The sequence below is a fragment of the Gemmobacter sp. genome (genome assembly GCF_046292685.1).
Taxonomy (GTDB): Bacteria; Pseudomonadota; Alphaproteobacteria; order Rhodobacterales; family Rhodobacteraceae; genus Wagnerdoeblera.
Genome location: NZ_JBKBQM010000031.1, coordinates 1 through 41,819, shown reverse-complemented (window position 1 = coordinate 41,819; position 41,819 = coordinate 1). Strand labels below are relative to the sequence as shown.

Here is a 41,819-nt window from a genome sequence, read left to right as displayed (position 1 = left end):
GGCGCTACATGTCGCTTGAAACCCTCGCCCGCGTCACCGACAATCCCAACGTCAGGCTGCCCGCCGTGGCCACCTGACAAGACCCGGACCTTTCCGAAGGTCAGCGCTGATACACCACGCCGTGGGACACTATCAACCCGGGTGAATACGGCTTCGAGGTCTTCTTGTTGTGTGTCTGTTCCATGATGGGCAATTCTCCGAGAGTTTTGCCCCCCGGCAAACCCGGGGCGGTTCAACACCACGCTCAGGGACAGCATCATTGCCCCGGACACTGCACGTGTCGGACGTGTCGATCCGGCGGTGGCTCAAGCTGGCCGAAGAACGCGCCGAACGCCTGGCCGAAGAACAGACGGCACGCGCGGCCAAGCGGGGCAGATGGGGCAAGCCATGACGGGCACCGCGCTTCGCCTCGCCCGGGCCGAAGCCCGCGCCGCGCGCGACCGATCCGCCGCGCCGGTGTCGGCACTGCACCGGGCGATTGCCGCTGCCGCTCTTGAACAGGCGGTTGAAGGCAGCGTTCAACAGGGCCTTCAAGCCCTGCCCGAACCGACCGCGCCGCACATCGCCCCGGACGCGCCCGGCTGATCGACAATGACCCCGAGTTGCGGGCGTTCGTCACGGCGCGGATTGACCGGCTGACCTTCTGCCAGCTTGCCGACGCGGTGGCAGCGCACTTCCCGCCGAAACGCCACGTCAAGAAGCCCGCGATTCACGCCTGGTGGAAGCAGCAACAGGGCGGACGAAAGCCGGACCATTCAGGATAGCCCCCGGGCGCTGGCCGTCTGCCGGTATCAGAACGACTTTTGACCGGGTATCAGTGTAGGTCATGCGTCACAGCCGGCGGCCGGGGGGGGGGGCGCCGGGGGCCAGCCCCCGGCCCCCCGCCCAAAGGGGGCGCCGCCCCCCTTGGGGAACCCCGCCCCCCGGCTCAGGCCAGCGTCACCGCCACGGCGGCAAAATGCAGCCCCGCCGCCACCGCAACAAAGCCGTGCCAGACCGCCGTGGCAAAAGGCAGCCGGTCCCACAGGTGAAACACCACGCCGGCCACATAGGTCAGCCCGCCGGCCAGCAGCAGCCACAGCGCCAGCACCGGCAACGAGGCCGTGATCGGCCCCAGAGCGATCAGCCCCACCCAGCCAAGCAGGATATAGGCCAGCACCGCCAGACGGTCGCCTCGCCCGGGCCACAGCACCTTGACCGCGATCCCCGCCGCCGCCCCCGTCCAGACCACCGCGCCCAAGGCCCAGGCCCAGCCCGGATGCTGCAGATGCGGGACAAAGGCCGTGTAGGTGCCGGCGATCATCACGAAGATCATCGCATGGTCGAACCGCCGCAGCAGCCATTTCAGCGCCGAAGGCGGCACCAGGTTGTAGGCCATCGAAAAGCCCCACATCAGGAAGAATCCCGCCGCATAGACCGTGGTGGCGGCAAAGACGCCCACCCCCGCCTCGCGCAGCGCATGGTTCAGCAGCAGCGGAAAGGCGATCAGCCCGGCCAGCAGCGCCAGCGCATGCACGATGCCATCGGCAAGCAGTTCCGGCAGATGCGGGCGGCGAAAGTCGAAGGCAGGCGGATGCGGGACGGCAGGGCGGGTCATGGCAGGCTCTCCGGGGGTTACCCCAGCATGTGGGCGCGCGCCGCCTCGGGTCAAGCCTTGCCCTCGCGTCGGCTTGCGGCCCGGTCTGCCTTCCGGCAATCCCCAGGTGCGCTGCGTTCCGGTTCAGGGTCGAAAACCGGAGGCGATCCCGCGCAGCCCGACCTCGACGGCGGCGCAGCGAGGGGCCTGCGCCGAGTCGCGCGGGGTGGCCCGGCGGCACGAGGCGAACACCCGGCGGGTTGCGCCCGGGGTTCCGGCGCTGACGCGATCTGCCGCCCGCCCCCGCTTGCGGCCCTGGCGCCGGCCGGGATGGAAACCCCTTTTCAAGACTTTGCGCGCAGACCCCGACTTTCAGGAGGCACTCCTCGACCGCACGATCCGCAAGGCCCGGACGCAGGCAACCGGCCGCAGCGGGGGCACCGGATCGCCATCGGTCCCTGCGACAAGGCGCAGGCGATCGGGCGTGCACAGCGCGGCCCGAGCAGCGGACTCAGCGCCGCGGCCGATCCCGACAGCTTCCCGGCACGGCACCAGCCCCCCTCCGCGCGCTCAAGCCCCCGCTTCCCGGCCCCCGGCCGCTCGGGCCCGGCCCGGCAGCCACCAGGCCCCTTCCCCGCCCGCCTGCCATCGGCAAGGCCCCCCCGGCGCGCGGCCGGCCCTTTCACCTTGACCGAAATATCCCGGGGTGAATGGGCCCGGCACGGGCCCAGAGGGGCAGCGCCCCTGCACCGCCGCCCCGGTGCCGCGGCCGTGCCGGGGCGCCGTGACGGTCGGGAAACGCCTCGGCCCCCGGCGCGCGAACATCGGCCCGCGGGGCAACCGGCCACGCTGGCAAAGACTCATATCCCGCGCCACCGGGCCTGCGGTTCGATGGTGTCGATGGGAAAACGCTGTGCCCCGATTGCGCCATGGGGCGCCTTGGGTCCGGGCCCGATGGAGAACGCTTCGGTTAACGGCGCGGGGCATCCTGCCGGGGCGCAAGCGGGCGCGAGGCCGCCGCCCCCCGATACCGGGGCCGGCTGCGCCCGAACCGGCGCCAGTCCCCGGACCCTCGCCATGCTCACCCGGCCCGACAGCACCATGGTGCAATGGCCGACACCTGCGGGCCCTGCCCGAGCTTCGCACGCCCCTGGCCGCGCACGACGCTTGCGGCCGCGAAAACCCGGCCCCGATCGCCGCTCCCTGCATCCCGGGGGCCAGGGTGGCGCGGAAACGCGCTGCACTGGCCAGGATCAACCGCATGCCACCCGTCCGGTCTCCTTCACCGGCACCGGGTGCACCGGCAAGCCGATCGCGCAGCGAAGGTCCGCAAAGCCAGTCCGCCAGCGAGGCCGGCGGCGCAGGGTGCCCCATCGCCCCCTGCAATCCGCGGCAGAATGGCGCCATCGCAAGTTTCGCCGGCTGCCTGCGCGACAAGGGCCCGAAGCCGGCGATCCGGCACAGCCGGGCCGATGCCCGCCGCGCGCTGGCCCGGCGGCGCTGCGACGCCGCGATCATCCGTCCGCTTGCCGCGCCCGGCAAACGGACCCGTTCGAGGCGGGCAGGCGTTTCGTCCTGCGCGTCTCGCCCTCGCCCGCCCCGGACCCATGCCGCCGGGTCGGGCGGGCAAAGGTTGAAAAAACCGTTAAACCGCGCCGCCAAGCCCTTGATTTCAAAGGATCGCCCCCCTGTCCCTCGCAGGGACAGGCCTCAGCGGTGCGCGGCGTAGACCTGCACCACCCGGTCCACCGCGGCCTCGGGGCTCAGCTCCTCGGACTGGCCGGTGCGCCGGCAGGTCAGCTCCACCTTGCCCGCGGTCAGGCCCCGCGGCCCCACCGTGATGCGCCAGGGCAGGCCGATCAGGTCCATCGTGGCGAACTTGGCCCCCGCCCGCTCGTCCCGGTCGTCATAAAGCGGCTCCAGCCCCCGCGCGGTCAGCGCCTGGTAAAGCCCGGCACAGGCGGCATCGGTGGCGCCGTCGCCTTGCTTGAGGTTGACGATGCCGACCGGGAAGGGTGTCACCCCCTCGGGCCAGATGATGCCCTTGTCGTCGTGGCTGGCCTCGATGATCGCGCCCAGCAGGCGGCTGACGCCGATGCCGTGGCTGCCCATTTCCACCGGCACGCGGCGGCCGTCGGCGGTGACCACGGTGGCGCCCATCGCCTCGGAATACTTGGTGCCGAAGTAGAAGATCTGCCCCACCTCGATGCCGCGGCCGACCTTGCGGTGCGCCTCGGGGACGGTCTCGAACACCGCCGGGTCGTGGGTTTCGTCGGTGCGGGCGTAAAGGGTGGTGAACTCCTCGCACACCGCCGCGACCTGGGCGCGGTCGTCATAGTCGATCTCGCGGGCGCCCAGCTTCAGCCCCGTCACGCGGTCGTCGTAGAACACCTCGGATTCGCCGGTGTTCGCCAGCACCAGGAACTCGTGCGTGTTGTCCCCGCCGATGGGCCCGCTGGCGGCGCGCATCGGAATCGCCGTCAGCCCCATGCGTTCATAGGTGCGCAGGTAGCTGACCATGTGGCGGTTGTAGGCGTGCAGCGCCGCTTCCTTGTCCACATCGAAATTGTAGCCGTCCTTCATCAGGAACTCGCGCCCCCGCATCACGCCGAAGCGCGGGCGCACCTCGTCGCGGAACTTCCACTGGATGTGGTAGAGCGTCAGCGGCAAGTCCTTGTAGCTGTTCACATGGGCGCGGAAGATGTCGGTTATCATCTCCTCGTTGGTCGGGCCATAGAGCATGTCGCGCTCGTGCCGGTCCTTGATGCGCAGCATCTCCTGGCCATAGTCGTCATAGCGCCCGGATTCCCGCCACAGGTCGGCCGGTTGCAACGTGGGCATCAGCAGGGGGATGTGCCCGGCCCGCACCTGTTCCTGATGCACGATCTCCTCGATCCGGCGCAGCACGCGATAGCCCAGCGGCAACCAGGAATAGATGCCGGCCGCCTGCTGCTTTATCATCCCCGCCCGCAGCATGTAGCGGTGCGACACGATCTGGGCGTCGGCGGGGTTTTCCTTGAGCACAGGCAGGAAGTAGCGGGACAGGCGCATCGGCGGTCCTATGACTGGAACGGGTTGCGGTCTTGGTAGCCGCTGGGGGGCGCAAGGGCAAGGCCCGGCCCGTGGTGCGCGCCCGGGAGGGGTCCGGCGCGTCGGGGGCGCCCCCCCGGCGGGCGGCCTGACCTGCGGCCCGGTCAGAACGCCCCTTGCAGCCGCGCCCGCGTTTCGGTCAGATGGGCGGATGCAAAGGGCAAAGGTCTGGCTGTATCGCGGGGCGCAGGCGGGGGCACTGGCGCTGACCACCGGTGTGGGGGCGCTGGGGCTGGCGCAGCATCCGTTCGCCGCACCGCTGGTCGAACGCAGCATCGACGACACGGCGCGGGAACTGGAACGCGCCTTCAAGGCAACCTTCACGCCGGGCTGGGTGGAAGGGGCGCTGGCGCAGGCCCTGGCGGCGGGGGACCAAGCTCGCGCGCTGTGGCTGGCCGATCTGGCGCTGGCGGAAGGCGTGGCGCTGAATCCGGAGCAGGCGCAGCAGATCGCCGCCCTGCGCGCGCAGCAAGAAGGGCTGTTGGCCGGGGCCATCGATTGTGCGCTCTGCGCCTGGGACATCCGGTCGTGCCGGTCGTTGCCGCAGATCGCCGCTTGCGCGATCCCGGTCGAGCTGACCCCGCTGGGCGATGCCAACGCCTTGCGCCGGCAGGCGTTGGCCGCGCTGCACGGCGCCGAGGTGGACCGGCTGGAAACCGGTTTGGCGCTGGTCGGGCTGGGGGCGACCGCGCTGGTCGTGCTGACCGGCGGGTCATCGGCGGCGCTGAAGGCCGGGGCCAGCGGCTTGCGGGTCGCGCGGCGGATGGGCAGCGTTTCGCCCGATCTGGGCCGCGTGCTGGCCGATGCCGCCGATCTGCCGGTGAACTGGACGGCGGCGCTGCGCAACGCCCCGCTGGACGAGATCACCGATGCGGCAAAGCTGGCGCGGCTGGGGAACATCGCGCGGGATCTGGGCAAGGTGGCGGCCAACACCGCGCCTGCCGATGCGCTGATCCTGCTGCGGCATGTGGACAGCGCCGACGATGCCGCACGCCTGGCGCGGCTGTCCGATGCCGCGAGGGCACGCACCCTGTCGAGGGTCGAGGTGCTGGGCAAGGCACGGGCCTTCCGCGCCATGGTCCGGGTCAGCGATGTGGCGCTGGCGACGCTGGCGGCGCTCTATGCGGCGGCGGTGCAGATCCTGCTGATGCTGTCGGGCGGGCTGGTGCGCGCGGTGCTGCGGCTGGCCCGGCCCTGATTATTCGGCGGCAGCGGCCTTGGCTTCGGCCGCGTCGATTTCGGCGGCCTTCTGCTCCACCAGTTCGACGATGTGGTCGATCATCTGCTCGTTCGACAGCTTGTGCGCCTGCTTGCCGGCCAGGTAGACCATGCCATGCCCCGCGCCGCCGCCGGTGAAACCGATGTCGGTCATCAGCGCCTCGCCCGGGCCGTTCACCACGCAGCCGATGATCGACAGGCTGAGGCTGGTGGTCACATGCGCCAGCCGGTCTTCCAGCGCCGACACGGTCTTGATGACGTCGAAGCCTTGCCGCGCGCAGGACGGGCACGAGATGATGGTAACGCCGCGGTGGCGCAGGCCCAGGGATTTGAGGATTTCGAACCCGACCTTGACCTCCTCGACCGGGTCGGCCGAAAGCGAGACGCGGATGGTGTCGCCGATGCCCATCCACAGCAGGTTGCCCAGCCCGATGGCGGATTTCACCGTGCCCGACATCAGGCCGCCGGCCTCGGTGATGCCGAGGTGGATCGGGGCATCGGTCGCATCGGCCAGTTGCTGGTAGGCGGCGGCGGCCAGGAACACGTCCGAGGCCTTCACGCTGATCTTGAATTCGTGAAAGTCGTTGTCCTGCAACAGCTTGATGTGGTCGAGCCCGGATTCGACCATCGCATCGGGGCAGGGTTCGCCGTATTTTTCCAGCAGGTGGCGTTCAAGCGAACCGGCGTTGACGCCGATGCGGATGCTGCAGCCGTGGTCCTTGGCGGCCTTCACCACCTCGGCCACGCGCTTGGCATCGCCGATGTTGCCGGGGTTGATGCGCAGGCAGGCGGCGCCGGCCTCGGCGGCCTCGATGGCGCGGCGGTAGTGGAAATGGATGTCGGCGACGATGGGCACGGGCGATTCGCGCACGATGTCGCGCAAGGCGCGGGTGCTGTCCTCGTCGGGGGTGGAGACGCGCACGATGTCGGCCCCGGCCACGGCGCAGCGCTGGATCTGCGCGATGGTGGCCTTGACGTCGGTGGTGAGCGTGTTGGTCATGGTCTGCACCGAGATCGGTGCATCGCCGCCCACAAGCACCTTGCCCACGCGGATCTGGCGCGACTTGCGGCGGTCGATGTTGCGCCAGGGGCGGATCGGATTGTGCGACATCACCGGCCTCGTGTCAGGGGGTCATGTCGCAGATACCCCTGCCCGGCCAACCGGGCAAGGGGGCGCGTCAATCCTGCGCATCCGGCGCGGTGCCAAGCGCCCGCGCCTGGGCCAGTTCGACCACGCGCGCCACATCGGGCTTGGCGGCCAGATCGACCAGCGCGAACTTTTCCGACAGCGCCTCGGGCGACAGGGGGATGTTGCTGACCACCTGGGCGCCGGGGGCGGCGGGGCCGTAGGCCTGGCCCTTGACCATGAAATAGACCGAACCGGAATTGCCCGCGCGCAAGGTGGGCGGCACCTCGGACTGCGGCACGACATAGCTTTGCCCGGCATCGAGCACACGTTCGAACAGCACGGTGCCGTCGGCGGCGCGCACCCGCACCCACGAGGGGCTGACGGCAAAGATTTCCACCGCCGGGGCCGCTTCGGCCAGCACGCGCACGGTGGCTTCTGGGGCCGCCTCGGCCGCAGCGGGCTCGGGCTCGGCCCGTTCGGGGACGATCGCGGCGATGGGGCCGTCGCGCGACACCATCTGCGGCACTTCCAGCGCCTGCGGGCGGTAGAGCCGGCCCAGCGCCTCGGCCGTCGGCGGGGCGGCGACCGGGGTGCCTTGGGCGACAGGCGGCACTTCGCCGGCGGGGCCCGCAGGGGTTGCGCCGATGTTGCCCAGCGGGTCGATCGAGGCCACCGCCACCGGGGCCTGTTCGATGGGTGCAACCTGCACGCGCTGCACCTCGCGCAGCACGGACCAGCCGCCGTAACCGATGCCGCCGATCAGCAGCACCAGCACCAGCACCGACCCGGCCGCACCGGGTTCGACCCGGCTGAGCCAGCTTTCGCCGCGCGGCACGAACACCGCATCCGGGTCGCCCAGCGCATCGAGCCCGCGCGGGCGCGGACGGGGCGCCTGGGCCCGGGCGGTCGGATTGGTGCCGAGCCCCTTGGGCACGGCGGTGAAATTCGCCTCGGTGCAGAACTGGGCGTAGGCGGCGTCCGGGTCCATGCCCAGATAACGCGCATAAGACCGCACGTAGCCCGCCACGAAGCCAGGCGTTTCGAAGGCCGAAACATCGGCGTTCTCGATGGCGGCGATGTAGGTGGCCTTGATCTTGAGTTCGCGCTGCACGTCCAGCAGGGACTTGCCCATCGTCGCGCGTTCGCCCCGCATGAGGTCGCCAAGGCGGAGGTCGTAATCGTCGAAGCCTTTCGGCTTCTCCTCGACCGCTGCCGAAGGTTTTCCCTTCCGCCACATCATGCAGCCTGCCCCTACCCCGATCTTTTTCTGCGCCGCCTCGCGCGTGTCACGCGACTCGGCTTTTAGCGAAATCTTGGGTGACTTCTAGCACAACTTGCGCGCCGCGACAGCCGACGATTTGCCTCAGGCGCAGTGTTCGGCGCGATTCAGCGCACAGTGCGACCAGAGCCGATCCATCGCGCGGACCAGGTGGTCGATCTGTCTGGGATCGTGCACCGGCGAAGGCGTGAAGCGCAGCCGTTCGGTGCCGCGCGGCACCGTGGGGAAGTTGATCGGCTGCACATAGATGCCGAACTGGTCCAGCAGCATGTCGGACAGCATCTTGCAATGCACCGGGTCGCCCACATGCACCGGCACGATGTGCGAGCCGTGGTCGATGATCGGCATGCCCAGCGCCTTGAGGCGCATCTTGAGGATGCGGGCGTGCAGTTGCTGGGCATCACGCAGCTTTTGCCCCTCGGCCGTCTTGAGCAGGCGGATCGAGGCGGCGGCCCCGGCGGCAATGGCCGGCGGCAGCGAGGTGGTGAAGATGAAGCCCGGCGCGTAACTGCGGATGGCATCGACCATTTTCGCGCTGGCGGCAATGTAGCCGCCAAAGACGCCGAAGGCCTTGCCGAGCGTTGCGTTGATGATGTCGACCCGGTGCATCTGGCCGTCGCGTTCGGCCACGCCGGCGCCGCGGGGGCCATACATGCCGACGGCATGAACCTCGTCCAGATAGGTCAGCGCGCCCACCTCCTCGGCCAGGTCGCAGATTTCGCGGATCGGGCCGAAGTCGCCATCCATCGAGTAGATCGATTCGAAGGCGATCAGCTTCGGCGCGGCAGGGTCGTCGGCCGCGATCAGCTCGCGCAGGTGCGCCACGTCGTTGTGCCGGAAGATGCGCCGCGCCCCGCCGTTGCGCTTGATGCCTTCGATCATGCTGGCGTGGTTCAGCGCGTCGGAATAGATGATGAGCCCGGGGAACAGCCTGGGCAGGGTGGACAGCGTGGCATCGTTGGCGATGTAGGCGCTGGAAAACACCAGCGCCGCGGGCTTGCGGTGCAGGTCGGCGATTTCGGCTTCCAGCCGCTTGTGATAGACGGTGGTGCCCGAGATGTTGCGCGTGCCGCCCGAACCGGCGCCGGTCGCGTCCAGCGCCTCGTGCATGGCCGAAAGTACCGCCGGATGCTGGCCCATGCCGAGGTAATCGTTGCCGCACCAGACGGTGATGTCCTTCTCCGTCCCGTCGGGGCGCGTCCAGACCGCGTGGGGGAAGTGGCCCTTGCGCCGCTCGATGTCGATGAAGGTGCGATAGCGGCCCTCGTCGTGCAGGCGTTGCAAGGCGGCGTCGAGGGCGGCTTCGTGGTTCATCGTCGTCTCCGTGGCAGGGCCGGGCTGGAGTATTGCCCGAAGGCAGGTGGTGTCTGCCTTGATGTGGGTCAATCGGGCGGGGCGGCAAAGAGGGCATTTCGTCGCCCCCGCCCCGGCGGACATATATCAGTATATGGATATGTCAGCCTAACGGAAGGGGGCAACTTCCAGCACCACCACGCAGGCGGCGCCTTGCTTGCGCGCACCCTCGCAGCCTTGCAGGGCGGCGGCGCGGGCGGCCTCGGCATCGGGCAGGTCCGACATGGCGGTGGCCGAGGCAACCGGCTGGCCGGCGCGGATGAACCCCTCGTCCGGCGCGACCGCGATGGCGGCATGGCGCCCCGGGCGCGGCACGAACAGCGCCAGCGCCTGTTCGTTGCTGGCCACCAGCCGCAGGGTGGCCTGTTCTTCGGGCGTCAGGAACGGGTGCAGGTGCAGCGTCACCTGCGCGGGTCCGAGCCGCTGCACTTCGGTCGGCACCGACTGGGCCAGAACCGGGGCGGAGAACAGGGCCAGGGCGGCCGACAGGACAAGGCGGTTCACGAGGTCACATCCCTTTGCGCTGGAGTCGCGCCATGCCCTTACACCGGGACGCGGCGCATGGACAGTCCCGGGTGCTGCGTCTAGCGTGGAGTTGAAGCGGCGGCTGCCGCCGCGCCGAAGGAGACTGCGATGACCCTTTCCCCCGTCCTCGACCGCATCGATGCCGACCTGCCGCTGGCCGTGGACCGGCTGCTGGACCTGCTGCGCATCCCGTCGATTTCCACCGACCCGGCCTTCAAGGCCGATTGCGACCGGGCGGCAGACTGGCTGGTTGCGGACCTGGCCTCGATCGGGTTCGCCGCGCGCAAATGCCCGACCGAAGGGCACCCGATGGTGGTGGCGCATCACGAAGGGCCGGCGGGGGCGCCGCACCTGCTGTTCTACGGGCATTACGACGTGCAGCCGGTGGACCCGCTGAACCTGTGGCACCGCGACCCCTTCGACCCCGAGGTGCAGCAGGAGGGCGACCGCACCGTGATCCGCGCGCGCGGTGCCGCCGACGACAAGGGCCAGCTGATGACCTTTGTCGAGGCGTTCCGGGCCTGGAAGGCCGTGCATGGCACCCTGCCCTGCCGGATCACCGTGTTCCTGGAAGGCGAGGAGGAATCGGGTTCGCCCAGTCTGATTCCGTTCATGCAGGCCAATGCCGAGGAACTGCGCTGCGATCTGGCGATCATCTGCGACACCGGGCTGTTCGACAGCCGGGTGCCCGCGATCACCACCATGCTGCGCGGCCTGCTGGGCGAGGAGCTGACGGTGCACGCCGCCAACAAGGACCTGCATTCGGGCATGTTCGGCGGGGCTGCGGCCAACCCGATCAAGGTGTTGGTGCGGGCGCTGGCCAGCCTGCACGACGACACCGGGCGGATCACAATTGCCGGTTTCTACGACGATGTGCCCGAACTGCCCGAGGCGCTGCGCGCGCAGTGGCAGGGCCTGGCGTTCGACCATGCGAAGTTCCTGGGCGATGTCGGCCTGTCGGTGCCCGCGGGCGAGGCCGACCGAACGCCGCTGGAAATGCTGTGGTCGCGGCCGACCTGCGAAATCAACGGCATCTGGGGCGGCTATACCGGCGCAGGGTTCAAGACGGTGCTGCCGGCCGAGGCGCATGCCAAGGTCAGCTTTCGCCTGGTCGGCCAGCAGGATCCGTGGAAGCTGCGCGAGGCGTTCCGCGACCACATCCGCGCGCATATCCCCGCCGACTGCCGGGTGGAGTTCCACGGCCACGGCAATTCGCCGGCTTCGGTGATGCCGGTGGATCACCCCGCCTTCGAGCAGGCCCGCGCCGCGCTGACCGAGGAATGGGGCGTGCCCGCGGCCTATGTCGGCTGCGGAGGGTCGATTCCGATCGCCGGGTATTTCCAGGACATTCTGGGGATGGGCGCCATGCTGATCGGCTTTGGCAAGGACGACGACCAGATCCACAGCCCGAACGAGAAATACGACATGGACAGCTTCCACAAGGGAATCCGGTCCTGGGCGCGCATTCTGGCGCACGTGGCCGGCTGAGGCCGGCCCCGGCCCCCGCGCGCCGCCAGTGCGAGGGGGCAGACATGCGAAAAGGGCCGCCCGAAGGCGGCCCGGCGCACCATCGTTCAGGCAGTTGCCTTACTTGATCTTGCCTTCCTTGTATTCGACGTGCTGCCGCACGACGGGGTCGTATTTCTTGACCGTGAACTTTTCGGTCATGGTGCGGGCGTTCTTCTTGGTCACGTAGAAGTGCCCGGTTCCGGCGGTCGAGTTCAGCCGGATCTTGATGGTGGTCGGTTTCGCCATGGTCGTCTTCTCCTGCGCGGTCGGGGGCAGCGGTCGATCGCCGCCAGGGCGCGGTCCGCAAAATCTGAGCCCCGCCTTTGCCTTGCGGCTGCGGCGGAGTCAAGCGGCAAGTTGCGCGGCGTCAGGCCTGCGGGGCAGGTTTGCCGAGGCTGGCATGGATGCCCGCAACCGTGGCCGCATCCAGCGCCATCGCCTGCGCCAGCGTGGCCAGAAACTGCGCCTCGGCCGGGGTGTCGCCTTGCATGGTCATCACGGCCGCGCCGTAGACCTGGGCGCGCATGGCCTCGGCCGTGTCGCGGGCCAGGGCCACGGGGTCCACCGGGGCCAGCATCTCGGCCTCGACGAAGGCGCGCTCGGCCGGGGTGGACTCGCCCAGATGCTGCATGATGACGGCGCGTTCGGCATCGGTGATCTGGCCGTCGGCACGCGCCGCCTGGATCATGGCGCGGATCATCAGGCGGGCGTTCGCCTCGGCGGCATCGGTGGCGGCGGTGGTGCCGGTCATCTGGTCGATCATGCCGGTCACGCTGGCGCTGGCGGCCGCCCCCATGCTGCCCAGGGTGCCCAGCAGGCCACCGGCCCCGGCGGCCGCCCCTGCCCCGCCGAACTTGCCCATCATCGCCTCCAGCTGAGAGGCGATCCCGGCCGTCTGGGGGTTCTTCTTCAGCGCGTCCTGCACGCCCGGCATGCCGCCCATCTGCTTGTACTTGTCGAACCCCTTGGCGGCGGCAAAGCCGACGGCCAGCGTGGCCAGCGTGCGAACGAAACTCATGGTGCGATTCCCTGACTGCGCCGGGCCCAACCCCGGCCTGTGACCGACAATAGCGCATGTCGATGCCAAAGCAGCGGGAAAACATCCGCCCGCGTCCCATCGACCTGCCTCAGCCATATGGGAATTGCAAGCGATGCGCGGAAGGCCTGTAAGCCGGATTCTGTCCCCCCCGGACCGTGATCCGGGGCTGGATGACCATTCCTCTGGCCCCGCCGTTACCGGCGGGATCAAGCTGCCAACCCGGGCCTCTCGGGCTGAAGCATCCCTGCGGCGGTATCCTTGCGGACCTGCCCCGCGCGAGGCCCCTATTCGGCATTGCTCCGGGTGGGGCTTGCCGTGCCGTCCTTGTCGCCAAGTCCGCGGTGGGCTCTTACCCCACCGTTTCACCCTTGCCCTGCATGCAGGGCGGTCTCGTTCTCTGTGGCGCTTTCCCTGGGGTTGCCCCCGCCGGGCGTTACCCGGCACCCTTGCTTCATGGAGTCCGGACTTTCCTCGCACGCCCCGATGTCCGCAAGGGACCGGCAGGCGCACGCGGTCATCCAGCCTTCCGCGCCCGGGGGGCATAGCCCGGCCGGCCGGCAAGGTCAACGCCGGTTCAGGTCATCGCGGCGACAAGTGCCTGCGTTGCGGGGTGGGCGGGCTGGGCCAGCAGGTGCGCCACCGGCCCGGCCTCGACGATCCGCCCGGCGTCCAGGACGATCAGGCGGTCGGCCAGCAGACGCGCCACGTGCAGGTCGTGGGTGACCAGCAGCAAGGCCATGCCGGCGCGGCGCAAGGCATCTAGGTAATGCAGCACGCCCGCCTGCAGCGGCGCGTCGAGCGCCGCGGTCGGCTCGTCCAGCACCAGCACCTGAGGATGGCCGACCGTGGCCCGCACCAGCGCTGCCCGCGCCAGCTGCCCTTGCGACAGGGCGCGCGGCTTGCGGTCCAGCAAGGCAGGGTCCAGCCCGGCGCCGCGGCACGCCTCGGCCAAGGCACCTGGATCGGGCGCGACCGGATCGCAGATCGACTGTCGTACGCTCTGCCACGGCAGAAAGCTGTCGGCCGGGTCCTGGAACACCATCTGCACACGGGATCGGCGCGGGTCGCGCGAAAAGCGCGCCGGCGGGATGGTGCCGATGTCCTGCCCATCCAGCACGATGCTTCCGCTGCCCGGCTGGTCGAGACGCGCCGCGATCCGGGCGAGGGTGGTCTTGCCCGAACCGGAGGCACCGCACAGGGCCAGCACCTCGCCGGAATGCAGGTTCAGGTCGATGCCGGCCAATCCGGGGCCTTTCGGCCGGACGAGGCCGACCCCTTGCAACGCAAGAACGGGATCGGCCGCAGGCGCCCTTGCCGGCAAGCGCGTGGCCGGCGCCCCCGGCAATGCGTCCAGCCGGCCGGCCCGAGCCGGCAAGGCCAGCATGATCGCGCGCGTATAGGGGTGCACGGGGGCCGCCACGACCTGCGCGGCCGGGCCAGTTTCGACAAGGCGCCCCGACCGCAGAACCGCGATCCGGTCGCTGACTTTCGCGGCCAGCGCCGGATCGTGCGTCACAATCACCACCGAGCGCCCTGCCGCGCGCAACGCGCCCAGCGTTTCCAGCACGGACGACGCCGTCGGGCCATCGAGGGCGGCCGTCGGCTCGTCGGCCAGGATCAGTTCGGCCCCGGAAGCCAGCGCGCGTGCCAGCGCCGCACGAACCTGCATGCCGCCCGAAAGCTCTTGCGGGTAGCGCGCAACCAGATCGCGCGGCAAGCCCAGGATTTCCAGAAGCTCGCCGGGATCCCGGGCATCGCGCGCGGCGGCATCGGCAATCTGCGCCCCGATACGGCGCACCGGCGACAGGCCTGCCATCGGCGCCTGCAAGACCGGCACGACACGGGCCCCGGACCGCAGCAGAACCGAACCGGACCGTCGGGCGCCTTCGGGCAGAGCGCCGCAGATGCTGCGCAGCAGCATCGTCTTGCCCGCCCCGCTTTCGCCGATGACCGCCACGATCGCGGCCGGGTCCAGATCGAGGTTCAGCCCCTGCAGGACATTTGGTCCGCCGCCGGGCAGCGCGACGCTCAGATCTCTGATGGACAGCAGCGTCATGCTGCCTCGCGCGCCAACAGGTCGCGCCAGGCATCGCCGGCCAGGTGAAAGACCAGAACCGAAACCGCAAGTGCTGCGCCCGGAAACACCACGAGCCACCAGTGGCCGCCCATCAGGAACCGCATGCCTTCGGCGATCATCACGCCCCATTCCGGGCTGGGCGGGCGCACGCCGACCCCGATGAACGACAGCCCCGCGGCGTTCAGCATCGCCCAGCCAAGATTGGTCGTGGCCTGCACCACCACCAGCGGAAACACGCGCGGCAGGACGTGACGGAACAGGATATCGCGGTCGCGCTGGCCGCTCATCCGGGCCGCATCGACCCAGAGCGCCCGCCTGTACCGTGCAACACCGCCACGGACCAGCCGCAGGAAAAAGGGCAGGTTCACCACCGCCGTGGCCAGCACCACGATCGCCAACCCGTTGCCCAGCGCCCCGACCAGCACCATCGCCAGAAGGTAGATCGGCATGGCAAGCAACAGATCGCCGACCCAACCGCTGACATGATCGGTCCAGCCGCCGAACCAGCCCGCCAGCGCCCCGACCACCGTGCCGCAAACCGCCGCCAACGCGACGGCCGCCGCCGCCAGCCCCAGGTCCAGCCGCGCCGCCATCATCACCCGTGCCAACTGGTCACGGCCCAGGTGATCGGTTCCGAACGGGTGCGCCAGCCCCGGTGGGCGCAAGGCCGCGGCAACATTCGTCGCCATCGGGTCGGCCAAGGGCAGCAGCGGCCCGAACACCGCCACCGCCACCAACAGGCCCGCCAGCAGAAACGGCACCCGGCTAGCCACTCGCAGCCCCCAGCCGCGGATCGAGCGTGCGGGCGAGGATCTCTGCCAACAGCGCCGCGGCCGCATGGATCAGCGCCAGAACCAGCATCACGCCTTGCACCGGGGCGTGGTCCAACGCCATCAGCCCCTCCAACGCATAGCGACCGACCCCGGGCCAGGCAAAGACCTTTTCCACCAGCACATTGGCCCCCAACATGTAGCCGAAGGTCAACGCGGCCACCGGCAACAGCGCCGCCAGGGCCTCGGGCATGGCATAACGTGCAACAAGCCTGCGCCTGGCCACGCCGGCCAGCCGGGCCCCCTCGACCCCGGGCGATGCCAGGGCCGACAGCATCGCGGCGCGAAAGACCCGAAGCAACGGCGCCATCGCAAAGATGGCCATCGTCGCGGCGGGCAAGGCCAGATGCGCCAAGGCCGAGGAAACCGCTTGCCAGTCGCCTGCCAGCACTGCGTCGGGAACCATCATTCCCGTGCGGGCCTCGGGTGCGGTCATCCACGGATCAAGACGACCCGACGGCTCCGGCGCGACCCCGACCCAGACGTAGAAAACCTGCACAAGCAAAAGCCCGGTCACGAACACCGGCATCGCCGCCCCCAGGGCGGCAATCCCGCGTGCGAGGCGATCAACATGGCCGCCGGGTTGCTGCACCGCGGCAAGGCCCAGCCCCACAGCCAGCAGCAGCGCCGGCACAAACCCCGCAAATGCCAATTCGAGGGACGCGGGCAAGCGCAGGGCAATATCTTCGGCGACCGGACGGCCGGTCACCACCGAAACACCCAGATCGCCATGTGCCAGTGCCGTCACATAGTCGAGGAACTGGCCCGGAATGCTGCGATCCAGGCCCTCCGATACCCGCAGGTCGGCAAGGTCACCGGGGGTCATGCCCGGCACGGCACCCAGCACCGCCGCGCGGTCCCCCGGCAGTATGCGGGTCAGCACGAAGGCCAGCACGATCACCCCGACAAGCACCGCGAGCGCCCGGCCTGCTGCGCGCATCTCCGATCTCCGCCTGCCACCATGCCGGACTGATGCCGCATGGCGCCAAGGGTTGCAAGCTGCGTCAGGAGCGGTCGTCCAACCGATGCTCCATCGTGACCGACGGTTGCGCACATCCTGCCTCGCCCACCACACGTGCCGGAACACCGGCCACGGTGGTGCAGGGCGGAACTTCGCTCAGCACCACCGACCCCGCCGCGATGCGCGAGCAGTGGCCGACCCGGATGTTGCCAAGCACCTTGGCCCCGGCCCCGATCAGCACGCCATCGCCGATCTTGGGGTGACGATCGCCATCCTCCTTGCCGGTGCCGCCAAGCGTCACCGAATGCAGCATGGAAACATTGTCGCCCACCACCGCCGTTTCGCCGATGACGATGGAATGCGCATGGTCGATCATCAGACCCTTCCCGATGCGTGCCGCCGGGTGAATGTCCACCCCGAACACTTCGGAAACCCGCATCTGCACGAAATAGGCCAGATCGGTCCGGCCCCGCCGCCACAGCCAATGCGCGATGCGATAGGCCTGCACCGCCTGAAACCCCTTGAAGAACAGGATCGGCTGCAACAGCCGGTGACAGGCGGGGTCGCGGTCCAGCACGGCCATAAGGTCGGCACGCGCCGCCTGCCCCAGGAACTCGTCCGCTTCGTGCGCCGAGTCGGCAATCTCGCGCAGGATCTGCTCGCTCATCTCGCCCGAGGCAAGCTTGAGCGAGAAACGATAGGCCAGCGCCCGCTCCAGGGTCGTATGATGCAGGATGCTGCCGTGGATAAGGCCGCCCAGCAGGGGTTCCTGCCGCACGGCATCTTCGCATTCGCGGCGAATCCTGTCCCAGACCGGATCGACCGTTGCGACGCGCACAAGGGTATCGGGCATGCCATTCTCCTTCGCAGGTCACCATAATAACAGATAGCCTGCCGGATGCCCACTGCCAGTGGCGTCTGCCGCCGGCAAGAGGCCATGCGCGCTGCATTCCCTGCTGCGCGTGCTAACCCGGCAGATCGAGGCGGCGCCATGCGCCGGCCCCGTATCGGTCGGACACCTGCGCCACCTCCACGCGCCAGGCCCCGAGGATGCCATCGGCCAGCCGCGCGGCGGTGCTGTATGTCCAGCCGGCTTCGCCCACGGTCACCTCACGGCGTAGCGTCTCGCCTTGCCAGACCCGCACCCGGTAGCGCTCGGTCTCCTCGCCGAGAGGAACCTCCTCCGACACCCAGTTGTCCCCGTCGATGCGCGTTCGCCTGACCCAGTCGAACCGATCTTCCCCGGCGACCACACGGTGCCGCAGGTGAACCGGCGACAAAGGCCGCAACCCGATTCCCGCAAACGCCTCGACCCGGTGCACCACCGCAGGATCGTCCAGCCCGCGCGCGGCGACACCGACGCGGTAATGCCGGGCCAGCCCCCGCTTCGACGGCGCCAGCGCAATCTGTTCGACCGTCCGGTCGAGGAGGACAAAGACCGATCCTTCGGGCCATGCGTCCGGCATCACGGCATCGGAACCGGCCTGCCCGCGCAAGCGGACGGACAGATCCCACTCGCCGGGTCCGACCGCGACCGCCTGGGCGAACTGAAGGATTTCCCAGCGGTCGGCGCTGCCGTCGCCGATGGCGGCGACATTTGCCCCGTTCAGAACCTGCAAGGGGCTGGCCGAGGCCAGTTGCCCGCGGATCATCTTCACCCGCACCGGCGCACCACGATCCCAGACCCCCGGCCGCGCGCGGCGCAGCGGCCCTTGCAGAATGCCGATGGCAGACGGCGCCGCGATCAGCCGGTTCACCTCGTAGCCCGCATCCTGGTCGGCGTCCCACACCGCCACCGCCCCCGGCCAGGGCACCGCCGACACCGCCAGATGCGGTGCAACCGGGTCTTCCTGCCCTGTCAGCAGCGGCAGATCCAGAAACAGCGGATAAACCGGCACCGCCGGAACGAAGGCCTTGGGGATCGCCCGTTCCTCGGCCGCATCCGAAGGCACGTAAACCGCAGGTTCCACCCGCACCGCCTCGATCAGGCTCGCGCCGGCAGACTCCGCCCGGTCGATGCGGAAAAGGCCCGCGTCGCCCAGGTCCAGCACATCCCCTGCCCCCAGCCGCAGGCGCGACGGCGGCAGCGCCAGCCGCGCGCCATCGCGTGCCACCCGCGCCTCGGCAAGCCAGCGTTCCGCAATGGCTCGCCCCTCCGCGCGCGTCAGCACCAGGGCCAGCTCCGATTGCGAAACGCCGCGATACGCATCGTCGGGAAAGGCCGCTTCTTCGGTCCGGCTTTCGAAATCGGCCTCCGCCTCGACAAAACTCAGGCGAACCCGACCCGCCACCTCTGCCTCGGGTGCCCGCGTCACCTCCAGGTCGCCGCCGGCCTCGGGATGCAGCGCCAGTTCGCTGCGTTCCAGCGCCACAGCCGCGCGCCCGTCGCGCATGCGGAACCTCAACACCCCGTCGCGTTCGACCGCCTCGAAGCCATAAGCCAGCATCAACGGTTGCAAGGCTGCCCGCGCGGTGGCGCCATCGGGTGGGGCATAGCCGCGCACCACCCCGAACAGCCCCGAAACATCGACCGCATCGACACCGGCGGCCGCGCAGACCTCGGCCACCACCGCGGCCAGCGGCTGCCCTGTCGTCCTGCCGGTCAACCAGTGCCCGCGGCCATAGTTGCCGGCGTCCGACCAAAGCCCGGCATTGCCCGGAAACTGCGGAAAAGGCCGCGCATCCCAGGCCCAGACAAAGGCCCGGCTCATGTCCACCATCGGCCCGCCGTAGACAGACGATCCGGGGTTGTTCGCGTCCTTGCCCCAATACCCGGCCATCGCGCGCAGGTATTGCATCTGGATCACGTCGTCGCGCCGCCCGGTCGAAGCCCGGGGCAGCTTCGATTCCGACGACTTCGCGTCAAGGAACAGATTGGGCTGGTTGGTGCCCTTGTCGATGGCTGCGCAACCGAGCTCGGTAAACCAGAACGGCTTCGACCGCGGCACCCAAGGCGAAGGCACGGCCGCCCGGATACCGCCGATGCGGTCGTGATGCGCGTTTTCCCACCAGCCGCGCAAATCCTTGGCCCGCCAGACCCAGGGCTCGCCATAGGCCTCGTCGGTGATCGGCGTGCGGATCTGCGCCGCCTCGCCTTCGGGGCTGGCATAGTACCAGTCGTAGTATTCGCCGCCAGCGACATTCGCCTCCAGATACGCGAGGTTGTAGATGCTGCCCCAGGCCGCATCGGCATGACGGTCGCCCTCGCGCCAGTCCGACAAGGGCAGGTAATTGTCGATCCCGACGAAATCGACATTGTCGTCCGCCCAGAACGGATCGAGGTGGAAATATCTGTCGCCTTCGGGGCTGACGTAGCCGAAATACTCCGACCAGTCGGCGGCATAGCTGACCTTGCACCCGGCCCCAAGAATGCCCTTCACCTCGGCCGCCAGTTGCCGCAACGCAGCCACAGCGGGGAAACTGTCGCCCGCGCCGCGGATCTGCGTCAACCCTCTCAGCTCGGAGCCGACGCAAAACGCCTCCACACCGCCGGCCTGCGCGCAAAGATGCGCATAGTGCAGGATGAACCGCCGGTAACCCCAGTCCTCGGCCGGGCCGGAATAGACCACGTCGCCGTTCACGACAGCAAAATGCGAAGGCTGCGCCGCCCCGAAGAACGCCGACACCTCGGCATCCGCCGCCGCGCTGCGGTCCGGGCTGCCTGCACGACCAGGCGCCACCGACAGCGTGATCCTGCCGCGCCAGGGCAGAACGGGTTGGTCGGCCGCGTCCGACCAGGGGTCGGGGCGCCCGTTGCCGGCCATCTGTTCCATCAGCACGAAGGGATAGAACATCACGGCCTGCCCGGCGGCCTTCAGTGCGGCAATCGCCTCGCGCACGCCAGCGTCCCCGGGCGTGCCGCCATAGACCGGGCGCCCACCTTCCTGCGCCACCACCTCGGCAGCAGCCCGGGCGATGCCGCCGGCGCGCCAGGGCTGACCCACGCCATCGAACTGCACCTGCTCGACCTTGGGGCGCACCTTGCAAACCCCGCAACGCAGGTCGTCGCCGAACCAGCTGACGATCAGCGAAACCGCACCGCACCCCGGCACCTCGCCGGTCAACTGCTCCAGCGAGGCTGGAAAATCGGCCTTGCCTGCCGGGCTGTTCATGTTGGCGGTGCGCGCCTGCCCCGGCCCGTAGCTGTAATGCACCGGCGTGGTCGACAGCGCATATTCCCCGGTCCCCGGCATCAAGGCCACCGCCTGCACCGCAGCACCCAGACCGCCACCCTGCGCCGGGCGCACCACCTCGAAGGAAAACTGCGGCACCCTGTTGCCGAACCGGCCAAGCTCCAGATCCTCGATCACCACATAGGCGATGCCGCGATAGGCCGGCGCCATGCCCGCCCCTTCCACGGCCTCGATCCGGGGGTCGGGCAACTGGTGCTCGGACCCGGTGTAAACCCGCATGTCCAGACTGTCGGCCGAAATCTCCTGGCCATCCGCCCATACCCGGCCCACCCGCAGGATCTCGCCTTCGCACAAGGCCACCGCCAGCGAAACCGAATAGCTGTAGTCCACCGTCTTCGGCCGGCTCACCCCCTTGCCGCCTCGCCTGGCCGTCGCTTCCTCCAGAAAGCGCGATGCCCAGATCACATGCCCACCCAGCCGCACCCTGCCCCAGGCCCGCGCCACCGGCTGGCCTTCGCCGGCCCCCATCAGGCGAAAGCGGTCGACCCGGCCAACCTCGACCGGCTGCGACCCCCGCCCCATCAGGCGCGCGTCGATGGCCCGGCCCAGCGTCGCCCCCACCGCCCGCCCGATCACCGCGCCCGACAGGCCCAGCACCGTGCCGCCCACGCCCGACCCAAGCGCGGCCCCCGCCGCCGACAGCAAAATCGTCGCCATGCCGTTCCTCCGTCATCGCCATCCCGGGGGGCGTCCGCCCCCTTGGCATTCCTCAGATATCCGCCGGGCCGAATTCACTCCGGCCAGGCAAAGCGCCCGGCAATGCGCCGCTGCCAAGGTGCCGACAACGGGCTTTCCACCACCGCGTGGCCGGAATAGGCATGCACGAAGCTGGGACATGCGCCGGTTTGCGTCTGAATGCCCAGATGCTTGGCCACGTGACCTTCGCGCATGCGGAACACCAGCACATCGCCGGGCGCCGCATCCTCGGCCGCCTTCGGCACCAGCCAGGCGTGCGCCGCAGCCAGCAAGACCTCGTCGCGCGCGGGCTCGGCCCAATCGGGGGTATAGGCCGGCACCGCACAGGGCTCTGCCCCGCGCACCGCCCGCCATACCCCGCGCAACAGCCCCAGACAGTCGGCGCCCGCGCCCTTGCAACTGGCCTGATGCACGTAAGGCGTCCCGATCCAGGCGCGCGCCTCGGCCACCACGTCAGCGCCCAAGACTGCCGCCATCGTTGGCCCCTTCCGCCTTGGGCACCGCGGCCAGCCAATCCTCGCCGGGCAGATGCGGAAAACCGCGAAAGTTCAGAAAGTTGGCAAACTTCAACCGGCAGGTTTCCGCCCGCTTGTCGCACCCCGCCTCCAGCCGGACGACGTCGCCCGGGCGCACCGGCGCCCGCAACGCCTCCCACAACTCCACCTCGCGCGCGCGCCCGCTCAGCCGGTCGTTCTTCACCACCGCAACCAGCCCGGCCGCCGCCCCGCTTTCCACCACCAGCCGGCCGCGTTCGAACCAGCGGTCGTCAAAGCCCAGGAAATCGGCCCAGCGAAAGATCCGGCCGTCGTCGACCGTTTCCACCGGCCTTGCCTCGACATAGCCGGGCAAGGTCAGGTCCACCCCGCAGCGGGCATCTCCCAGCAAGGCGGAACAGGCCCGCTGGTAAACCCGGCCCTGCGGCTGGTTCAGCATTTCCGTCAGGCCGCGAAGCTCTGCCTGAAACGCGCCGCCGGCCTGGGCCACCTCGCCCATCGAGCCGCGAAACTGCATCAGCCGCTGGCTCGGCTCGGCCCAGTTGACCAGCCAGGCCTCCACCGCGGCACCGTCGAACCGCCCGGCCCGCAGGTCGGCCTCGGAAATCGCTGCATCCGACAGCGCGCCGGCGGCTTCGGTATTGTCCACCGCAAGCCCCGTCGTCTGGCTGACCGCCCGCGCGCTCAACCCGGAACCGGCGCGGAACAGCGTGCCGTCGAACACCAGATCGCGGTCATGGTCGGTAAAACCCAGCACCACGCCATCCTTGCGCGTCACCCGCCAGCAGCGCGCCACGGTGGTGGCGCCGGTGCCCAGATGGTCCAGCAACGCCGTCACAGCCGCACCTCCACCACCGGAACCACCGGCACGTCGCCGGCCTGGAAACTGGCCACCGAAACCGCGATCCGGTCGGTATCGAAACGCACCGGCACATCGAACTCGAACCCGGCCCGTACCTCGGCGCCCTCGGGCACCGGGTCGGCAAAGGTGACCCGTCCCGTTGCCGGGTCCAGCGACCAGGCCTCGCTTTCCACCATCGACCGCCCGGCAATGCTGACCCGAACCGTTCCCGCCACCGGCTTCACGATCGGGCGCCAATACAGCTGGTCACCGCTCTCGTAGGCCTTGCGCAACCCGAACACCCGCGCGCGCCCATCGCCAAGGCCCAGCAGCTGGTCCCGGTCGGAAGGCACCGCCTTGGGGGCGCAGGATTTGAAGTCGGCCCAGTCCTTCCAGCGAAAGCCGTGCAACTGGCCGCTGCGCGCCTCGAAAAAGGCCACCAGTGCTGCCACATCGTCCAGCGACCGCAACCCCAGCCCGGCATCGTAACGCCGGCGCGAATGCGCCCAGGGGCTGTTGCGTTCTTCGAACCCGCTGGCCAGCGTCACGATCTCGGTGCGCCGCTCGGGCCCGCCGACCGAACCGAAGCTCAGGTTGGCCGGAAACCTCACCTCATGGAATGCCATGTCACCCGTTCCTTTGCCCGCGCGCCAGCGCCCGGTTCATCTGCGCGGCAATCTGGCTTTGTGATCGGCGGAAACCTTCGACGTCCGGCGTGGAAATGTTCATCACCACGTTGACCGGGCGCCCGCCGCCCGCCGCCATCACGCCCAGCCGCCCGTCCGCGCCGCGCGCCAGCGGCATGATCGCCTCGGGTCCGGCCTCGCCCATCAGCCCGGTGCCGCCGCGCATGGGAAACATCGTCGGCGCTGTCACCACGCCGCCGCCGGCAAAGGGCATCACCCGCCCCTGCGCAAAGGCGCCGCCATCGGCAAAGGGCATCAACCCCTGAAACAACGACCCGATGCCCCCGGCAATGGCGCCGCCGACCGCGTTCTGCACCGGCCGCATCGCCATGTTGTAGACACCGTCCACCATCGACTTCGCTATCACCCGCAGCGCGTCGGACAGTTTCATGCCGTCGAACACCAGCCCGTCGAAGGCACGCCGCAAGCCGCCGCCGATCCCGGCCGAAAGGCTGTTCACCTCGCGCCCGGTCAAGGCCAGACTGTCCGACATCCGCCGCAACTCGCCGTCGAATGCCGCGACCAGCCCCGCGCTGTTGCCAAGGGTTGCCTCCAGCGCCGCCAGCTGCCCCGCCACTTCGTCAAGCTCCGCCATCCCCGCCTCCTGTCCTGCGATCGGGGAAGGCCGCCATCAGCGCCTCCAGCCGGGCGCGCCCGACCGGGGCGCTTTCGGCGCCCAACCCCAGCATGATCCGCAACTCCACCGGACGCAGCGCCCAGAACGCCGCCGGCGTCAGCCCCAGCCCCCCCGCCGACGGTGGCCCGAGGCCCGCCCGCATCAACCCGGCCCAGTCGATCCGCCGCATCCTGCCTCCTCGGGCAAGGCAAAGGCCCGCGCCAGCAGCTGTGCCGCACAACGCGCCGCCCCGACCGGCCCGCCGCCGATCTCGGCCCGGGCCAGATCAGCGGCCCCGCCGCGCCAGCCGCCGCCGCGCAAGCCCGCCACCAGCACCGCAATCACGTCGCGCGCCGTAAAGCGGCCGGTCTCGAACCGCTCCACCACCTCGATCAGGCTGCCTGCGGACAGCGCTGCCTCCATCTCGGCCAGCGCGCCCAGCGTCAGCTTGGCCACGTGGTCCTGGCCATCCAGCCGCACGACCACCTCGCCTGCCCAGGGATTGCCCGTCACAGCGCCACGAACTCCAGCGCGCCGGCCGAGGCCAGGCTGAGGCTGTAGGTCGCCTCGCCGTTGTGATTGCCGGCATATTCGATGCTGGTAATCTGGAACGGCCCTTCCACGATGCCGAAATCCGGGATCACCACCTGAAAGGCCGGCGTCTCGCCATCGAAAAAGATCTGCCGCGTCCGCGCATCGGTCGCCGCATCGCGGAACACGCCAGACCCCGAGATGCTGGCGCTTTTCACCCCTGCCCCCGACAGCAGCTCGCGCCAGCCGCCGGTGGATTCCAGACTGGTCACATCGACCGTCTCGGCATTGAAGCTGATGCGCGTGGCCCGAAGGCCCGCCACCGTCTCGAACTGCCCGTCATCCGAAAGGTCGACCTTCAGCAACAGGTCCTTGCCGTTCTGCACTGCCATCGTCTCTCTCCGCCTTCGCGCCATGAGGCCATCGCCGGGCTGTGCCGCCGACCGCCGGAAACCTCAGAAAATCAGAATGTCAAAGCTCGACCCTGGCGCGGAACGTCAGATCCACCCGCCGGGTCGCGCCATTGTCCAGCCGCCGTGCCTCGGCCTGGACGAACCACAGGCCCGCCAGCCGCCCCCGGGCCAGCGCCGGCACCGGGCCCGACAGCACGTCGGTCACCGCAACGGCAATCCCCTTGGCCGCGGCAAAGCCAGCCGCCCGGCTGACCACGCTGACGACAAGCCGATGCTCGGCGCCCGGACCGCTCTTGTCCGAAGCGTCGCGCACCTCCTCGGGGCCGATCAGCACATAGGTCGCGGGCGCCTGCCCGCCCGGCACCGCATCCAGCACCGGAACCCCGGCCAGCGCCGGAGCCTGCGTCAGGCGTTCGTGAAGGGCCGCCTGCAAGGCGGCCGCAGCTGCGTAGCTCATGCTGCCACCTCCTCGCGGGCAAAGCAGGTCAGATACCGCGCCGCCGGGTCGGCCTCGGTCACCGCCAGAATGCGGAACAGCCGCCCCCCCTCGCGGAAACGCTGCCCCGCCACGGGCCGCGAGGGCGCCCCGACCGGCGCGCCGCGCACGACGATGCGGCAGGGAACCTCGCCCGTGGTCACCCCTTCGTCGCCGCCTTCGCGCCCGGCGCCCGGCAGCACCGCCGCCCAAAGCGTGCCCAGCGCGACCCAGCCCACCACCAGGCCGCCGGCGCCATCGGGGCTTTCGCTGCGCGCCTCCAGCACCAGCGCCCGGTTCAGCCTCGGCGTCATGCCCCGCCCCCCCCAAGCACCCGAACCGTGCGCCAGCGCTCGATCAGCGCCATCACGCCAAAGGGCATCGCGGCCACGCCGCCTTCGTGGCGCAATTCGTGATACTGCGCCGCCAGCAGCAGAACCGCCTGCCGCAGGTCGGGCGGCACCTCGTCCCAGGTGCCGAAGCCGGCATCGAACACCACCTCGGCCCGCCCGCCGGTCGGCACCTCGGGAAAGCCCGGCCCACGCGCCACCAGCCGCGGGCGGTGGGTGTCGGGCTCCAGCCGCCATCGGGCCGGCGGCAAGGGCGCTGCCGCCTCGTTGCCATCCACCAGCGTAACCGACACCACCGCCGCAACCGGCGCCAAGGGCAGCGCCTGGGCCGCAGTGTCGCGCCAGCGGGTCAGCACCAGCGAAAACCGCCGCGCGATCAGTGCCTTGCCGATCCTGGCCTCCACCGCGGCCATCGCCGCCCGCAGGTAACCGCGGATCAGCGCGTCCTGCATGCCGTCGTCGGCAAACCCGCTGCCCAACCGCAGATGATCCTTCAGCGCCTGCACCGGCAAGCTCGCGTCCGGCACGGCCGCCTGTTCCGTCAGCCTCATTCCCGCTCTCCTCGTTGCTCCGCATCGGGCGCGCACCCCGGCGCCGCTCGGGCGGAGGGACATGCTAGACAGCACCGTTTCATGGATGCGCGCCCTGTCCCCGACAGGGCCGGGGTCGCCCCCGGCCCGCAGGGACTCCGCTTACGACACGGCGAACCGCAGCAGCTTGATGGCCGCAAAGTCGCTCACGTCGCCGCCCACGCGCTTGGTGGCATAGAACAGCACATGCGGCTTGGCGCTGAACGGGTCACGCAGCACCCGCAGGTCCGGGCGTTCGGCAATGGTGTAGCCGGCCCGGAAATCGCCGAAGGCGATGGCATAGGCCCCCGGCCCGATGTCGGGCATGTCCTCGGCGATCAGCACCGGGTAGCCCATCAGCCGCGCCGGTTCGCCCGCCGCCATGCCGTCCGACCACAGGAAACGGCCGTCGGCATCCTTCATCTTGCGCACGGCGCCGGCGGTTTTCGAGTTCATCACGAAGGTGCCGTTGGCGCGATAGCTCGCGTCCAGCGCGTAGACCAGGTCCACGATGGCATCCGCCGGGTTGGAACCGTCGAAGTCGCCCGAAACGCCGGTGGCCACATAGCCCAGGCTGCCCCAGGCCCAGGTTGCATCGGGCACCTTGTCGTGGTCGAGGAACCCGGTCGGCTTGTTCACCCCGTCGCCCGAGACAAAGGCCGCCGCCTCGGCCCGCGCGAACTTGTCGGCGATGCGCCCCGCCAGCCAGCCTTCGATGTCGAAGGCCGCGTCGTCCAGCAGGCGCTGGCTGGCCTTGGGCATGGCGTTCAGCTCGTGCAGCGGAATGCTGATCCGCTCGATCTGCGCGGTGCCGGTCTCGGTCACCGATCCGGTCTCGGTGCCCCAACCGTGGCCGACATCGCCGCGGTCCACCAGCACGTCGAACGAGGTGGCCTCCACCTGCACCACATTCGCCACCATTCGCAGCGAGCTGGTGTTGCGCAGCACCGCGCGGATGCTGTCGGCGGTCTGCGGGTCCACCAGATAGCCGCCTTCGGCATTGACGGCGGTGTTCAGGCCCTTGCCTTCCAGCACCAGCCCCCGCAGGCCGTCATCGTCGCCCACCCGCAGATAGGCGTCGAACGCCTTGCGGTGCGGCACTTCGACTTCGGCGGCCATCGACAGGGCCGGGCGGCCCGACAGGGTCTTGCGATCCAGGATCATCACACGTTCTTCCGTTTGTTGCAGACGCTTCTTCACTTCGGCCTGAAAGCCGTTGAACTCGTTCAGGAAACCCGCGATCCCGCGGGCCGCCTCGCCGGACAAGCCTTCTCCGGCCCGAGACATGTGCTCGGTCATTTCCTTCTCCTTTCGCGAAAATGGCCTCAGCGGGCCGCCAGCTCCCGCCGGGCGTCGGCAAACGCCCGCGTCAGCACCTCCAGCAGGCCCGCGCCCGTGTCGGCCTTGGCCGCCACCCGCGCCTGCATCAGCATGGGAAAGGTCACCAGCGACACTTCCCACAACTCCACCTCGGCCAGCAGGCGCCGGCCTTCGGCATCCTTGCTGGCACGCTTCGTGCGATAGCCGATGGACAATCCGTCCACCGCGCCCGCCGCGATCAGCGCCGCCGCCTCGCGGCCCTTGGCCACCTCGGGCAGCAACCGGCCCGAAACCCACAGGCCGCGGTCGTCCTCGCGCACCTCGTCCCACACGCCGATGGGCTGCGCCGGGTCGTGCTGCCACAGCATCTTGACCGCGCCACCCCGCGCCTTCAGCGCGGCAAGGCTCGCCCCGTAGGCGCCGGGCAGCACCACATCGCCGCCCTGGTCGGTTGCCCCGAACAACGAGGCATAGCCCGAGATCCGGCTGTCCCCGGCCACCGCCAACCCGGCTTCCGGCCTGTGGAACTTGCGTTCCAGGCTTTCCGCAAGCCCTCCGTCATCCCAACCCATGCTGCCTCCTCATTTCAGAGCCGCCTTCAGGATGGCCTCTGCGCCCTGCGCCAGCAGGAACGCGGCCACCCCGTAAACCCCCAGCCAGATGCGCCGCTCCAGTCGCTCCAGCGCATCGTCGATCTGGCCCAGCCGACGTTCCAGCGCGACCCAGCGTTCTTCGGCCACCCGCTCGTTGGCCTCGATCCGCGCGGCAGCGGCGTCGAAACTGTCGTACAGAAACCGCGAGCCCCCCGGTTTGCGCGTGCTCATGCCCCCTCCGGCAGCGGCGGCAGCCCCAGCAGGCTGCGCTTTTCGGCCAGCGTCAGGAAATCGGCAGAGGCCACCCGCGCCCATTGCGCGTCGCGTTCCGCCGCCAGCGCGGGCACCTGGTCCAGGTCGGGCTTCAATTCCACCGCGCCGCCGCCGAAACCCGAAAGCCAGTGCGCCAGCGCCGCCGTCACCTTGGCCGCCAACGGCAGCACCGTCAGACGAAAGAAGGCGCGGTTCGCCTCCTGATAGTTGGCATAGGTCGCGTCCCCCGGCACCCCCAGCAACATCGGCGGCACGCCGAAGGCCACGGCGATTTCCCGCGCCGCCGCCTCCTTGGTCTGGTGAAACTCCATGTCGCTGGGGCTGAAGCCCATCGGCTTCCAGTCGAGGCCGCCTTCCAGCAGCATCGGACGGCCCGCGTTGCGCGCGCCCATGTGATGCGTCTCGATCTCGTTCACCAGGCGGTCATACTGGTCGGCGGCCAGGCTGCCCTGCCCGTCGGCTCCCTTGTAGACGATGGCCCCCGAAGGGCGCGCGGCATTGTCCAGCAAGGCCTTCGACCACTTCGACGCGCTGGAATGCACATCCAGCGCCACCGCCGCCGCCTGCATCGGCGAAAAGCCGTAATGGTCGTCCTGCGGATGAAAGGCGCGGATGTGGCAGATCGGCGCCGCACCCGCCGTCATGTCGAAACGGTGGCGCCGCGCGCCCACGGTATAGTCGTAAGCCACCGGCCAGCCGTCGGGCCCCGGCACAAGGCTCATGCGGTCCGACCGCAAGACATGCAGCTCGGCCGGCGCGCCCTCGGCCCCCGGCACCGCCTCGACATAGGCGTTGCCCGACAGCAGCAACTGGCCATAGACCGCTTCCAGGAAATCGGCCTTGCCCTGCACCGGGTTCGGCCGCCGCATCAGTTCCAGCACCGGATGCACGTCATAGCGCCGCTCGGCATCCTGCACCACCAGCGGCAAGGCCGCGGCACTTTCCGCGATCAGCTTCACCGCGCGAAACGCCACCGGGTTGGCCAGAAACCCGTTGCGCGTCAGCGATACCACGTCGCGCGGGCTCCAGGCCACGCGACCGCTGCCCTGAAAGGCGATCACCGGCCCCGTGGCGCTGGCCTTGGCCTCGGGCACCACCGGCGCCGCTGCCTTGCGAAATCCGAACATCTCCGCCGCTCCTCGATTCATGCGCAGCCAGGGCGCCGCCGAAACGGCACCGGACTTCCGCTGCTTCACCTGTTCCAGAAAACCCCGTCCGGGGGCGCCGACGCCTTGCCCCGGGCCCGAAAGCCCGACATCGACCCGGCCGCCCCAAGCACCCTTGCCCGCGGGCTACAACCCCCGCACCCGCGGCGGCGCCACGGGCTTGGCCGAAGGGTCCACCACCAGTTCGCTGATCGCCCAGACCAGCGCGTCCACCCGGTCGGGGCTGCCCTTGCCGACATAGCCGCGCAAGGTCATGCGGCACATCTGTTCTTCCAGCCCGACCATGCCCGGCAAGTGCTTGACCCGCCCCTGCTCGTAGAGCGCCGCCACCGGCTCGGCCCGCACAGACTTGCCCTTGCTGGCCCGCACCGCCTTCAGCGGCGCCGCCCCGTCGATCGAGCGGATCAGCCCGGTCACCATATCGCCGCCCTGGTTCACCTCGGCCACGATCCGATCGGCTTCGTGGCGCCGGAACGCCGCCACCGCCGCCTCGGCCCAGCCTTGCGGGCTGCACCCGGCCACGGTGGCATCCTCCAGCACCGTCACGATCCAGTCCTGCGGCGGCCCCTTCATGCTGACGCCCGCCACCACGATGCCGCATTCGTCCGAACTGGTGTGCCCGGTCACCGGCGGGTCCACCGCCACCACGATCCGGTCCAGCCGCGGTGCCTTGTCCACATGGGCGGCGTCCAGCATGGCATGGGTCCACAGCGCGCCTTCCACGTCCTCCAGCAGCACGCCGTCCAGCTCCTGCCGCTCCAGCCGGCTGCCGCGATACCTGTTGCGCACCTCCTGCAGAAAGCTTGCCGCCAGATAGGCCCGGTTCGCCTCGGTCGGGGCATGGGTAACCACCGACGACGGATTCCGCAGGATCGCCTTCAGCACGCCGACGTTCTTTGGCGTCGTCGTTACCACCTGGCGCGGGTGCTGGCCCAGCCGCAGCGCGAACTGCAACATGTCCCAGGTGTCCTCGGCCTTCTTCCACTTGGCCAGCTCGTCGACCCAGGCGGCATCGAACTGCGGCCCCCGCAGGCTGTCGGGTTCATGCGCCGAATAGACCTCGGCCACCGCGCCGTTCGGCCATTCCAGCCGCCGCCGCCCTGCCTGCCATTCGGGCCGCCGGTCGGGCGGCGAACAGGCCAGGATGCCGCTTTCGCCAAAGATCATCACCTCGCGCACCTGGTCGATGGTTTCCCCCACCAGCGCCACGCGCCGCGACCGCCCCGGGTCGCCGGGACGCGCGCCTTCCACCTCGGCGCGCACCCATTCCGACCCGGCGCGCGTCTTGCCGGCGCCGCGCCCCCCCATGATGACCCAGGTCTTCCACGCGCCTTCGGGCGGCAACTGGTGCGGCAGCGCCCAGAACTCGAAAATCCAGGGCAAGGCCGCCAGGGTCGTGTCGCTCAGGCCGCCCAGAAACGCCTCAATCTGCTCCGGCGTCGCGGAGGCAAGCCAGACGGCGCCCGATCTCATCGCGCGCCGCGTCAAGGTCGAAGTCCCGGCCGCCTCCCAGGTCCCCGGCGTCTCGGCGAAGTTTCTCAACATGCTGCCTCTCCGTGATCAGCACCTTCAAGGCGCTGCTGACGTCCTTGGTATAGGTGGCCAGTTCCCGCGCCGTGCCGTCCGAGGCAGCCCCCCGGGCCTCGTCCAGCAGTTGCCGCAAGATCGCGCTGGCCAGATCGAACAGTTCCAGGGCCTCCGCGGCTTCGTTCCGCGAAAGCCCGTCTTGAGTGACGGGAGTGTGGATTGTCATGGTTTGTCGAACCTGCCTCTCATGCACTCCGCACGAGCGAAATGAAAAAGCGGCGCCCGGTTGCCCGTCGCCGCTGACCCACTTCTTCCAGCATGCCCTATCTCTACCTTAGGGCGTTCGCAAAGTCAAACTGTTTCTTCCGGGTTGCAAATCCCCCGGCGTGCGCTGCGGTAACCCTGCCTTCACACTTGGCGCCAACCCCTTGTTTTCAAAGGGTCAGGCTGCCAGGTCCACCCAGACCGGCACATGGTCCGAAGGCTTGTCGCGCCCGCGCTCGGCCTTGTCGATGCCGGCATCGCGCAGCAGGTCGGCGGCTTGCGGGCTCAGCAACAGATGGTCGATGCGGATGCCGTTGTTGCGCTCCCACGCGCTGGCCTGGTAATCCCAGAACGTGTAATGCCCCGGGCCCTGCACCCGCAGCCGGAACGCATCGTAATACCCCAAAGCCAGAATCCGGCGAAACGCCGCCCGCGATTCGGGGCGGAACAGCGCATCGTCCACCCAGGCCTCGGGCCGCGCGGCATCTTCCGCTTGCGGAATCACGTTGTAGTCGCCGGCCAGCACCACCGGCTCCTCGGTGGCCAGCAGCGTCGCGGCCCGCGCGCGCATCCGTTCCATCCAGGCCAGCTTGTAATCGAACTTCGGTCCCGGTGCGGGGTTGCCGTTGGGCAGATACAGCCCCGCCACCCGCACCGCGCAGGTTTCCCCGATCGCCGTGGCCTCGATCCAGCGCGCCTGCTCGTCCGAATCATCGCCCGGCAGGCCGCGCACCACATCCTCCAGCGGCAGGCGCGACAGGATTGCCACCCCGTTGAAGCTTTTCTGCCCGTGCGTTTCCACCCGGTAGCCCATGTCCTCGAACGCCGCGCGGGGGAAACCGTAGTCCACCGACTTGATCTCCTGCAACAGCACAAGCTCGGGGCGGCATTCCGACATCCAGCGGGTCAGCGCCTCGAATCGGGCCTTTATCCCGTTGATGTTGAACGTATGAATCCGCATCCTGTCCCCCGCTGGCCGTGCCCTCCATCCATACTCCGCGCGGGCGCCCGGCGCCAAGCCCGGGTTTCGCCACTGTTTCGCCCAATTCGCCAAATCCGCAACCTTGGGCCGGGTTTGTTTCCAACTTAGGGTTTCCGAATCTGAACAAAGCCGGATAACCTGCCCGTGACACAGGATTCTTCGGAACTGCCATGCCCGCTGCCCTCGCCCCCTCCCGCTTTCGCCTGCCAGCCGTGCGCGCCAGCGCCGGGCACGCCTTGGTGACGGCATGAGGCGCCTTGCCCTTCTGTCGATGCTGGCGCTGTCGGGGTGCGTCACCCCGCAATCGACCGAGCTGCCCCAGCGCCGCGCCATTGCCGCCGAGGTCGCGCCTTCCGCCCAGCCCCCCGCCACCTTCGCGCCGCAAGCCGCCGCCCGTGTCGCGCGCTCCAACGCCTCGGTCGCGGCCGACTTCATGGACCTGACCTTCCGCATGGAAAGCGGGCGCAGCATCGAAACCTTCTCGCGCTTCGAAGGTCCGGTGCGCGTGGCGATGACCGGCCAGGTTCCCGCCACCGCGCAGCGCGACCTGTCGGCCCTGCTCGGCCGCCTGCGCGCCGAAGCCGGCATCGACATCGCCCAGACCGCCGACGCCGCCTCGGCCGGCATCGTGGTGCAGTTCCTGCCGCGCGCCACCATGAAGGCCGCTGTGCCGAACGCCGCCTGCTTCGTGGTGCCCCGCGTCGGCTCGTGGGACGAATTCCGCGCCGCCCGCGGCAGCGCCACCATCGACTGGACGACGCTGACCACCCGCACCCGGGCCGCGATCTTCATCCCCTCCGACGTCGCCCCGCAAGAGGCGCGCGACTGCCTGCACGAAGAGCTCGCCCAGGCGCTAGGCCCGCTGAACGACCTTTATCACCTGTCGGATTCGGTCTTCAACGACGACAACTTCAACACCGTGCTCACCGGCTTCGACATGCTGGTGATGCGCACGACCTATGCCCCCGAACTGCGCTCGGGCATGTCCCGGGCCGAGGTTTCGGCCCGCCTGCCCGGCATTCTGGCCCGCCTGAACCCGGCCGGCGGCGGTGCCGCCGGCGCCGGCAGCACCCATACCCCGCGCGACTGGATTTCGGCCATCGAAACCGCGCTGTCGCCCGGCAGCTCCGACAGCGCCCGCCGCGCCGGCGCCGCCCGCGCGCTGTCGTTGGCGCAATCCTACGGCTGGTCCGACAACCGCCGCGCCTTTTCGCATTTCGTGTTCGCCCGGCTTTCGATGGCCTCGCAGGTCGAACAGTCGGTCATCCATTTTGCCGAGGCCGGGCGCTTTTACGCCGGCCTGCCGGGCGGCACGCTGCATCAGGCGCATGTCGACATGCAGATGGCCGCCTTCGCGCTGACCTCGGGCCAGTATGACCAGGTGCTGCGCCTGACCGACCGCGCCATGCCGCCGATGATGCGCGAACAGAATGCCGCGGTGCTGGCCACGCTCAAGATGCTGCGGGCCGAGGCTCTGGAGGCTTCGGGCCGCAGCGCCGAAGCGGCCGCCACCCGTCTCGACAGTCTGGGCTGGGCGCGCTATGGGTTCGGTTCCGAAACCCAGGTGCAGGCGCGCTTGCGCGAGGTGGCAAACCTTGCTCCCGGTCGCGTGGCCAGCCGCAACTGACGAACCCGAGGCGACCCATGTTCATCATCGCGGGCTTCCTGTCCGGTGCCCTGTGGGGCGGCTATCTGGCGCGCCGCCGCAAGGGCGCGCCGCTCGACGTGGCACAATACGCTGCTGCGTTTTCCATTGCCTTCGGCATCCTCGGCCTGTTCGCAACCGTCCTGCTGGACAAGTTCGCCTGACGGCAGGGGGGCCGGGCATGTTCCTGCCCTTCTTCGACGGTCTGCGCCGCGCCGGGGTGCCGGTTTCGCTGCGCGAATACCTTGCCTTTCTCGAAGGCATGGCCGCGGGTCTGGTGACCTACGATGTGGACGGCTTCTATTTTCTGGCCCGCGCCGCGATGGTCAAGGACGAACGCCACATCGACCGCTTCGACCGCGCCTTTGCCGCCGCCTTTGCGGGGCTGGAAAACCTGTCGGTGCAACAGGTGCTCGACGCGCTGGACCTGCCGCCCGAATGGCTGGCGAAACTGGCCGAAAAGCACCTGAGCCCCGAAGAAATGGCCGAAATCCAGGCCCTTGGCGGTTTCGACAAGCTGATGGAAACCCTGCGCCAGCGGCTCGAGGAACAAAAGGGCCGCCACCAGGGCGGCAACAAGTGGATCGGCACCGCCGGCACCTCGCCCTTCGGCGCCTACGGCTACAACCCCGAAGGCGTGCGCATCGGCCAGGACAAGGGCCGCCACGGCCGCGCCGTCAAGGTCTGGGACAAGCGCGAGTTCCGCAACCTCGACGACCAGGTCGAGCTTGGCACCCGCAACATCAAGGTGGCGCTGAAGCGGCTGCGCAAATGGGCCCGCGACGGCGCGCAAGAGGAGCTCGACCTCGACCACACCATCCGCGCCACCGCCGAACAGGGCTGGCTCGATGTGAAAACCCGCCCCGAGCGGCGCAACGCGGTCAAGGTGCTGCTGTTCCTCGATGTCGGCGGCAGCATGGACCCCCACGTCAAGGTGGTGGAGGAGCTGTTTTCCGCCGCCCGGGCCGAGTTCAAGCATCTGGAATACTTCTACTTTCACAACTGCCTGTACGAAGGCGTCTGGCGCGACAACCGCCGCCGGTGGGAGGCGCAGACCCCCACCGCCGAGATCCTGCGCACCTATGGCCCCGACTGGAAGTGCATCTTCGTCGGCGATGCCACCATGTCGCCTTACGAGGTGCTGCACCCCGGCGGCGCCAACGAACACTGGAACCCCGAGGCCGGCCAGGTCTGGTTGCAGCGTGCCCGCCAGCAATGGCCGGGCAACCTGTGGATCAACCCCACCCCCGAACGGTTCTGGGACCATACCCAATCCATCCGCCTGATCCGCGACATCTTCGAAAACCGCATGGTGCCGATGACGCTCGAAGGGCTTGGCCGCGGCATCAAGGATCTGGGCCGGTGACCCGCCGGCGCTGGCTGCTGGCGGGCCTCGGGCTTGCCCTGCTGCTGGCGGCGTTCTTTCTGATCCGCGCCGCGCTGGTGCTGGCCGGCTGGGGCCCCGATCCGACCCGCCCGGTCGAAGGCTGGATGACCCCGCGCTATCTTGTCCGGGTCTATGGCCTCGAACCGGCGGCGCTGGCCCCTGCCCTCGGCCTCGAACCCGGCAGCGCCCCGCGCGAGTCGCTGGCTTCGATCGCGGCGCGCAAGGGCATTCCGCTGGCTGATCTGATCGCCACGGTCGAAGCGCTGCGGCCCGCGCCATGACCCTGACCGAGACGCTTCTGGGGCTTGTGCCCGTTTACGGTGCGGCGCTGGTCGGGGCCATCACCTTTGCCTCCTGCCTTGCGCTTCCGGTGCCCTCGTCGCTGGCGATGCTGGCGGGCGGGGCCTTTGCTGCCACGGGCGACCTGTCCTTGCCGGGCGTGGCGGGGGCGGCGCTGGCAGGTGCGGTGCTGGGCGATCAGGCGGGCTGGTGGCTGGGGCGGTCCGGGGCCGGCTGGCTGGCCCGCGCCACCGCCCGGCCTTCGCGCGCGCGGATGCTGGCCCGCGCCCGCGCGCAACTCGACGGCAACGCCTTCGTCACCGTCTATCTGACGCGCTGGCTGTTCAGCCCGCTGGGGCCGTGGGTCAACCTGGCCGCGGGGGCGATGCGGCTGGGCTGGCACCGTTTCACCTTTGGCTCCGTGACGGGCGAGGCAACCTGGGTGGTGCTCTATGTCGGGCTCGGCTGGGCCTTTGCCGCGCAGGTCGACCGGCTGGGCAGCCTGATGGGCAGCCTGGCCGGCTTTGCCGCCGCCGCAGGGGTGGCGGCCCTGCTGGCGCGGCTGTTGCTGCGGCGCACGCGGCGCGACTGATTTTGCATCCTGCAATTCGCAGGATGCAAAAGCCGCTGGTTGCAGATTGCAAAGCTAGCGCGATGCCTGCACCGCGCGGCGAATCGCGGCCAGCGTCGCCTCCGGGGCGGCGTGATGCGGCATGTGCCCCACCCCGTCCAGCAAGGTCAGCCGCGCCCGCGGCAACAGTTTCGCCATCGGTTCGGCATGAATGCTGTGCGGCACGATGGAATCGGCCGTGCCGTGCACGATCTCGACCGGAACCCGAAGCTGCGGATAGGCCTCGGCCATGGCAGCGACATAAGGCTTCAGCCGCGACACCTGCCTGGCATTGGCGCGCAGCGTCTCGGCCCGCAGGGTCAATCCCGCCCCGATATAGTCGGCATAGCCCGCCGGCACCGGATCAGGGGCAAAAATGCCGGCGATGGCGCGTTCGGCGCGATCCAGCGGCACGAAGGCCGAAATCAGCGGCACCACCGTCGCCGCCCCGAAGTCCGACCCCGTGACGGCATACCAGGGGCCGAGCCCGCCGGGCCAGGGCATGGTGGCGCCGGCCAGGCTGACGACAGCGCCGGTTCCGGCCGGGTCCGACAAGGCCCAGGCCATGGCCACCGATCCGCCGTAGGAATGGCCCACAACGACCGGCCGGCGGATTCCCAGTTCCCCGGCTGCGGCCCGCAGGATACGGGCCTGCTCGAACGGGCTGACCGCCTGATCCCCCGGCCAGTCCGACCAGCCGAGCCCCGGCCGATCGAAAGCCGTGACCCGGAACTCTCGTGCCAGGCGGTCGGCCAGGGCAAAGGTGAAATCCCGCGTATTGCCGCTGGCCCCGTGGATCAGCACCACATCCGGGCCCCGGCCCCGCTGGTCGGCGTGGACGCGGATGCCCTCTACCTCCAGCAGCCGGCCCGTGGGGGGATAGGCCGCCTCGGCCTCGACCTTCCTTGCCAGCAACCGGCCATCCGCCACCGCACCGCATCCGGCGGCGGCAAAGGCGGTCAGCAGGCTAAGGGCGGCCAATCTCGGCAAGGTCATAGGGCGTGGTCTGATAGATCTCGTTGATCCAGTTGCCATATAGAAGGTGCGCGTGGCTTCTCCAGCGGTTCAGCGGCGGCTTCGCGGGATCGTCATCGGGATAATAGTTCAAGGGCACGTTGATCGGCGTGCCATTGGCCACATCGCGGTCGTATTCGCCTTTCAGCGTGTCGCTGTCGTATTCGAAGTGGTTGAAAATCCACAACGACCGATGCGCCGCATCCTCGACAAGGCAAGGCCCCACCTCGGAGGAGGCCAGCAGCGTCACCAACCCCGGCACCGCGTCGATGTCGGCCTGGCGCATTTCCGTCCAGCGGCTGACGGGGATGACGAAATCGTCGGAAAAGCCGCGCAGGTAAGGCGAGGACGGCACGAGGTTGCGATGCCGGAAACAGCCGAAGGCCTTGGCCTTCAACATGTATTTCGGCAGGCGGTAGAAATGCCAGGCCATCGCCATGCCGCCCCAGCACACGCCGAAGGTGGAATGCACATGGGTTTGCGTCCAGTCGAACACCCGGGTCAGCTCGTCCCAGTAGGTGACCTCGTGATACTCCAGATGCTCGATCGGGGCGCCGGTCACGATCAGCCCGTCGAACCGCTCGCCGCTGGCCTCGACCTCGGCAAAGGTGCGGTAGAAGGTTTCCATGTGCTCGGGCGCGGTATGGCGCGACTGGTGTTCCGTCATGCGGATCAGGTGCAGGTCGATCTGCAAGGGCGTGGCCCCGATCAGCCGGGCGAACTGGGTTTCGGTGGTGATCTTTCTGGGCATCAGGTTCAGCAGCCCGATGCGCAAGGGCCGGATGTCCTGCCGTGCCGCGCGCCCTTCGCCCATGACCATCACGCCCTCGCGGGCGAGGATGTCGTAGGCAGGCAGGGTTTCAGGCAGCTTGATCGGCATTGTCGGGTCCTTTTCCAGCGTCGCAGCGGGGGTTTTCCACCCCCGCACCCCCGGAGGATATTTGGGTCAAGGTGAAGAAGACCGGATGTAGGGGTTTGCGCCTGCCCCGGTCAAGGGTCGGCCCTGTCCAGCGCGCGGGCGATCAGGTCGTCGAAATCCTCGGGGGATTGCAAGGCGGCGACTTCGTCGGCCGTGACCGAGATGCCCCAGTGCCGCGCCATCGCGGCATAGCGCGGCTGGCGGTGCGCCAGGGCGCGGGCGTAGGTCCAGCGCACGAAGGCGTCGGGGTCCACCGCGGCCTCGGCGGCACCGGTTTCGGTGCGGTAATCCTCCCAGGCGCGGGTCAGGAAGGCGGGCTGGTAATACATCGGCTTGGGCGCGCGGTCGAAGCGGCGGATCAGCTCGGCGGTATGCGCCTCGGAGCCTTCGATCCAGACCATCAGCAGGTTCTGCGCCAGCACCGACAGCACCGGATCCTGCGGATCCTCGGGCGCCACCACCTCGCAGATCGAACCGCCGGAATCGCAGATGAAGTGGCGATAGCCGTAGATGTCCTCGGCCCGGGCGACAAAGCGCGGCGTATCCAGCAAGGCGGCAATCTCGGCCTCGCGGTGCTGGTCCTGACGCTTGCGGTATTCGGCAAAGGGCAGCCCGCCCCGCGCCGGATCGCCCGGCTTGCCCAGATAGGTCGAAAGCGGCGCCAGATTCTGGAAGGTGATGTTCGAGGCGATGTGGACCGAATCGGTCATCAGCAATTCGCGCAGCAGCGGCACCTTCATCGCCTCGCGCTTGAAGTTGTCGGCAATCAGCTCGCCCATGTAGCGCGTGCCGATGCGGTAATCGACCGAATAGTGGAACCAGCCGGCCCGCCCGCGCAGCATGGCCGCAACATGGGTCTTGCCCAGGCCCGACATGCCGAACATCAGCACGCGCTTGCGGGTGCAGGCCCGCCAGGCGGCCGACGAAGGATAGAGCAAGGGGGCAAGGCGCATCGTCAGTCCATCCTGAAAAACCGCTGCCTGCTTTGCCTTGGCCCGAATATCCTGCAGGGGTTGCCGCCCCTTCGCCATCGGTTCGGGAACCGATCGGCGACGGGTGCAAAACCCCCGGTCGGGGATGAGGCCAGGCGCGGCACAGGCTCAGCGCGCGCCGTAGCGGATGTTGACCCAGTTGCCAAGAAAGATCAGCACCGCGCCGCCCAGCACTGCCCATTCCAGCGGCTCGCGGTAAAGCCAGACCCCGATCACCGCCGCCATCGGCAGGCGCACGAAGTCGATCGGGATGACAAAGGTGGCCGGCGCCAGCGACAGCGCCTTGGTCAGGCTGAAATGCGCCACCAGCGCCCCCACACCGACGATTCCCAGCGGCAGCAGCGCGGCCGGAGGCGGCAATGTGATGTGCAGATCCCACCCGGTCAGCACCAGACCGAAGCCCAGCTGCATCACCATCTGCCAGAACAGGATGGTGACGATCGGCTCGGTCCCGGTCAGACGCTTGGTCAGGATGATGTTGCCCGCAAAGCAGACCGCCGCCGCCAGCGCCGCCGACACCCCGGGGTCGAGGTGGCCGAATTCGGGGCGCGCCACCACCATCACCCCGGCAAAGCCCAAGGCCGCGGCCAGCAGTTTCACCCGCGTCAACCGCTCGCCCAGCAGCAGAGGCGCCAACAGGATCACCCAGATCGGCGAGGTGAACTCCAGCGCGAACAGTTGCGCCAGCGGAATGGTCATCAGCGCCCAGAACCACAGGCCCTGCCCCATGAAGTGCACCGCGTTGCGCAGCCCGTGCCATTTCAGCCGCGCGCGCGACGCGAGGTTCGGCACGCGCAGCGCCCGGGCGATGGCCACCACGATCGCCAGCCCGATCACCGACCGCCAGAACATGATCTCGGGCACGTCGAGAAACGGCTTCAGCGCCCGGCCGGCGATGCTCATGGCCACGAAGGACAGGATCGACCCCAGCATCCACAGGGCGGCGGCAAGCGGGCGGGTCTGGGTCGGCATCGGGTCATCCTGTGGGCGCGCCCGACCATGGGACGGGCGCGCGGGATTGTCCAGATGCCGCCGGTGCGCTCAGCGGGCAGTCAGGCGGCCGGCGCCCGCCGCGCGGGCAAAGGCGCGCGCCACGCGCTGCGGGTCGTGCGCCTGCGCCAGCCGCAACAGGCCGAAGCGCACTTCGGCCAGGTCGCGGTAATAATCGACGAAGGTCAGGTTCAGCCCTGCGCCGGCCACCGCGCCCAGCACCGGCACGGTCTGCGCTGCCAGCTTTTGCCCCAGCGCCGTGGCCAGTTTGGGCGCCACGGTGGCGATCATGCTGTGCAGCGCGGGGCCCGTCAGAGTCAGCCGGGCACCGATGAAGGCGGTATCCACCCCGTCGTCGGCCGCGAGCGGACTGCCCGAGGCAAAGACGCGCAGCCCCTCGCGCTGGACCTCGGGGCGCGCAGGGTCGAAGCCGTGGTCGGCGGCGACCTCGTGGATGGCGCGCAGGATCAGGGTGATGGTCACCGGCAATTCGGCCGCGGCCGTGGCCAGCCCGCCCAGCCCGCCGGCGGCCCCCGTCACCCCGGCCAGCGCCATGTGGCCGCGCCCGCCCAGCCGCCCCAGCCGGGTGCTGTGCGCGGCCAGCCCGCAGGCCCGCGCCAGCGCCGCCGAGGTCACGGCCAGCACCTGGGCGCGCACCGGCTCGGGCAGCAGCTTGAGCCGCGATTCCACCGTGCCGCCCAGCCGGTTGAGCAAGGCCATGCGCCGCCCGCCGGCCCGCGCTGCCCGTTCGGCCAGCGCGGCGATTTCGGCCTGTGGAAAGGGGGCGGCAAGGGCAGGCAGGGTCATGGCCGGAACATGGTGGCGCCCGCCTGCGGTTTCAACCGGCCGGGTCGGTGAACCGGGTGACCTTGCCCGCGACGCCGTCCCAGGCGCCGGGGCGCAAAGCCAGGCCCAGCACGCGTTCGGGGTTGGTCGGCGGCGGCATCTCGACGCCTTCGCGCTTTTCGAAGCCGAAGCGGCGGTAATACGGCGCGTCGCCCACCAGCAGCACGCGGTCCCAGCCCAGCCGCCGCGCCTCGGCCAGGCTTTCGCGGATGAGCAGGCCGCCCAGCCCTTCGCCTTGCCGCGTGGGGTGCACCGCCACCGGCCCCAGCAGCAGCGTGGGCTTGCCCCCCACCCGCACCGGCCAATAGCGGATCACCGCCGCCAGCACCCCTTCGCCGTCGCGCAGCACAAGGCAAAGCGGGTCGACCTTGCGCACCCCGTCGCGCAGCCGGTAGGAGGACAACGCCTCGCGCCCCGGCGCAAAGCACAGGTCGTAGAGCCCTTCGACCTCCCAGTAGTCGTCGGGGGTTTCCTCCTCGAGCCGGAACATCTTGCGCCCCCCTGCCGCCTTGCCCGCGCGTCGCCTAGCACGCAAGCCGGGCGAGTTCAAAGGGGGTGCGGA

General features: G+C 69.5%; 45 protein-coding genes and 1 other RNA gene. 9 read left to right on the top strand and 37 right to left on the bottom strand.

Annotated features, from left to right (window positions below; all coding sequences use genetic code 11):
- Positions 1–259: 259 nt before the first annotated feature.
- Both ACK4S2_RS10140 and ACK4S2_RS10135 read left to right on the top strand, forming a co-directional pair.
- Entirely contained in the window at positions 260–391 is a 132-nt protein-coding gene (locus tag ACK4S2_RS10140; protein ID WP_409623674.1) for a hypothetical protein, read from the top strand.
- Positions 388–585: a hypothetical protein gene (locus ACK4S2_RS10135; RefSeq protein WP_409623673.1), complete on the top strand. Its 198-nt coding sequence runs from the start codon at positions 388–390 to the stop codon at positions 583–585. The genes ACK4S2_RS10140 and ACK4S2_RS10135 overlap by 4 nt, the downstream gene beginning before the upstream one ends.
- A gap of 343 nt (positions 586–928) precedes the next feature.
- On the opposite strand, the gene trhA is transcribed toward ACK4S2_RS10135, so the two are convergent.
- Positions 929–1,597, bottom strand: coding sequence for a PAQR family membrane homeostasis protein TrhA (gene trhA, locus ACK4S2_RS10130; protein ID WP_409623671.1), 669 nt, complete (start codon positions 1,595–1,597; stop codon positions 929–931).
- Between the two features lie 1,689 nt (positions 1,598–3,286).
- Complete coding sequence (gene proS, locus ACK4S2_RS10125; RefSeq protein WP_409623669.1) at positions 3,287–4,627, bottom strand: proline--tRNA ligase; 1,341 nt, start codon at positions 4,625–4,627, stop codon at positions 3,287–3,289.
- A gap of 190 nt (positions 4,628–4,817) precedes the next feature.
- Here proS and ACK4S2_RS10120 point away from each other — a divergent pair, with 190 nt between their 5' ends.
- The gene (locus ACK4S2_RS10120; protein ID WP_409623667.1) at positions 4,818–5,864 is read left to right on the top strand and encodes a hypothetical protein; all 1,047 of its coding nucleotides are present in this window, start codon (positions 4,818–4,820) and stop codon (positions 5,862–5,864) included.
- On the opposite strand, the gene ispG is transcribed toward ACK4S2_RS10120, so the two are convergent.
- From ispG to ACK4S2_RS10100, 4 genes are all read right to left on the bottom strand, one after another.
- On the bottom strand, positions 5,865–6,995 hold the full coding sequence (gene ispG / locus ACK4S2_RS10115; RefSeq protein ID WP_409623665.1) for a flavodoxin-dependent (E)-4-hydroxy-3-methylbut-2-enyl-diphosphate synthase: 1,131 nt from the start codon (positions 6,993–6,995) through the stop codon (positions 5,865–5,867).
- A 67-nt stretch (positions 6,996–7,062) separates the two neighbouring features.
- On the bottom strand, positions 7,063–8,253 hold the full coding sequence (locus tag ACK4S2_RS10110; RefSeq protein ID WP_409623663.1) for a helix-turn-helix domain-containing protein: 1,191 nt from the start codon (positions 8,251–8,253) through the stop codon (positions 7,063–7,065).
- A gap of 123 nt (positions 8,254–8,376) precedes the next feature.
- Positions 8,377–9,606, bottom strand: a complete 1,230-nt coding sequence (gene hemA / locus ACK4S2_RS10105) for a 5-aminolevulinate synthase (RefSeq protein WP_409623661.1) — start codon at positions 9,604–9,606, stop codon at positions 8,377–8,379.
- A 147-nt stretch (positions 9,607–9,753) separates the two neighbouring features.
- Positions 9,754–10,149, bottom strand: a complete 396-nt coding sequence (locus tag ACK4S2_RS10100) for a hypothetical protein (RefSeq protein WP_409623659.1) — start codon at positions 10,147–10,149, stop codon at positions 9,754–9,756.
- A gap of 129 nt (positions 10,150–10,278) precedes the next feature.
- On the opposite strand from ACK4S2_RS10100, the gene ACK4S2_RS10095 reads away from it, so the two are divergent.
- Positions 10,279–11,658 (top strand): dipeptidase, encoded by a 1,380-nt coding sequence (locus tag ACK4S2_RS10095; RefSeq protein ID WP_409623657.1) that lies wholly within the window; start codon positions 10,279–10,281, stop codon positions 11,656–11,658.
- Positions 11,659–11,757: 99 nt separating this feature from the next.
- Here the strand turns inward: ACK4S2_RS10095 and rpmG are convergent, their stop codons facing one another.
- The 25 genes from rpmG to xth all read right to left on the bottom strand — a co-directional run bounded on the left by rpmG (position 11,758) and on the right by xth (position 32,554).
- A complete protein-coding gene (gene rpmG / locus ACK4S2_RS10090) occupies positions 11,758–11,925 on the bottom strand; it encodes a 50S ribosomal protein L33 (RefSeq protein ID WP_409623655.1) in 168 nt (55 codons plus the stop codon).
- A 121-nt stretch (positions 11,926–12,046) separates the two neighbouring features.
- Positions 12,047–12,697: a DUF533 domain-containing protein gene (locus ACK4S2_RS10085; protein WP_409623653.1), complete on the bottom strand. Its 651-nt coding sequence runs from the start codon at positions 12,695–12,697 to the stop codon at positions 12,047–12,049.
- 133 nt (positions 12,698–12,830) lie between these two features.
- An RNA gene (gene rnpB / locus ACK4S2_RS10080) (RNase P RNA component class A) lies at positions 12,831–13,248 on the bottom strand.
- A gap of 44 nt (positions 13,249–13,292) precedes the next feature.
- Entirely contained in the window at positions 13,293–14,774 is a 1,482-nt protein-coding gene (locus tag ACK4S2_RS10075) for an ABC transporter ATP-binding protein (protein WP_409623651.1), read from the bottom strand.
- On the bottom strand, positions 14,771–15,568 hold the full coding sequence (locus tag ACK4S2_RS10070) for an ABC transporter permease (protein WP_409623649.1): 798 nt from the start codon (positions 15,566–15,568) through the stop codon (positions 14,771–14,773). The genes ACK4S2_RS10075 and ACK4S2_RS10070 overlap by 4 nt, the downstream gene beginning before the upstream one ends.
- A complete protein-coding gene (locus ACK4S2_RS10065; protein ID WP_409623647.1) occupies positions 15,561–16,565 on the bottom strand; it encodes an ABC transporter permease in 1,005 nt (334 codons plus the stop codon). Before ACK4S2_RS10065 ends, ACK4S2_RS10070 begins: the two co-directional genes overlap by 8 nt.
- A gap of 64 nt (positions 16,566–16,629) precedes the next feature.
- Positions 16,630–17,439: a serine O-acetyltransferase gene (gene cysE / locus ACK4S2_RS10060; RefSeq protein ID WP_409623645.1), complete on the bottom strand. Its 810-nt coding sequence runs from the start codon at positions 17,437–17,439 to the stop codon at positions 16,630–16,632.
- A gap of 112 nt (positions 17,440–17,551) precedes the next feature.
- Positions 17,552–21,436, bottom strand: coding sequence for a glycoside hydrolase/phage tail family protein (locus tag ACK4S2_RS10055; RefSeq protein WP_409623643.1), 3,885 nt, complete (start codon positions 21,434–21,436; stop codon positions 17,552–17,554).
- Between the two features lie 74 nt (positions 21,437–21,510).
- Positions 21,511–21,951: an NlpC/P60 family protein gene (locus tag ACK4S2_RS10050; RefSeq protein ID WP_409623641.1), complete on the bottom strand. Its 441-nt coding sequence runs from the start codon at positions 21,949–21,951 to the stop codon at positions 21,511–21,513.
- Positions 21,929–22,807, bottom strand: coding sequence for a DUF2163 domain-containing protein (locus tag ACK4S2_RS10045; RefSeq protein ID WP_409623639.1), 879 nt, complete (start codon positions 22,805–22,807; stop codon positions 21,929–21,931). Before ACK4S2_RS10045 ends, ACK4S2_RS10050 begins: the two co-directional genes overlap by 23 nt.
- On the bottom strand, positions 22,804–23,436 hold the full coding sequence (locus tag ACK4S2_RS10040; protein WP_409623637.1) for a TIGR02217 family protein: 633 nt from the start codon (positions 23,434–23,436) through the stop codon (positions 22,804–22,806). The genes ACK4S2_RS10045 and ACK4S2_RS10040 overlap by 4 nt, the downstream gene beginning before the upstream one ends.
- Position 23,437: 1 nt before the next feature.
- A complete protein-coding gene (locus tag ACK4S2_RS10035; protein ID WP_409623635.1) occupies positions 23,438–24,091 on the bottom strand; it encodes a phage tail tape measure protein in 654 nt (217 codons plus the stop codon).
- The gene (locus ACK4S2_RS10030) at positions 24,078–24,302 is read right to left on the bottom strand and encodes a rcc01693 family protein (RefSeq protein WP_409623633.1); all 225 of its coding nucleotides are present in this window, start codon (positions 24,300–24,302) and stop codon (positions 24,078–24,080) included. Before ACK4S2_RS10030 ends, ACK4S2_RS10035 begins: the two co-directional genes overlap by 14 nt.
- Complete coding sequence (locus tag ACK4S2_RS10025) at positions 24,275–24,625, bottom strand: gene transfer agent family protein (RefSeq protein WP_409623631.1); 351 nt, start codon at positions 24,623–24,625, stop codon at positions 24,275–24,277. The genes ACK4S2_RS10030 and ACK4S2_RS10025 overlap by 28 nt, the downstream gene beginning before the upstream one ends.
- Positions 24,622–25,035: a phage major tail protein, TP901-1 family gene (locus ACK4S2_RS10020; RefSeq protein WP_409623629.1), complete on the bottom strand. Its 414-nt coding sequence runs from the start codon at positions 25,033–25,035 to the stop codon at positions 24,622–24,624. The genes ACK4S2_RS10025 and ACK4S2_RS10020 overlap by 4 nt, the downstream gene beginning before the upstream one ends.
- A 79-nt stretch (positions 25,036–25,114) precedes the next feature.
- Complete coding sequence (locus ACK4S2_RS10015) at positions 25,115–25,513, bottom strand: DUF3168 domain-containing protein (protein WP_409623627.1); 399 nt, start codon at positions 25,511–25,513, stop codon at positions 25,115–25,117.
- Positions 25,510–25,845, bottom strand: coding sequence for a head-tail adaptor protein (locus ACK4S2_RS10010; RefSeq protein ID WP_409623625.1), 336 nt, complete (start codon positions 25,843–25,845; stop codon positions 25,510–25,512). Before ACK4S2_RS10010 ends, ACK4S2_RS10015 begins: the two co-directional genes overlap by 4 nt.
- Entirely contained in the window at positions 25,842–26,432 is a 591-nt protein-coding gene (locus ACK4S2_RS10005; protein WP_409623623.1) for a hypothetical protein, read from the bottom strand. Before ACK4S2_RS10005 ends, ACK4S2_RS10010 begins: the two co-directional genes overlap by 4 nt.
- A gap of 141 nt (positions 26,433–26,573) precedes the next feature.
- A complete protein-coding gene (locus ACK4S2_RS10000) occupies positions 26,574–27,749 on the bottom strand; it encodes a phage major capsid protein (RefSeq protein WP_409623621.1) in 1,176 nt (391 codons plus the stop codon).
- Between the two features lie 26 nt (positions 27,750–27,775).
- Positions 27,776–28,342, bottom strand: a complete 567-nt coding sequence (locus tag ACK4S2_RS09995; protein ID WP_409623619.1) for an HK97 family phage prohead protease — start codon at positions 28,340–28,342, stop codon at positions 27,776–27,778.
- 9 nt (positions 28,343–28,351) lie between these two features.
- Positions 28,352–28,594 carry a hypothetical protein gene (locus tag ACK4S2_RS09990; protein WP_409623617.1) on the bottom strand — a complete coding sequence of 81 codons (243 nt, stop codon included), beginning with the start codon at positions 28,592–28,594 and terminating at the stop codon, positions 28,352–28,354.
- The gene (locus tag ACK4S2_RS09985) at positions 28,591–29,763 is read right to left on the bottom strand and encodes a phage portal protein (protein ID WP_409623616.1); all 1,173 of its coding nucleotides are present in this window, start codon (positions 29,761–29,763) and stop codon (positions 28,591–28,593) included. The genes ACK4S2_RS09990 and ACK4S2_RS09985 overlap by 4 nt, the downstream gene beginning before the upstream one ends.
- 165 nt (positions 29,764–29,928) lie before the next feature.
- Positions 29,929–31,275 carry a DNA-packaging protein gene (locus ACK4S2_RS09980; RefSeq protein ID WP_409623614.1) on the bottom strand — a complete coding sequence of 449 codons (1,347 nt, stop codon included), beginning with the start codon at positions 31,273–31,275 and terminating at the stop codon, positions 29,929–29,931.
- Positions 31,226–31,555 (bottom strand): hypothetical protein, encoded by a 330-nt coding sequence (locus ACK4S2_RS09975; RefSeq protein ID WP_409623613.1) that lies wholly within the window; start codon positions 31,553–31,555, stop codon positions 31,226–31,228. The genes ACK4S2_RS09980 and ACK4S2_RS09975 overlap by 50 nt, the downstream gene beginning before the upstream one ends.
- Positions 31,556–31,771: 216 nt before the next feature.
- A complete protein-coding gene (gene xth / locus ACK4S2_RS09970) occupies positions 31,772–32,554 on the bottom strand; it encodes an exodeoxyribonuclease III (RefSeq protein ID WP_409623611.1) in 783 nt (260 codons plus the stop codon).
- 268 nt (positions 32,555–32,822) lie between these two features.
- On the opposite strand from xth, the gene ACK4S2_RS09965 reads away from it, so the two are divergent.
- The 5 genes from ACK4S2_RS09965 to ACK4S2_RS09945 are packed head-to-tail and all read left to right on the top strand — an operon-like array spanning position 32,823 to position 36,478.
- Entirely contained in the window at positions 32,823–34,202 is a 1,380-nt protein-coding gene (locus tag ACK4S2_RS09965; RefSeq protein ID WP_409623609.1) for a DUF2927 domain-containing protein, read from the top strand.
- A 17-nt stretch (positions 34,203–34,219) separates the two neighbouring features.
- A complete protein-coding gene (locus tag ACK4S2_RS09960; protein WP_409623607.1) occupies positions 34,220–34,384 on the top strand; it encodes a hypothetical protein in 165 nt (54 codons plus the stop codon).
- A 17-nt stretch (positions 34,385–34,401) separates the two neighbouring features.
- Complete coding sequence (locus tag ACK4S2_RS09955; protein ID WP_409623605.1) at positions 34,402–35,586, top strand: vWA domain-containing protein; 1,185 nt, start codon at positions 34,402–34,404, stop codon at positions 35,584–35,586.
- Positions 35,583–35,888, top strand: a complete 306-nt coding sequence (locus ACK4S2_RS09950) for a hypothetical protein (protein ID WP_409623602.1) — start codon at positions 35,583–35,585, stop codon at positions 35,886–35,888. Before ACK4S2_RS09955 ends, ACK4S2_RS09950 begins: the two co-directional genes overlap by 4 nt.
- Positions 35,885–36,478, top strand: coding sequence for a DedA family protein (locus ACK4S2_RS09945; protein WP_409623600.1), 594 nt, complete (start codon positions 35,885–35,887; stop codon positions 36,476–36,478). The genes ACK4S2_RS09950 and ACK4S2_RS09945 overlap by 4 nt, the downstream gene beginning before the upstream one ends.
- A gap of 54 nt (positions 36,479–36,532) precedes the next feature.
- On the opposite strand, the gene ACK4S2_RS09940 is transcribed toward ACK4S2_RS09945, so the two are convergent.
- The 6 genes from ACK4S2_RS09940 to ACK4S2_RS09915 form a co-directional block, all read right to left on the bottom strand.
- On the bottom strand, positions 36,533–37,492 hold the full coding sequence (locus ACK4S2_RS09940) for an alpha/beta fold hydrolase (RefSeq protein ID WP_409623598.1): 960 nt from the start codon (positions 37,490–37,492) through the stop codon (positions 36,533–36,535).
- On the bottom strand, positions 37,464–38,390 hold the full coding sequence (gene metA, locus ACK4S2_RS09935) for a homoserine O-succinyltransferase (protein ID WP_409623596.1): 927 nt from the start codon (positions 38,388–38,390) through the stop codon (positions 37,464–37,466). The genes ACK4S2_RS09940 and metA overlap by 29 nt, the downstream gene beginning before the upstream one ends.
- 110 nt (positions 38,391–38,500) lie before the next feature.
- Complete coding sequence (locus ACK4S2_RS09930; RefSeq protein ID WP_409623594.1) at positions 38,501–39,382, bottom strand: ATPase; 882 nt, start codon at positions 39,380–39,382, stop codon at positions 38,501–38,503.
- A gap of 147 nt (positions 39,383–39,529) precedes the next feature.
- Positions 39,530–40,393, bottom strand: a complete 864-nt coding sequence (locus tag ACK4S2_RS09925) for a DMT family transporter (RefSeq protein WP_409623592.1) — start codon at positions 40,391–40,393, stop codon at positions 39,530–39,532.
- A gap of 69 nt (positions 40,394–40,462) precedes the next feature.
- Positions 40,463–41,218, bottom strand: coding sequence for an EcsC family protein (locus tag ACK4S2_RS09920; RefSeq protein ID WP_409623590.1), 756 nt, complete (start codon positions 41,216–41,218; stop codon positions 40,463–40,465).
- Between the two features lie 31 nt (positions 41,219–41,249).
- On the bottom strand, positions 41,250–41,747 hold the full coding sequence (locus ACK4S2_RS09915; protein ID WP_409623588.1) for a GNAT family N-acetyltransferase: 498 nt from the start codon (positions 41,745–41,747) through the stop codon (positions 41,250–41,252).
- Positions 41,748–41,819 lie beyond the last annotated feature (72 nt).

Excerpts from the sequence above, each read along its gene's own strand:
- ACK4S2_RS10035 (WP_409623635.1), bottom strand. The coding sequence starts at position 24,091 with ATGGCGGAGCTTGACGAAGTGGCGGGGCAGCTGGCGGCGCTGGAGGCA.
- ACK4S2_RS09915 (WP_409623588.1), bottom strand. The coding sequence starts at position 41,747 with ATGTTCCGGCTCGAGGAGGAAACCCCCGACGACTACTGGGAGGTCGAA.
- ACK4S2_RS10110 (WP_409623663.1), bottom strand. The coding sequence starts at position 8,253 with ATGATGTGGCGGAAGGGAAAACCTTCGGCAGCGGTCGAGGAGAAGCCG.
- ACK4S2_RS10120 (WP_409623667.1), top strand. The coding sequence starts at position 4,818 with ATGCAAAGGGCAAAGGTCTGGCTGTATCGCGGGGCGCAGGCGGGGGCA.
- ACK4S2_RS09995 (WP_409623619.1), bottom strand. The coding sequence starts at position 28,342 with ATGGGTTGGGATGACGGAGGGCTTGCGGAAAGCCTGGAACGCAAGTTC.
- proS (WP_409623669.1), bottom strand. The coding sequence starts at position 4,627 with ATGCGCCTGTCCCGCTACTTCCTGCCTGTGCTCAAGGAAAACCCCGCC.
- ACK4S2_RS09920 (WP_409623590.1), bottom strand. The coding sequence starts at position 41,218 with ATGACCCTGCCTGCCCTTGCCGCCCCCTTTCCACAGGCCGAAATCGCC.
- ACK4S2_RS09975 (WP_409623613.1), bottom strand. The coding sequence starts at position 31,555 with ATGACAATCCACACTCCCGTCACTCAAGACGGGCTTTCGCGGAACGAA.
- ACK4S2_RS10135 (WP_409623673.1), top strand. The coding sequence starts at position 388 with ATGACGGGCACCGCGCTTCGCCTCGCCCGGGCCGAAGCCCGCGCCGCG.
- ACK4S2_RS10075 (WP_409623651.1), bottom strand. The coding sequence starts at position 14,774 with ATGACGCTGCTGTCCATCAGAGATCTGAGCGTCGCGCTGCCCGGCGGC.
- ACK4S2_RS10000 (WP_409623621.1), bottom strand. The coding sequence starts at position 27,749 with ATGACCGAGCACATGTCTCGGGCCGGAGAAGGCTTGTCCGGCGAGGCG.
- ACK4S2_RS10015 (WP_409623627.1), bottom strand. The coding sequence starts at position 25,513 with ATGAGCTACGCAGCTGCGGCCGCCTTGCAGGCGGCCCTTCACGAACGC.
- ACK4S2_RS10005 (WP_409623623.1), bottom strand. The coding sequence starts at position 26,432 with ATGAGGCTGACGGAACAGGCGGCCGTGCCGGACGCGAGCTTGCCGGTG.
- ACK4S2_RS10030 (WP_409623633.1), bottom strand. The coding sequence starts at position 24,302 with ATGCGGCGGATCGACTGGGCCGGGTTGATGCGGGCGGGCCTCGGGCCA.
- trhA (WP_409623671.1), bottom strand. The coding sequence starts at position 1,597 with ATGACCCGCCCTGCCGTCCCGCATCCGCCTGCCTTCGACTTTCGCCGC.
- ACK4S2_RS09940 (WP_409623598.1), bottom strand. The coding sequence starts at position 37,492 with ATGACCTTGCCGAGATTGGCCGCCCTTAGCCTGCTGACCGCCTTTGCC.
- xth (WP_409623611.1), bottom strand. The coding sequence starts at position 32,554 with ATGCGGATTCATACGTTCAACATCAACGGGATAAAGGCCCGATTCGAG.
- ACK4S2_RS09930 (WP_409623594.1), bottom strand. The coding sequence starts at position 39,382 with ATGCGCCTTGCCCCCTTGCTCTATCCTTCGTCGGCCGCCTGGCGGGCC.
- ACK4S2_RS09985 (WP_409623616.1), bottom strand. The coding sequence starts at position 29,763 with ATGTTCGGATTTCGCAAGGCAGCGGCGCCGGTGGTGCCCGAGGCCAAG.
- ACK4S2_RS09925 (WP_409623592.1), bottom strand. The coding sequence starts at position 40,393 with ATGCCGACCCAGACCCGCCCGCTTGCCGCCGCCCTGTGGATGCTGGGG.
- ACK4S2_RS10055 (WP_409623643.1), bottom strand. The coding sequence starts at position 21,436 with ATGGCGACGATTTTGCTGTCGGCGGCGGGGGCCGCGCTTGGGTCGGGC.
- ACK4S2_RS09955 (WP_409623605.1), top strand. The coding sequence starts at position 34,402 with ATGTTCCTGCCCTTCTTCGACGGTCTGCGCCGCGCCGGGGTGCCGGTT.
- hemA (WP_409623661.1), bottom strand. The coding sequence starts at position 9,606 with ATGAACCACGAAGCCGCCCTCGACGCCGCCTTGCAACGCCTGCACGAC.
- metA (WP_409623596.1), bottom strand. The coding sequence starts at position 38,390 with ATGCCGATCAAGCTGCCTGAAACCCTGCCTGCCTACGACATCCTCGCC.
- ispG (WP_409623665.1), bottom strand. The coding sequence starts at position 6,995 with ATGTCGCACAATCCGATCCGCCCCTGGCGCAACATCGACCGCCGCAAG.
- ACK4S2_RS09980 (WP_409623614.1), bottom strand. The coding sequence starts at position 31,275 with ATGAGATCGGGCGCCGTCTGGCTTGCCTCCGCGACGCCGGAGCAGATT.
- ACK4S2_RS10020 (WP_409623629.1), bottom strand. The coding sequence starts at position 25,035 with ATGGCAGTGCAGAACGGCAAGGACCTGTTGCTGAAGGTCGACCTTTCG.
- ACK4S2_RS10065 (WP_409623647.1), bottom strand. The coding sequence starts at position 16,565 with ATGCGCGCAGCAGGCCGGGCGCTCGCGGTGCTTGTCGGGGTGATCGTG.
- ACK4S2_RS10095 (WP_409623657.1), top strand. The coding sequence starts at position 10,279 with ATGACCCTTTCCCCCGTCCTCGACCGCATCGATGCCGACCTGCCGCTG.
- rpmG (WP_409623655.1), bottom strand. The coding sequence starts at position 11,925 with ATGGCGAAACCGACCACCATCAAGATCCGGCTGAACTCGACCGCCGGA.
- ACK4S2_RS10040 (WP_409623637.1), bottom strand. The coding sequence starts at position 23,436 with ATGGCATTCCATGAGGTGAGGTTTCCGGCCAACCTGAGCTTCGGTTCG.
- ACK4S2_RS10010 (WP_409623625.1), bottom strand. The coding sequence starts at position 25,845 with ATGACGCCGAGGCTGAACCGGGCGCTGGTGCTGGAGGCGCGCAGCGAA.
- cysE (WP_409623645.1), bottom strand. The coding sequence starts at position 17,439 with ATGCCCGATACCCTTGTGCGCGTCGCAACGGTCGATCCGGTCTGGGAC.
- ACK4S2_RS09960 (WP_409623607.1), top strand. The coding sequence starts at position 34,220 with ATGTTCATCATCGCGGGCTTCCTGTCCGGTGCCCTGTGGGGCGGCTAT.
- ACK4S2_RS10085 (WP_409623653.1), bottom strand. The coding sequence starts at position 12,697 with ATGAGTTTCGTTCGCACGCTGGCCACGCTGGCCGTCGGCTTTGCCGCC.
- ACK4S2_RS09965 (WP_409623609.1), top strand. The coding sequence starts at position 32,823 with ATGAGGCGCCTTGCCCTTCTGTCGATGCTGGCGCTGTCGGGGTGCGTC.
- ACK4S2_RS09990 (WP_409623617.1), bottom strand. The coding sequence starts at position 28,594 with ATGAGCACGCGCAAACCGGGGGGCTCGCGGTTTCTGTACGACAGTTTC.
- ACK4S2_RS09945 (WP_409623600.1), top strand. The coding sequence starts at position 35,885 with ATGACCCTGACCGAGACGCTTCTGGGGCTTGTGCCCGTTTACGGTGCG.
- ACK4S2_RS10050 (WP_409623641.1), bottom strand. The coding sequence starts at position 21,951 with ATGGCGGCAGTCTTGGGCGCTGACGTGGTGGCCGAGGCGCGCGCCTGG.